The 56,673-nt window shown below is 60.8% G+C and carries 53 protein-coding genes and 1 tRNA gene (1 of these 54 cut by a window edge); 29 read left to right on the top strand and 25 right to left on the bottom strand.

Annotated elements, in window-relative coordinates; genetic code table 11:
- Positions 1–37: 37 nt before the first annotated feature.
- Positions 38–556 (top strand): gamma carbonic anhydrase family protein, encoded by a 519-nt coding sequence (locus tag HSRCO_RS08115; protein ID WP_259517125.1) that lies wholly within the window; start codon positions 38–40, stop codon positions 554–556.
- Between the two features lie 40 nt (positions 557–596).
- Here HSRCO_RS08115 and HSRCO_RS08110 read toward each other — a convergent pair whose 3' ends face one another.
- Both HSRCO_RS08110 and HSRCO_RS08105 read right to left on the bottom strand, forming a co-directional pair.
- Entirely contained in the window at positions 597–1,520 is a 924-nt protein-coding gene (locus tag HSRCO_RS08110) for a 2-dehydropantoate 2-reductase (protein ID WP_259517123.1), read from the bottom strand.
- Positions 1,521–1,571: 51 nt separating this feature from the next.
- Positions 1,572–1,817 carry a hypothetical protein gene (locus HSRCO_RS08105; RefSeq protein WP_259517122.1) on the bottom strand — a complete coding sequence of 82 codons (246 nt, stop codon included), beginning with the start codon at positions 1,815–1,817 and terminating at the stop codon, positions 1,572–1,574.
- Positions 1,818–1,931: 114 nt separating this feature from the next.
- Between HSRCO_RS08105 and HSRCO_RS08100 the strand changes: the two genes are divergently transcribed.
- Together HSRCO_RS08100 and HSRCO_RS08095 are read left to right on the top strand one after the other, a co-directional pair.
- The gene (locus tag HSRCO_RS08100) at positions 1,932–2,339 is read left to right on the top strand and encodes a DUF5518 domain-containing protein (protein ID WP_259517121.1); all 408 of its coding nucleotides are present in this window, start codon (positions 1,932–1,934) and stop codon (positions 2,337–2,339) included.
- 283 nt (positions 2,340–2,622) lie between these two features.
- The gene (locus HSRCO_RS08095; RefSeq protein ID WP_259517120.1) at positions 2,623–3,717 is read left to right on the top strand and encodes a site-specific integrase; all 1,095 of its coding nucleotides are present in this window, start codon (positions 2,623–2,625) and stop codon (positions 3,715–3,717) included.
- A gap of 179 nt (positions 3,718–3,896) precedes the next feature.
- On the opposite strand, the gene HSRCO_RS08090 is transcribed toward HSRCO_RS08095, so the two are convergent.
- Positions 3,897–4,502 (bottom strand): hypothetical protein, encoded by a 606-nt coding sequence (locus HSRCO_RS08090; protein ID WP_259517119.1) that lies wholly within the window; start codon positions 4,500–4,502, stop codon positions 3,897–3,899.
- A gap of 3 nt (positions 4,503–4,505) precedes the next feature.
- On the bottom strand, positions 4,506–4,637 hold the full coding sequence (locus tag HSRCO_RS08085; RefSeq protein WP_259517117.1) for an antitoxin VapB family protein: 132 nt from the start codon (positions 4,635–4,637) through the stop codon (positions 4,506–4,508).
- Between the two features lie 173 nt (positions 4,638–4,810).
- On the opposite strand from HSRCO_RS08085, the gene HSRCO_RS08080 reads away from it, so the two are divergent.
- Positions 4,811–5,116: a hypothetical protein gene (locus HSRCO_RS08080; protein ID WP_259517115.1), complete on the top strand. Its 306-nt coding sequence runs from the start codon at positions 4,811–4,813 to the stop codon at positions 5,114–5,116.
- A 679-nt stretch (positions 5,117–5,795) separates the two neighbouring features.
- Here the strand turns inward: HSRCO_RS08080 and HSRCO_RS08075 are convergent.
- The 3 genes from HSRCO_RS08075 to HSRCO_RS08065 form a co-directional block, all read right to left on the bottom strand.
- Positions 5,796–5,981, bottom strand: a complete 186-nt coding sequence (locus HSRCO_RS08075) for a hypothetical protein (protein ID WP_259517114.1) — start codon at positions 5,979–5,981, stop codon at positions 5,796–5,798.
- Positions 5,982–5,986: 5 nt separating this feature from the next.
- Positions 5,987–9,145, bottom strand: coding sequence for a hypothetical protein (locus HSRCO_RS08070; protein WP_259517113.1), 3,159 nt, complete (start codon positions 9,143–9,145; stop codon positions 5,987–5,989).
- 102 nt (positions 9,146–9,247) lie between these two features.
- Entirely contained in the window at positions 9,248–9,892 is a 645-nt protein-coding gene (locus HSRCO_RS08065; RefSeq protein WP_259517112.1) for a hypothetical protein, read from the bottom strand.
- A gap of 501 nt (positions 9,893–10,393) precedes the next feature.
- Here HSRCO_RS08065 and HSRCO_RS08060 point away from each other — a divergent pair.
- The 4 genes from HSRCO_RS08060 to HSRCO_RS08045 are packed head-to-tail and all read left to right on the top strand — an operon-like array spanning position 10,394 to position 13,399.
- Positions 10,394–10,693 (top strand): hypothetical protein, encoded by a 300-nt coding sequence (locus HSRCO_RS08060; protein ID WP_259517111.1) that lies wholly within the window; start codon positions 10,394–10,396, stop codon positions 10,691–10,693.
- Positions 10,690–10,815: a hypothetical protein gene (locus tag HSRCO_RS08055; RefSeq protein ID WP_259517110.1), complete on the top strand. Its 126-nt coding sequence runs from the start codon at positions 10,690–10,692 to the stop codon at positions 10,813–10,815. The genes HSRCO_RS08060 and HSRCO_RS08055 overlap by 4 nt, the downstream gene beginning before the upstream one ends.
- A complete protein-coding gene (locus HSRCO_RS08050; protein ID WP_259517109.1) occupies positions 10,815–11,015 on the top strand; it encodes a hypothetical protein in 201 nt (66 codons plus the stop codon). The genes HSRCO_RS08055 and HSRCO_RS08050 overlap by 1 nt, the downstream gene beginning before the upstream one ends.
- The gene (locus tag HSRCO_RS08045; protein ID WP_259517108.1) at positions 11,012–13,399 is read left to right on the top strand and encodes a phage/plasmid primase, P4 family; all 2,388 of its coding nucleotides are present in this window, start codon (positions 11,012–11,014) and stop codon (positions 13,397–13,399) included. The genes HSRCO_RS08050 and HSRCO_RS08045 overlap by 4 nt, the downstream gene beginning before the upstream one ends.
- A gap of 547 nt (positions 13,400–13,946) precedes the next feature.
- On the opposite strand, the gene HSRCO_RS08040 is transcribed toward HSRCO_RS08045, so the two are convergent.
- Together HSRCO_RS08040 and HSRCO_RS08035 are read right to left on the bottom strand one after the other, a co-directional pair.
- Positions 13,947–14,021, bottom strand: a tRNA-Thr gene (locus tag HSRCO_RS08040).
- Between the two features lie 53 nt (positions 14,022–14,074).
- Positions 14,075–15,058, bottom strand: a complete 984-nt coding sequence (locus HSRCO_RS08035; RefSeq protein ID WP_259517107.1) for a class I SAM-dependent methyltransferase family protein — start codon at positions 15,056–15,058, stop codon at positions 14,075–14,077.
- A gap of 93 nt (positions 15,059–15,151) precedes the next feature.
- On the opposite strand from HSRCO_RS08035, the gene dph5 reads away from it, so the two are divergent.
- Positions 15,152–15,925, top strand: coding sequence for a diphthine synthase (dph5, locus tag HSRCO_RS08030; RefSeq protein WP_259517105.1), 774 nt, complete (start codon positions 15,152–15,154; stop codon positions 15,923–15,925).
- 26 nt (positions 15,926–15,951) lie between these two features.
- Here dph5 and HSRCO_RS08025 read toward each other — a convergent pair whose 3' ends face one another.
- Complete coding sequence (locus HSRCO_RS08025; RefSeq protein ID WP_259517104.1) at positions 15,952–17,064, bottom strand: GTP-binding protein; 1,113 nt, start codon at positions 17,062–17,064, stop codon at positions 15,952–15,954.
- A 101-nt stretch (positions 17,065–17,165) separates the two neighbouring features.
- On the opposite strand from HSRCO_RS08025, the gene HSRCO_RS08020 reads away from it, so the two are divergent.
- From HSRCO_RS08020 to HSRCO_RS07990, 7 genes are all read left to right on the top strand, one after another.
- Positions 17,166–17,366: a hypothetical protein gene (locus tag HSRCO_RS08020; RefSeq protein ID WP_259517102.1), complete on the top strand. Its 201-nt coding sequence runs from the start codon at positions 17,166–17,168 to the stop codon at positions 17,364–17,366.
- A 76-nt stretch (positions 17,367–17,442) separates the two neighbouring features.
- A complete protein-coding gene (locus HSRCO_RS08015; protein WP_259517101.1) occupies positions 17,443–17,931 on the top strand; it encodes a 50S ribosomal protein L11 in 489 nt (162 codons plus the stop codon).
- A 147-nt stretch (positions 17,932–18,078) separates the two neighbouring features.
- The gene (locus HSRCO_RS08010) at positions 18,079–18,717 is read left to right on the top strand and encodes a 50S ribosomal protein L1 (protein ID WP_259517099.1); all 639 of its coding nucleotides are present in this window, start codon (positions 18,079–18,081) and stop codon (positions 18,715–18,717) included.
- Positions 18,718–19,755 (top strand): 50S ribosomal protein L10, encoded by a 1,038-nt coding sequence (locus HSRCO_RS08005; protein ID WP_259517097.1) that lies wholly within the window; start codon positions 18,718–18,720, stop codon positions 19,753–19,755.
- Positions 19,756–19,762: 7 nt separating this feature from the next.
- Positions 19,763–20,095 carry a 50S ribosomal protein P1 gene (gene rpl12p / locus HSRCO_RS08000; protein WP_259517096.1) on the top strand — a complete coding sequence of 111 codons (333 nt, stop codon included), beginning with the start codon at positions 19,763–19,765 and terminating at the stop codon, positions 20,093–20,095.
- 222 nt (positions 20,096–20,317) lie between these two features.
- The gene (locus HSRCO_RS07995; RefSeq protein ID WP_259517095.1) at positions 20,318–21,325 is read left to right on the top strand and encodes a TIGR04024 family LLM class F420-dependent oxidoreductase; all 1,008 of its coding nucleotides are present in this window, start codon (positions 20,318–20,320) and stop codon (positions 21,323–21,325) included.
- 178 nt (positions 21,326–21,503) lie between these two features.
- The gene (locus tag HSRCO_RS07990; protein ID WP_259517093.1) at positions 21,504–22,970 is read left to right on the top strand and encodes a multicopper oxidase family protein; all 1,467 of its coding nucleotides are present in this window, start codon (positions 21,504–21,506) and stop codon (positions 22,968–22,970) included.
- Between the two features lies 1 nt (position 22,971).
- On the opposite strand, the gene HSRCO_RS07985 is transcribed toward HSRCO_RS07990, so the two are convergent.
- Both HSRCO_RS07985 and folP read right to left on the bottom strand, forming a co-directional pair.
- Entirely contained in the window at positions 22,972–23,652 is a 681-nt protein-coding gene (locus HSRCO_RS07985) for a 6-hydroxymethylpterin diphosphokinase MptE-like protein (protein WP_259517092.1), read from the bottom strand.
- Positions 23,653–23,754: 102 nt separating this feature from the next.
- Positions 23,755–24,960 (bottom strand): dihydropteroate synthase, encoded by a 1,206-nt coding sequence (folP, locus tag HSRCO_RS07980; protein WP_259517091.1) that lies wholly within the window; start codon positions 24,958–24,960, stop codon positions 23,755–23,757.
- Between the two features lie 99 nt (positions 24,961–25,059).
- Between folP and HSRCO_RS07975 the strand changes: the two genes are divergently transcribed.
- Together HSRCO_RS07975 and HSRCO_RS07970 are read left to right on the top strand one after the other, a co-directional pair.
- Positions 25,060–26,061: a hypothetical protein gene (locus tag HSRCO_RS07975; RefSeq protein WP_259517090.1), complete on the top strand. Its 1,002-nt coding sequence runs from the start codon at positions 25,060–25,062 to the stop codon at positions 26,059–26,061.
- A 54-nt stretch (positions 26,062–26,115) separates the two neighbouring features.
- Complete coding sequence (locus HSRCO_RS07970; protein ID WP_259517089.1) at positions 26,116–26,832, top strand: RNA methyltransferase; 717 nt, start codon at positions 26,116–26,118, stop codon at positions 26,830–26,832.
- A 6-nt stretch (positions 26,833–26,838) separates the two neighbouring features.
- On the opposite strand, the gene ppc is transcribed toward HSRCO_RS07970, so the two are convergent.
- The 3 genes from ppc to HSRCO_RS07955 all read right to left on the bottom strand — a co-directional run bounded on the left by ppc (position 26,839) and on the right by HSRCO_RS07955 (position 31,065).
- A complete protein-coding gene (ppc, locus tag HSRCO_RS07965) occupies positions 26,839–29,529 on the bottom strand; it encodes a phosphoenolpyruvate carboxylase (RefSeq protein WP_259517088.1) in 2,691 nt (896 codons plus the stop codon).
- An 89-nt stretch (positions 29,530–29,618) separates the two neighbouring features.
- Positions 29,619–30,068 (bottom strand): MaoC family dehydratase, encoded by a 450-nt coding sequence (locus HSRCO_RS07960; RefSeq protein WP_259517087.1) that lies wholly within the window; start codon positions 30,066–30,068, stop codon positions 29,619–29,621.
- A 40-nt stretch (positions 30,069–30,108) separates the two neighbouring features.
- The gene (locus tag HSRCO_RS07955; protein ID WP_259517085.1) at positions 30,109–31,065 is read right to left on the bottom strand and encodes a DMT family transporter; all 957 of its coding nucleotides are present in this window, start codon (positions 31,063–31,065) and stop codon (positions 30,109–30,111) included.
- A 158-nt stretch (positions 31,066–31,223) separates the two neighbouring features.
- On the opposite strand from HSRCO_RS07955, the gene HSRCO_RS07950 reads away from it, so the two are divergent.
- Positions 31,224–31,712, top strand: a complete 489-nt coding sequence (locus HSRCO_RS07950) for an Lrp/AsnC family transcriptional regulator (RefSeq protein ID WP_259517083.1) — start codon at positions 31,224–31,226, stop codon at positions 31,710–31,712.
- Here the strand turns inward: HSRCO_RS07950 and gatE are convergent.
- The 5 genes from gatE to fen all read right to left on the bottom strand — a co-directional run bounded on the left by gatE (position 31,709) and on the right by fen (position 38,127).
- Complete coding sequence (gatE, locus tag HSRCO_RS07945; protein WP_259517082.1) at positions 31,709–33,577, bottom strand: Glu-tRNA(Gln) amidotransferase subunit GatE; 1,869 nt, start codon at positions 33,575–33,577, stop codon at positions 31,709–31,711. The genes HSRCO_RS07950 and gatE overlap by 4 nt on opposite strands.
- A 35-nt stretch (positions 33,578–33,612) precedes the next feature.
- A complete protein-coding gene (locus HSRCO_RS07940) occupies positions 33,613–35,100 on the bottom strand; it encodes a PH domain-containing protein (RefSeq protein ID WP_259517081.1) in 1,488 nt (495 codons plus the stop codon).
- Complete coding sequence (locus tag HSRCO_RS07935) at positions 35,097–35,558, bottom strand: PH domain-containing protein (RefSeq protein ID WP_259517080.1); 462 nt, start codon at positions 35,556–35,558, stop codon at positions 35,097–35,099. The genes HSRCO_RS07940 and HSRCO_RS07935 overlap by 4 nt, the downstream gene beginning before the upstream one ends.
- A gap of 41 nt (positions 35,559–35,599) precedes the next feature.
- Positions 35,600–37,009 carry an aspartate ammonia-lyase gene (locus tag HSRCO_RS07930; protein WP_259517078.1) on the bottom strand — a complete coding sequence of 470 codons (1,410 nt, stop codon included), beginning with the start codon at positions 37,007–37,009 and terminating at the stop codon, positions 35,600–35,602.
- Positions 37,010–37,143: 134 nt separating this feature from the next.
- Positions 37,144–38,127, bottom strand: a complete 984-nt coding sequence (gene fen / locus HSRCO_RS07925) for a flap endonuclease-1 (protein ID WP_259517077.1) — start codon at positions 38,125–38,127, stop codon at positions 37,144–37,146.
- 576 nt (positions 38,128–38,703) lie between these two features.
- On the opposite strand from fen, the gene HSRCO_RS07920 reads away from it, so the two are divergent.
- From HSRCO_RS07920 to HSRCO_RS07885, 8 genes are all read left to right on the top strand, one after another.
- Complete coding sequence (locus HSRCO_RS07920) at positions 38,704–40,542, top strand: methyl-accepting chemotaxis protein (RefSeq protein WP_259517076.1); 1,839 nt, start codon at positions 38,704–38,706, stop codon at positions 40,540–40,542.
- Positions 40,543–40,636: 94 nt separating this feature from the next.
- Complete coding sequence (locus HSRCO_RS07915; protein WP_259517075.1) at positions 40,637–42,289, top strand: ATP-binding protein; 1,653 nt, start codon at positions 40,637–40,639, stop codon at positions 42,287–42,289.
- Positions 42,290–42,599: 310 nt separating this feature from the next.
- A complete protein-coding gene (tnpA, locus tag HSRCO_RS07910) occupies positions 42,600–43,004 on the top strand; it encodes an IS200/IS605-like element ISHbo4 family transposase (RefSeq protein ID WP_259516939.1) in 405 nt (134 codons plus the stop codon).
- Between the two features lies 1 nt (position 43,005).
- Positions 43,006–44,247 carry a transposase gene (locus HSRCO_RS07905; protein WP_259516940.1) on the top strand — a complete coding sequence of 414 codons (1,242 nt, stop codon included), beginning with the start codon at positions 43,006–43,008 and terminating at the stop codon, positions 44,245–44,247.
- 85 nt (positions 44,248–44,332) lie between these two features.
- Entirely contained in the window at positions 44,333–44,788 is a 456-nt protein-coding gene (locus HSRCO_RS07900) for a DUF2062 domain-containing protein (protein ID WP_259517073.1), read from the top strand.
- Between the two features lie 608 nt (positions 44,789–45,396).
- Positions 45,397–46,182, top strand: a complete 786-nt coding sequence (locus tag HSRCO_RS07895) for a sulfite exporter TauE/SafE family protein (protein ID WP_259517072.1) — start codon at positions 45,397–45,399, stop codon at positions 46,180–46,182.
- Positions 46,183–46,377: 195 nt separating this feature from the next.
- Positions 46,378–47,511: a DUF3179 domain-containing protein gene (locus tag HSRCO_RS07890; RefSeq protein ID WP_259517071.1), complete on the top strand. Its 1,134-nt coding sequence runs from the start codon at positions 46,378–46,380 to the stop codon at positions 47,509–47,511.
- On the top strand, positions 47,504–48,109 hold the full coding sequence (locus HSRCO_RS07885; RefSeq protein ID WP_259517070.1) for a hypothetical protein: 606 nt from the start codon (positions 47,504–47,506) through the stop codon (positions 48,107–48,109). Before HSRCO_RS07890 ends, HSRCO_RS07885 begins: the two co-directional genes overlap by 8 nt.
- Positions 48,110–48,285: 176 nt before the next feature.
- Here HSRCO_RS07885 and HSRCO_RS07880 read toward each other — a convergent pair whose 3' ends face one another.
- Positions 48,286–48,897, bottom strand: coding sequence for a TetR/AcrR family transcriptional regulator (locus HSRCO_RS07880; RefSeq protein ID WP_259517069.1), 612 nt, complete (start codon positions 48,895–48,897; stop codon positions 48,286–48,288).
- A gap of 196 nt (positions 48,898–49,093) precedes the next feature.
- Between HSRCO_RS07880 and HSRCO_RS07875 the strand changes: the two genes are divergently transcribed.
- Both HSRCO_RS07875 and HSRCO_RS07870 read left to right on the top strand, forming a co-directional pair.
- Complete coding sequence (locus HSRCO_RS07875) at positions 49,094–50,707, top strand: COG1361 S-layer family protein (protein ID WP_259517067.1); 1,614 nt, start codon at positions 49,094–49,096, stop codon at positions 50,705–50,707.
- Between the two features lie 3 nt (positions 50,708–50,710).
- A complete protein-coding gene (locus HSRCO_RS07870) occupies positions 50,711–53,155 on the top strand; it encodes an RND family transporter (RefSeq protein WP_259517066.1) in 2,445 nt (814 codons plus the stop codon).
- A 30-nt stretch (positions 53,156–53,185) separates the two neighbouring features.
- On the opposite strand, the gene HSRCO_RS07865 is transcribed toward HSRCO_RS07870, so the two are convergent.
- From HSRCO_RS07865 to HSRCO_RS07850, 4 genes are all read right to left on the bottom strand, one after another.
- On the bottom strand, positions 53,186–53,680 hold the full coding sequence (locus HSRCO_RS07865; RefSeq protein WP_259517065.1) for a redoxin domain-containing protein: 495 nt from the start codon (positions 53,678–53,680) through the stop codon (positions 53,186–53,188).
- Between the two features lie 146 nt (positions 53,681–53,826).
- Entirely contained in the window at positions 53,827–54,309 is a 483-nt protein-coding gene (locus HSRCO_RS07860; protein ID WP_259519785.1) for a dihydrofolate reductase, read from the bottom strand.
- A 258-nt stretch (positions 54,310–54,567) separates the two neighbouring features.
- Complete coding sequence (locus tag HSRCO_RS07855) at positions 54,568–55,317, bottom strand: dolichyl-phosphate hexose transferase (RefSeq protein ID WP_259517064.1); 750 nt, start codon at positions 55,315–55,317, stop codon at positions 54,568–54,570.
- 84 nt (positions 55,318–55,401) lie between these two features.
- Positions 55,402–56,673: the 3' portion of a GMC family oxidoreductase gene (locus HSRCO_RS07850; RefSeq protein ID WP_259517063.1), read on the bottom strand. It continues 372 nt past the right edge of the window; 1,272 of the gene's 1,644 nt are visible here — the last part of the coding sequence; its start codon lies beyond the right edge, outside the window — the gene reads right to left on this strand; the stop codon is at positions 55,402–55,404.

Raw genomic sequence — 56,673 nt, 5'->3', positions numbered from 1 at the left:
AGTTAGAACTATCGCCGTTCGGCTGGTACTGGTACACATGGTCGATAGTCGGGAGTACGAGTTCGAGGGGAGCCGTCCGGACGTCCATCCCGATGCCAGGGTGGCCCGTGAATCGACGCTCGTCGGCACCGTCCGGGTCGGTGCAGACGCGAGCGTCTGGCCCGGGGTGGTCCTCCGTGGTGATATGGGACCGGTCCGGGTCGGACCGCAATCACACATCGGCGACAATGCGACGATACACGCCTCGTGGCTCGGTGACAGGGTGATGGTCGGTCACGGAGCCGTTCTCAACGAAGCGCACGTCGAGGACTGGTCCCTGATCGGCTTCAACGCGACGGTCAACACGGACGTGACCGTCGGCGAGTCGAGTGTAGTGGCAGCCGGGGCGACGATTCCCGAGGGGCGGGAGATTCCCCCGGAATCGTTCGTTCGTGGCGTCCCCGCGAAGGTGACGCCACTCGAGGAGACGACGGTCGACCCGGATTCGCTCTTCGAGCACTACTCCTCGGACGAGTACACGAACCTCGCTCGGCGACACGACGCGCTCTTCGAGTGACGGTCCGCGGTCCCCGCGTACCCCGTCGGTCCTCGTGAACTCACTCGTCGCGCTCGTCTGCCCAGGGGCGAAGGATGGCGTGGACCGCTTCGTTCATCGGCGTCTCCACGCCCGCCTGCTCGGCGTGACGGACAACCGCCCCGTTGAGCGCATCGAGTTCGAGGCGGTTCTCGTTGACCAGGTCGTAGTGCAGCGACGAGAACATCTCACTGTCGAAGGATTCGGCGAACGCCAGCCACTCCTCGACCGTTCCAGCCGGGACGTCGATTCCCTTCGCCCGAGCGAGGGTGACGACCTCTTCGATGACACGACGGTACATCTCCCACGTGGCGGCCGTCTCCCGGATGCGACCGATCGGTTTGCGGGTCGCCGCCGTCATTCCAGACTGTGCACAGATGAACGCGAACTTCTTCCAGAGCTCCACCTGGATGTCGTCGGCGAGGACCGATTCGACGCCGTCGCTCTCGGTGAGGGCCTCGTCCAGCGCCTCGATTCGCTCGGTCCGTGTGCCGTCCATCTCCCCGAACACGAACCGGGCTGGGCCGCCGGTGTGTGCGACGACACCCGGCGATTCGATGGTCGAAAAGATGTACGCGACGCCGCCGACGACGTGCGACTCGCCGACTTCCTCGGCGATCCAGCGTTCGTTGTCGACGCCGTTCTGGAAGGAGACCACGGCCGTCTCCGGGCCGATGAGAGGTTCGAGGTCCTCCGCGGCGGAGCGAGTGTCGTAGGCTTTCACCGTGAACAGGACGAAATCCACCGGGCCGATGTCTGCAGGGTCGTCCGTGGCTGGCAGGTCCACGTCCGTCCCACCGGCGACGCTTTCGACGCGGAGACCGTCGGACTGGAGCGCCTCCAGGTGGGCGCCCCGGGCGACGAGATTCACGTCGTGTCCGGCATTGGCGAGTCGTGCGCCGATATACGCGCCGATACCGCCGGCACCGTAGATAGCGAAGTGCATGTCGGTCCGTTCTGACTGTCGCGGTAAAGAGGTTACCCGACGCCTGCTACCCTACTTGTGGGTGAACAGAAAGGGCCGGCCAGCGTCGTCGGTCGTGACACAGAGGTCCAGGGCCTCCGAGAGTTCCAGTTGGGTCTCCTCGGCCTTGCAGACGACCAGGTCGTCGAACGGGTCGTCGCAGATGGGACAGGCCACTGAGGTCGTGTTCTGGTAGCTCTTGATCATCTCGTTGTCCTCTCTCGGGGTGAGGTACCCGACCAGTTCGTCGAGGTCCGCGAAGTCGTCGGTACTTCCCATGCATGTGTACGCGGACGAGTCCGAAATAAATGCTCCCCATCCTGTGGTCGAACCGACCGGGAACGCTGCCCGTTCACCGTCCATCTATATGTCGATTGGAAAACAATAAACAGTATGGACACACGACGAACTGGCATCGCGGTGCTCCTCGGGGCGCTCGTATCGATCGTGGCTGGCTTTCTCCCGTTCGTATCGTTCGTCGCCCCGCTGCTGGGTGGCGCTGTCGCCGGCTATCTCCAGCGGTCGGGCTGGCGCGACGGCGCAACCGCCGGCGGACTTATGGGCGTCGTTCTGGCGGTCATCGGCGTGCTCGGACAGGCACTCTCGTCGGTGCTGCCCCCGTTTCCCGCGGCGGTGATCCTCGGGCCGTGGGCCAGGGGATTCGGATTGGGTCTGGACAGCGTCGTCGTGTTCCTGGTCGCGAGCGCCGTATTATTGGTACTGGTCGGTGCAATCGGAGGCGCAATCGGGGGCCGGTTTGGCAATCGTCAACGCACCCAGACGTGGCGGAAGCTCGGCTAATCGGTGCGGACGTACTCCTCCGCTCGTAGTACCGAAAACCAACGAAGCCGGAGGGGGGCTTGGCTGATTTGTTCAAAGCCGGGGTTATAATAGACCGTAGGTACAACGGGTGAGCATGGACGGGGCCATTGAACGCACCCGGTGGCGGATCGAGGGCGACTACCGACGTGGTGACATATCCGAAGCAGACCGTAACGCACTGTTAGCGTTTTCTCGCGAACTTCAGTTACGGCAGTCACAATACTCCGATCATCGGCACAAGAAGCTGCTTACTCACGGGCACATGATGGCCAAGAACGCCGGGCCACTCGTCGAAGCCTTTGATGACAAAGGGCGGGCGAAGCAGGTGGTCGGCTGGATACACGACGAGTACGACAACGAGGAGACCAACCGCGACTACCGTGTGGCATTTCGGCGGTTCGGTAAGGTGCTCGCCGATGCTGGGGAGCACGTCCCCGACGACGTCGAGTTGAGCGACAAAGGACTGCCGCGTCCGCTCGCGTGGGTGAGTGCGACGACAAGCAGCACATACGATCCGGCGCCGGACCCGGGAAAGATGCTCAAATGGGAGGAGGACGTGAAGCCAATGCTTGAGTCCGCTGCAAACGAAAGAGACGCGGCGGCCATAGCGCTACAATTTGACGCGGGTCTCCGGGGTGGGGAATACGCCGGCCTTACTGTGGGCGACATTAACGACCACAAGCATGGCCTTCAAGTGACGGTCCAGGGGAAGCAGGGTCAGCGCTCAGTGACGCTCATTCCGTCGGTGCCATACGTCAATCGGTGGCTGGCCGCCCACCCTGCCGGCGACGATCCCGGCGCCCCCCTGTGGACGAAGCTGAACGAACCGACAGAAATCAGCCGCAGTCTCAAGGGGCGAATATTCAAACGAGCAGCGAAGAAAGCCGGTGTTACGAAACCAGTCACGCCGACCAATTTCCGCAAATCAAGTGCGTCCTGGGCGGCCAGTCGCGGGATGAACCAGGCGCACATCGAGGACCGATATGGGTGGGTTCGTGGGTCGACGGTCGCCAGTCGGTACGTCTCTATCTTCAAGGAGGACTCCGATCGGGAGTATGCGAAGCTGCACGGTCTTGACGTCGAGGAGGATGAACCGGAGGATCGGAGCCCGCTCCAGTGTCCGAATTGCGGCCAAGACACGCCCCGAGACAAGGACATGTGCGTGTGGTGTGGGCAGGCCCTCGAACCCGGAGTCTCACGGATGATGAGCGAAATGGAGGACAGGATGCTCGACGCCATGGCCGAATCTGACGACCCGGGGACGCGGAAAGCGCTACGAAAGGCATACGATCGGGTAAAAGATGACCCCGATGCACTGGCGGAAGCGGTGACCCGATTCGCCGACAGTCGAGATTGACGGGGTATCGAACCCGTCACACCTCCGCGACGGGCACACCCCGCCGAAACCCGTCCGTTTGAATTCGAATCGAGACCCATTCATCCTCTTGGGGGAGAAATCGATTGTGGCGCGTCTGTGACGCTCTTAGAGAATCGTATATATAAAGAATGCCGATCTGATCCTTATTGGTGGTCCATTTAGGCCTCAGATTTCTTCCATACGTCTCTCTCCACCTCCGATTCATCGTACTCTACGTCAAAACACAGCCCACAGGGCTCGCGAAATTCCTCTACCTTCTCAGGTTCGACGCGGCGAAAACTCCCGGAAGTCCCACACAGCGGTCCGTCCTTCGTGGGTGCGTGCATGGTGCTCGACGTCGCCAACACCTCCTGGGTCAGTGAGGAAACGCTTGCTTCGGTAAATGGCCCCGAAGATTGGTTCTTGCCCGATTCGTCTTTACCGATTTCTCTAATGGGTACGTCGACATCCGGGGACAAATCTCGAAACCCTTCAGACCGTTCGACTGGGCTATCCGGGGAGATGCTTAGGTACACAAGGATGGGGCGAAAGCAGGTTGTACAAGCGTAAAAGCCGGAGTTGATGGCATTTTGTCGGTGAACATCGAGAAAATCGACATCGTAATTTTTCGCGCTGCACATCGGTTGATCCTCAGCCGTCGGATCTGGCAAATGGAACCTGTCCCCTCCGGGTGTAACCATGACCGTTTCAGGGACCGCCTCGCCGATGTTTCGATAATCCTGCTCGAGGACACGCCCCCTGACTGAAGCGATCTCCTCACTCATGTTCTATTCGGGGGCCTCTACATCTGTATTTCCGAGAAGGCGTTGGATTACGTCGTCGTAACTGTCACCGCGCTCCTTCAATTCATGCAGCTCATCAGCGGTTTCGTCGTCGACTTGGATTGTTGTACGTCCCATAGTATTATACTCATCATAAGGTGGGTTGGGTTATAGTAGTTATTGCCCAACCCATATAGGATTAAATATCCCATAAGCTTATGGTATGCCATGATAGACATAGAACTACGCACCGGAGCGACGTCGAGAAAGTCGCCGGGTGGTATGACACCCGCCGACGGTGCCCCTGACCAATGTCAGACGCAATTGAAACCAATGTGGGCTCGACGAATAAGTTCAACGGTGAGGAAAACACGGTGCAAGAACTCGCGATTATATCGACGAGCGAGTTGTTATCACAGCGTTTGAGGGCTGTGCAGGACGCAACCGCGATCGCGTCCGGGTTGTATGGAACTGTTGAACCAGACGATTCCATCAATCCCGGTAAGCCGACCGAGAGTGACGTTCAGGAACAGATAGCGAATGCGAAAGAGCTCGCCTATATCCTTGAGGAAAGAGTGCTTCCTCTTGTCCAGGCCCTCGAGGACGTGAACGAATAGGCGCGACTACGAACAGGCCACGCATCGAACTTCCCTATACACGTTATACAGTACAGATAATCTATGTTCGTTCGTGTGTACCCGGTCGTTCGTCGGGCCGCCGTTCACATTTGCAATTTAGAACGAACATCGGCCGAGTACAATCATAACAGGCGCTGTCGTCGCTGATTATCGAACCGGGGTGAAAGCGGAGGAATCGAGATCCGCGTTATGGATATCCCCGTTAATTCCAAACATCCACCCCCGAGAAGCTCCTATACACGTTATACAGTATAGATATCTGGTTTGTTTCTGTGGTTTGTTCCTTCGTCCTGGCACCGGTGTCCATATTTGCAGCGAGAGAACCCAAACCGCTCGCATTCAATCAGTACGAGCACCGACGTCGGGAATTAGAGAGGAAGGGTGAAAGCGGAGGAAGCGACCTCGATCGTTCGGCAGGTCTCGATGGTTTAAGGTGTATTCTTAGATTGGAGATTCCTGAGCTGTCTATACACGTATTATAGATATAGGAAACTCGTCTAACCAACAAACTAACCGGTAAATCGAACACCGTACCCTATATTTGCTATTGAGAAGTTTAATTCGGGCTATACAGTTCTCACAGGTAACGACATCCGCATTTCAGGACAACGGGTGCAAGCAAAGGATGCGATTTCGACAATGTCGGAATCGTCCGAACTCAGTGTTGAGCTAACCGAGTCTCCGGTTCGTCGTTCACGATCTGATTTACTCGCTGCCGACTGATGTACACGTATCCCGCGATCTGCGATTGCGACAGGCCATCCTCGTGCATTCGCTTGATGATTCGGTCCCGCGTCTCTCGCTTTCCGTCCGCGTATCCCTTCTGATATTGCGATATTGTCATTGGTGTCACCCTGTTGGTTCAAATGTTACTCCCATTTTCTCCGCGTCGATCCCGACGTCGCCACCGATATCGGATTCGCCACCTGCCTGGCCGATCCCGAGGACATCGAACGACGTCGCGACGGGGTTGGTGTAATCAATTCCGAATTCATCGGGATCGATAACCGGCCCGCCGATGTCGTCGTTTGGACGGTCACCGAAAGTCTTGGAATCCAAGCGCGTCTCGGGGCGCGGATCCATATCGAATCCCATCTCCAACCGGCCGATTTCGAACTCAGTTTCCATACCGAACTCAGATTCGTATTCAAATCCGAATTCGGCGCTGGCGCCTTGGAGTTGCGACCGAGTATCCACGCGGGTATCCGCCTGGATGTCGGGGCCGGCCATCGCCATTGCCATCTCACCGACATCGACCCCCGGGGCTTGGCGCTCGATCACGGCCGCGTCGACGCCGATGTCCACACCGATCTGCGCCCCGATGGATTCCATTCGACCGACCTCCGGGAGACCGGTAGACTCGGTTCGAACTTCCGTGTCCATCGCCCGCTGCGACAGGCGCTCGGCTTCCGTCTCTGCCTGGCTCTCGGTCTCGAAGGCGGGTCGAGTCCCATCGTAGTCGCCACCCTCGAGATTCCGAAAGTCGCGAAGCGTACGAGACGCTACTGCCTGCTGGTACAGGTTCGCCGTCACTCTATCCTCGTCGATACTGGGACCGACCTCAGACTTTGACGGCCCGGTGAGTTGGGTCTGGCCCCGTTCTGCCGTTGCGAACTCACGAACATCGACGCCGAACTCCTCGATGGCCTGGCCGAGCTGCTCGCGACCGGTAACCTCGCCAGCAATACGTTCCATCTCCTCGGTCACACCGCCGGAATCTGCGGGGCGGCTCCCCGTCGGTCCTAACCCGGTTTCTTGCTCGGGGACGAAACCGGATTCCGTCGGGCCGAGACTTGCATCCAGGATGTCCTCAGTGGGGCTGCCGAGCGGTTCGGACTGTGCGCCCGTCGTCCCGGTCTCGGACGCCTCACTCGGCTGTGCACGCTGCCCAGTGGTCCGCCCGGCGAGCGACCCCTCCTCGATCGACCCGGTCGGGGATTCCCCGCCGGTCGTCGCTTCTGCGCTTCCCACGGGCCGCCCGAACTCGATCAAGTCCTGTTGACGCGGTGAGGGAGTGAAATCGGGGTCAAGATCGACGTTCCGCACACGTTTACCCACGCTTCTCGCCCCGGCAATCGTTATCTCCTCGACGTCGATCCGCTCGCCTGGAAGGGACTCCAAGGCACGGCGACCGCGGGCCGATCGGGCGGCCAGGCGTGTGGCGCCGGCCGTCGCGAGCTCCTCACCTGGCTGGATGGACCACCGGGCGGCGGAGCCGAGACGAGTCCCTGACGTCGCAGCAAAGAGCGCACCGGTTCCAAGAAGCGACCCGACGGCCATCCCGGCGAACTGTCGCGGGTTATCCTGAACGCCTTCGACGGCCTGTGTGGCCGTTTCGCTGGCCGCCGCTTCGGTATCAAGTTGGAACTCCTCGAACTCCGATAACGCCTCCGCGTCCATGTCACCGAGCGCAGCGTCGGTGTACATCTCCGCGGCTTCGATGCCCCACTCATTCACCTCGAGCACGCCCTTTCCAGTCTCGGCTGCCATCGCCGGAAGGAGGGTGACCCCAGTAATGATGTTCTCAAAATCACGAGCGGCCCAGGACTGGGCTTCGCGGTTCTCCTCGATCGCCGCGTCGATGTCCATCTCCTCACCCCTCAATGGCTGCATGTACAACTGACCGGCGCCACCCCCAGCGAGACCGCCGGCCTGACGACCGATTTGAGTGAGTGTGTCGATGGCAGTGTCCAAACCTCGCTCGACCTCGTCACCGGGACCGCCGAGACCCATGGACCAATCGACGTCAAAACGCTCCTGAGAAGCCCCCTGTTCGTATCTCGCGACGGTTGCACCGTCCTTTTCAACTATCTCGACATCGTCAGGATCGACCGGCCGACCTACCTCCTCGCGAAGTTCAATCAGGGCACGGTCCTGGGCGGATATCTCACCGCCGTAGCCATCGGACTTCTCGGCGAGATCGCTGGCGTTCTCTCGCACACCACCGTACCCGTCTCCCTCCTCCGCGAGACCGGATCCACGGTGTTCGACGACGGCCGCGCGGCCCTCGTCGCTCGTCGGGACAATAGACCCGTCCCGGATGTCAATGTCCTCCCGGGAGACGCCGAGCTGCTCAGCGGCGACTTTCTCCTCGCCAGAGTATGAGAACTCCGTGGTTAGTTTCCCCTCGTCCTCGACGATCCGCACGTCTCCCGGATCGGTGGCTGCCGTCTCGTTGATGGCCATTTGCTCCATTTCCCGGGCCGCTTCCTGGGTCGTTGGCATCATTCCCGACCCGATCTCGGTTCCTTCGTCGACCCGCTGCCCGTCTACCGTCAGGGATTCAGCCAGCGTAAACGTCACAGCACCGGAGGCATCGATCTCCGCCCTGACTTGGTCACGGTCGTACCGGTCGGACTCACTGGCAAACCGCTCGGCTGCTGCTTGTTCGGCTTCGGCCTCATCGACGACACGGCCCTGTTCCGTGACGAACCCCGAACCGACGTCCTCCTGGCCGGTCCCTTGAGCATCTCCAGGAGTACCGCCAGTTGTGTTCCTCCTGGTCTCCTCGCTAACTACGTCGTCGTAGGTCTGCCGCGTCTCCCGCGGTGGGCGCTCGCCCGTCTCGTGGGTTTGTTGCTCCTCGGGGACGTAGCCTGTGTCCGGGTCGCTGCGCGGGTCTTCCTCGTACTCACTTTGCGAATCGTCGTCTGGCGGTCGCTCCCCGGTATCGTCGGTCTGTTGTTCGTCTGGGACGTATCCCGTGTCCGGGTCGTCACGGGGATCGTCCTCGTATTCGCTGTGGTCGTCTGAACCGTCCGAGCTGCTCGAGCCTGAGTCTCCGCTATCGTCGTCATCGTTTGCCGTCCCGCCGCGGGTTCCGGTCGAACCGCCGCCACTGGTTTGTTCCGAATCCGACTCGTCGTTATCGCTCGGGTCTTGTTCATCCGGGACGTACCCCGTGTCATCGTCGCGGCGGGGATCGTCCCTGTATTCGCTGTAATCGTCCTCGTCGTCATCGTCATACCGGCTGCCGGAATTGTCTCTGCCGGGGCCCATTCGGGCCATCAACCGACACCTCCCGCTGGTTGTGGTGTGCACACCATATCTGAATGTTAGCCGCTAAAACTGCAAAAAACGAGGAGTCCAGGGGTATATTCATCGGCCGATTCAAACATCCCCGTCCAAAATTTCCCCTATTGGGTACGGTAACAGTTCCTCAAATTCATCCTGTTCTAATCTACCTGCCCTCACAAGATCAAATAGCATCACTGTGAATTCTCCCGTTGGTATGGGCGGTTCACCGGTTTCTTCGTATTCTTCAATAATCTCATTCGGGTCTAAAACGTCGCCATACTCGATTGAAATTTCTACTTCTGGAAACACGTATTTGCCTTCGAAAGCTGCCAAAAGGCGTTCTTCCATCTCAATGATCTTCTTCTGTCTATCCAGTGCCTGCCGAGTGTTACCTCCATACAACATCAAAAACCACGCAAGCTGTCCCATCGCTTCAACTGATTCCCAAAACACGTTTTCTTGAACGGGATTGTTTGAATCCCGACGGTTGATCGCCTTGACAATCTCCTGCCGTCCCAAAAGTTCGTCAACGAGCAACATGTCATAAATCGCCCCTTGAAAACGCTCGCGAATTCTAAACCTTCGTTGTGCAATTTTCGAGTTCCTTTTTTCAGTGTCAGAGGGCATTTCCAACTCTCCATGGAGAAATTCACGATCTTGCTGTGTGAGGAAACCCTTTGGACGATTCTCTTGAAATTCCCGCCTGTTGTCCGATATATCGCCATCTTCCTCTGGCATTACAATGACCTGCAATCACCCCATGGTTATAAGTCTTACCTAGACTTAAGTCCCCCCGGGCACAACACAGAGTTAACACGAACGACACGCCGCGCTATGCGGCATCGGAGTCGCGGTCGGGGTGGGAACCCGACCCAGAACCAATCACCAAGTGGTTCTACGGGTCAGGTTTCCTTAATTCCCCCCGTCCAGGCTTCGCGTTCGTGTGCACGAAGCCAGCAATGATGGTTGAAAACACCTCACCGGACGCGCCGGCCACTCCGCCAAGAGATCGCCCGACGCGTCCAGGGTGGGAAGCCAGCAATGGCTCCCAAGATGACCAAAGCGACGAGACGGTAAATAACCCGCCGAACCACGGCGTTCCCACCTACGGGACCGCCAAATTCCTTTGGGATATCGACCCGGAGACACTTGGCGAGAACTGGGTTGAGTCCATTCCAGAACGGTACGAACAATGGGAGGCCTCTGGCGATCCAAATCTTCAATTTCTGGGTGATTCCCATGAATGAGGACGGATCCGACCTCGAGGAGATCGACGTCCCCAGCGAGTTACAAGTTGCACACACTGTCGCGGTCGATTCCGTCCCCGTTAATAGCCATATCGAATTGCTCGGTGTGACGCTGTACCGCGGCGAGCAGGAAGCCTATACCGCTATCCTCGACGGCGTGGCGATCGACGTGATTTATCCGGGGAATATTGAGACCGCGGTCGACCTCATGGTGAAGGTGAAAGAGGCGAAACGGGCTCACCAAATCGGCAACCGAACTGCCGGAACCAACCCGGAGGGGATTTTCGAATGAGCGACGACGCCGAGTTGACCGACGACGAGAAAGCAGAACTCGAGGATTTGGCTCAGTCGGACGATCCCTGGGCGGATGCAGTTGGGGCTTACCTCAGTGCCATTGAGGAGGCTGAAGGGTAATGGCGACCCTCGAGGAGTTCGCCGGCGCGGATAGCGGTGCAGACAGGACACAGGACACGCGGACGGTCGTCGCCCGGTGCACGGACTGTGGCGACCAGCACGCGGTCGCAGATCGGCCGGGCAGCGACGAAACGACCGCAGCGACGGTGTGCCCGGACTGTGGGTCGCCGGCCTACTCGTCGAAGGTGGTCGACGAATGAGGGCCCAGGATATCCCAGCCGAGCTTCGCGAGCGGTCGCAGTGGTTGCTTTGGTCGGCCGATAGCGACCCGCCGAAGGTTCCGCTCAACGAAGATGGCTACAAAGCCAGTTGGACGGACCCCGCAGAGTGGCTATCCTTCGAGGAGGCGAACGAACTTGCCGAGACCAACGACAAGTTCGACGGCCTGGGTTTCGTCGTCACAGAAAAGGACCCGTACATCGGTCTCGACCTCGACGGCTGCCTTCGGGAGCCGAACGCTCCAAAGCCGAAGGAGTGGCTGCCGTCGCTCTCGCAGTTCTCCGACACCTGGATGCAGTACTCGACGAGCGGCACGGGCATCCACGTGTTCACCAGGGGCGACCGCCTGCCTGATTGGTGGACGGATTCACACTTTTCGGAGGGCGAGCACGAGGGCGTCGAAGCCTACGCAGAGAAGTTCTTTGTGATGACCGGCAATCAAATCGAGATTGCCGACGACGAGATTACGCAGGTCGACGTCGACCCGTTCTTGTCCGACGCCTACGAAGCCATCAACGGCGGCCCTCCGGAGTTACCCGGAGCAAACGATTCGGCCGATTCGGACGTCGACGTGGGCGTCTACGACGTGATTGCCCGTAGTTCGTACCCCGAAGGGGAGAATGCAGCACACCCGTTTCATCCCTCAGAGACGGGCACGAACTTCCGCGTCGACGACGGTGGTGACACCTGGCGATGCTGGCGACACGGTGTGACCGGAAACGGTGCGCACCTGCTTGGTATCGAGCAAGGCGTAATCGAATGTGGCGAATGGGATACCGGCGGCCTCGATTCAGACACCTGGCGTGACATTTTTGACGCCGGCAGAGAAGCCGGATACGACCTGCCCGAACCCGAAACGGACGGCGGGACGGCTGCCGCGTCCCCGTCACCGGACCGGGATTTTGGTCCGGGGCAACCCGACCAGGCGATTGACCTTAACCCGCTGCGGGTTATCGAGCGGGCCGGCTACGACCCCGACGAGGTTGACCTGGCCGAGCTTCGGAACGACGAGCTCGCCTACACGCTGGCGGAAATGATAGACAAGTCCGACGACGTTCACATGCGGTGGGTCGACGACAATTCGACCATTTTCGCCTACGACGACGGCGTCTGGTCGAACGACGGCGAGGACCAGTTACGGGAAGTGCTGCACCGGGCGCTTCGACACCGCAACAGCCAACGGATGCACTCGGAGGCTGCCCACGCCATCAAGAGCCGGCCGACCCTGAAGATCGGACGCGACCACCTGGGCGCACCGGAGGGCACCCTGGCGACGACGAACGGTCTTCTCGACCTGCGGGACCGCACCCTTCGGGACCTCACGCCGGAGGACTATGCGCTCAACCGTATCAACACCGACTACGACCCGACGGCTGACTACGAAGGCACTCGGTGGATGGAGTTCCTCGAGGAGTCCGTTCGGGACGGCGATCTCAAGAAGCTGCAAGAGTACGCCGGTTACACGCTGTGGCATCATGCCCAGCCGTTCGGGAAAGCGCTCTTTCTCGTCGGTCCGGCCGACGCGGGCAAGGGGGTCTTTCTCGACGTAATTGAGGAGATACTGGGCGACGACAACGTGGCCTCACAGTCGCTATTCGAGTTGATGCAGTCGCGGTGGGGCGTGGCCGAATTGTTCGGCAAGATGGCTAACATCCGCAACGAGGTTACTGCTGGCGGTCTCAAGAACGTCGAGAAGTTTAAGGAGCTCACCGGCGGGGGCGATCGGATATCCGCCGAGCGGAAGGGTCAGGACCCGTTCAAGTTCAAGGTCACACAGAAATTCCTTTTCAGCACCAATCAGGTGCCGAGCGTCGAGCAGGCGGGTGAACCGTTCTTCAACCGGCTGCTATTCGTCAAGTTTCCCGATACGGTGCCGGAGAGTAAGCAGGACCCTGATCTCTCGAACGATCTACTCGCCGAAGGGCCGGCTATCCTTAACTGGATGCTCGACGGTCTCGACCGCCTGCTTGAGAACGGCCAGTTCTCCGACGAACGGTCCGCAGACGGGAAGCGGGATATCGCCGACGCCTGGGGTAACCTCGTCGATCGCTTCAAACACAACCTGATAGAGGTAACCGGCAACCAGGACGACGTCGTCCACAAGGCGGACCTTTTCGACCTGTTCAACGCCTACGGCGACTACCTGGGCAAACCCGACGACGTACCACAATCGACGTTCACCAAGACGTTAAAGAGCGAACCGGGCATATCCGATGGCCGATCCCGCCGCGTCGACGGCGACAAAGACACACCTCAGGTCTACAAGGGGATTCGTGTGAACGCAGCCGGCGTCGAGGAGATGGGCGCGGACATGCCGCGTCACAACTACGACGACGACAGCACGAGCGGCCAGCAGCGGTTCTAACTCCCATCGAAGTCTACCCTTAGCGGTATTACACGATAGCGGTGGTTTTTTCTAAAAATCGAAAACCGCAGTAAGGCGTTGCTGTGCAAGGGGTGTGCAGAGATTCGTGCACACCCCCACCCTGCTTAGAGCGGCTGAGATGCCCATATACGCCGGATTATATCTAAGTTTTCTAAGGTGTGCAGGGTGTGTAAGGGTGGTTCGATATCTTACGCAGGCGTGGGGTGCGCGAGGGAGTGCGCGCTTACGCGCCCCACGCATGGAGTCGGATCCACCCCTGCACACCCCACACACCTTGGCTGCCCTACATTTTATCTGCCGATATCGGCCGATTAAGCGGCTGTATGTTGGTCGGGGGTGTCCACCCCACCCCTGCACACCCTCTGCACACCTTGAGGAAACTACAACAATTCGGCAGGCTCGATCTCGCGAAAATCCGCGAAATGCCGACCTACCACATTTCTTACACAGCAAAATCAGCCATCTACATTTAAAGAGAAGGGTTAGAGCGGTTCTATCGGCTATGGGGCTTTGAACATATCAGAGAAGCCGGAGGGGGGATTCGAACCCCCGACATATTCCTTACGAAGGAATCGCTCTGGCCAGTCTGAGCTACTCCGGCAGGCGTCTCCCTGCACTCTCCTGTACCCGTATTACGGAAATAAGACTTCCGACTCAGCGTCGCGTCAGGCGAACGTCGAGCACGACGTTGACCTCGTGGGGGGCGTACGTTCGAACCTCGTGGCGGGTCTCGACGGTAACTTCGTATTCCGGTTCTGCTGCCTCACGGATGGCCGCCTCGCCGGGCGAGTACGGGTCGTCTTCGTGTTGGATGTCGTAAAAGTGGATTACCGCATCGGTACTGGCGAGGGCGACGGCCGTGTCGACGAACGCGTCGGCGCTGTGCGGGAGGTTCATCACTAGCCGGTCCGCCCAGTCGGCGTAGTCCGGTATCGCTTCGCGAACGTCGCCCGCGACGGCTTCGACGCGGTCTTCGACGCCGTTCCGTCGTGCGTTCTCGCGGAGATACTCGATGGCAGCCTCGTTGATGTCCGTGGCGACGACGTCGGCACCCTGCATGGCCATCGGAATCGCGTAGGGACCGACACCGGCGAACATGTCGAAGGCGTTCTCCGCTGGCTCGACCTGCTCGACGACGCGATGGCGTTCGGTGGCGAGTCGGGGCGAGAAGTACACCGTGGCGATGTCCAGCAGGAACTCGGCGCCGTACTCGCGATGGACGGTCTCCGTCCCGTCACCGGCGAGGACCGACCAGTCGCGGACCCGCTCTTTGCCCTTGATCTTCGATAATTTGTTGACGACGGTCGCCGCGCGGATATCCGATTCCATGACCGCGTCGGCGATGGCCCGTGCTCGTTCCGGGTCGTCTTCATCGAGGATGATCACGTCGCCGAGTCGCTCGTACGTCGGTTCGAAGCCAAGGATGTCCCGGGGCATCGTCTGCGTTTCGCGCACCGGGGCATCGTGCGCTACGACCGCGAGGTCGGTCGGCACCTCGTCCGTGGTGGCGACCGGGACGTAGAGCCATTCGCCGTCGACGGCGATGTCGTGCGTCTCCGAGAGCAACCCCTCGGCTTCGAGGCGCTGGCGGGTTGCCTCGCCGTCTTCTCTCCGGACGCGGACGCACGGCACCGTCATGAGAACGCATCGACTGCCGGATGGCTTACCATTGACGCTTCGATGGCGACGTTGCGTCGAAACGCATAGGCCTCCTCCACACGGAACGGTGCCATGCTCACGTTCATCGGTCTGGGACTCTACGACGAACACTCCATCACGGTCGAGGGCCAACAGGCCCTTCGATCAGCAGACGACGTGTTCGCCGAGTTCTACACGAGTCGGCTCATCGGCACCTCCGTCGAGGACCTGGCGTCCTACCACGACGTCTCGATAACCGTCCGCGACCGCGCGGGCGTCGAACAGGAACCAGCCCCAATCCTCGACGCTGCCCAGCGGGGGGACGCCGTCTTTGTCGCTGCGGGTGACACCATGATCTCGACCACGCACGTGGATCTGCGCCTGCGCGCGCACGAGCGGGATATCGAGACGCGGGTGATCCACGCACCGACGGCGGAGACGGCGGCGAGTAGTCTGACGGGCCTCCAGAACTATCGATTCGGGAAGGCGACGACGCTTCCGTTCCCGTGGGCCCACGGGGGTGATGGTGTTCCAGAGAGTGTCGTCGACACCATCGAGGATAACCGAGATCGGGGACTGCACACACTCGTCTATCTCGATATCAAAGCCGAAGCGGGCGAGTATATGCGTGCGGGGACTGGTGCAAAGTTGCTTTCAGAACACTGGGACGGAACACCACTGGGGGTCGTGGTCGCGAGAGCGGGCAGCCCCGACCCGTTCGTTGGCGCGGATCGTCTCGAGACGCTGGCGGAGTTCGACTTCGGTGAGCCACTCCATCTCCTCGTGATCCCCGGTGATCTCCATCACATCGAGGCGGACGCGCTCAGGGAACTCGCCGGGGCGCCGGCCGAGGTACTGTCGGAGTAACGGGTCGCCCCGGCGGCCGGAGGTGGTCACCGTCGTGCGACGACGCGAAGGACGTCCTCATCCTCGAGGACGTGGTCCCGGCCGACCTGCTGGTCGTCGTGTTTCGCACTCGGGCCGGTAACACGCGCGAACCGGAAGCGTTCGTCGAGTGTGCCACCCAGTTTGTGGAGGGCGTCGTCGACAGTCTCGCCCTCCCTGATGACGAGTGGTTCCTCCCGGTCGACCCCTCGGCCTGGTTTGTCCATGTAGATGCGGATGAGCCCCAGTTCATCCCAGAGGCGGTCTTTGAGGGTTTCGAGGCCCCGTTCTTTCTCGGCGCTGATGAACACGGCGTCGTCGGGATCGATGCCGTGCTCGCGCAGGGACGCTTTCATCTGGTCGGCGTAACTCGGGTCGATGAGGTCGACCTTGTTGACCGTGACGAGCGAGGGGAGATAGACTCGGTTGTCCTGGATGCCGTCGATGAGTTCGTCGATATCGGGGTCGCCGCGGATCGTGATGTTGGCGTTGACGTAACCGTGTTCGCGGGCGACGTCCGTGATGGTCTCCTCGTCGAGGGAGAGATCACCCGAAGCGTTGACGTCGAGGCCGTCTTTGCCCTTCTTGGTCACTCGGATGCTCGGGGGTTCGGTGTCGAGGCGGATCTTGTTCGCGTACAATTCCTCGGCAAGGCGGTCGTACTGTTCGATCTCGAACGCCGAGAGCATGAAGACGACGAGGTCGGCGGTCCGCACGACCGAGAGGACCTCTCGTCCCCCGCCCTTCCCGGAGGCGGCGCCTTCGATGAGCCCGGGGACGTCGAGGAGCTGGATGTCCGCCCCGCGGTACTGGAGCATCCCGGGGTTCACGTCGAGGGTGGTGAACTCGTAGGCGCCCACCTCGCTGTCGGCGTTCGTGAGTGCGTTGATGAGCGTGGACTTCCCCACGCTCGGGAATCCGACCAGGGCGACGGTGGCGTCGCCGGTCTGTTCGACGGCGTACCCGCCGCCACCACCGCTCCCCGATTGCTGGCGCTCGAGGGCTTCTTTCTTCTCGGCCAGTTTGGCCTTGAGACGGCCGATGTGGGCCTCCGTGGACTTGTTGTAGGGCGTCTCGGTGATCTCCGTTTCGAGCGCCTCTATCTCCTCCTCGAGTCCCATTGACTGTCCGGTATGTCGGTGGTGCCAAAAAGGGTGTCCCATTCGCATCCGGTCAGGCGATTCCGACACGTTAATGCGGCCCAGTCAAGGAATTGACAGTGATGGTCGACGCCCGCAGTCTTCGGGACAGTACGCAAATCGTCCTCCCCCGAGACGTGCTGGCGGACGTCCGAGACGAGGTCGAAGACGAGTTCGTCGTGAGTGTCTTCGAACGGGGGCAATCGGTCAAGATCGTCGGCAGTCCGGTCGTCATCCGCGAGGTCAGTGACTTCCTCTGTCGACAGGGAATCAACGTCCCCTGATCGCACCGCTCCCGCCGCCGCTCCATCTTCCCGGGAAAAGACAAGGGTTAAAACCGCGTATCCAGTTGCTGTGGATATGGCTGAGACGATTGAAGTCCTCGTACCCGGCGGGAAGGCAAATCCGGGCCCGCCGCTCGGACCCGAACTCGGTCCGACCCCCGTAGACGTACAGGCGGTCGTTCAGGAGATCAACGACCAGACCGCCGCGTTCGACGGGACCGAAGTGCCCGTGACCGTCACGTACGAGGAAGATGGATCGTTCGATATCGAGGTCGGGGTGCCGCCGACGGCGGCACTCGTCAAAGACGAAGCTGGCTTCGAGACCGGTAGTGGCGAACCCCAGAAGGACTTCGTCGCCGACCTCTCGGTCGAGCAAGTGAAGAAGATCGCCGAACAGAAACTGCCCGACCTGCTGGCGTACGATCTGAAGAACGCCGCGAAAGAGGTCGTCGGCACGTGTGCCTCTCTGGGCGTCACCATCGAGGGCGAAGACGCTCGGGAGTTCAAGCAGAAGGTCGACGATGGCGAGTACGACGACACGTTCGCTGCGGAAGCCGAAGCCTGAACCGGTCGCGTGTGTCGTTCCGTGTAACATTTCTTTCGACGGGTTTAAGGTCGACATCGGCCTTTCCTGAGACGAGACAGGCGTAGCCTGTTTCACTGACCCGTAGGAGATCCGACCCATCTGGGTCGTAGACTACGGAGGTGAAAAATGGCAGATACTGATATCGAAGAGGCCGTAACTCGCGCCCTAGAGGATGCCCCTGAGCGGAATTTCCGCGAAACGGTGGACCTCGCTATTAATCTGCGCGACATTGACCTCAACGACCCGTCGAATCGAATCGACGAGAGCGTCGTACTGCCGTCGGGTACCGGTCAGGAGACGACGATCGTGGTGTTCGCCGAAGGCGAGACCGCGGTCCGTGCCGAGGACGTCGCCGACGACGTCCTCGACGGGGATGACCTCGAGGACCTCGGGGACGATTCCGATGCTGCGAAGGACCTTGCCGACGCGACGAACTTCTTCGTCGCGGAGGCGTCCATGATGCAGGACATCGGTCGTTACCTCGGGACCGTCCTCGGTCCACGCGGCAAGATGCCGACCCCGCTCCAGCCCGACGACGACGTTGTCGAGACAGTCAACCGCATGAAGAACACCGTGCAGGTCCGCAGCGGTGACCGGCGAACGTTCCACACGCGCGTCGGCGCCGAGGACATGTCCGCCGAGGACATCGCGGACAACATCGACGTCATCATCCGACGTCTGCACGGTGATCTCGAGAAAGGCCCACTCAACGTGGACAGCATCTACGTGAAGACCACGATGGGGCCAGCCGTCGAGGTGGCCTAGATGTCCGCCGAACGCACAACAGACGTCGTTCCGGAGTGGAAGAAGTCCGAAGTCGACGACATCGTCGAACTCATCCAGGACTTCGAGAGTCTCGGCGTCGTCGACATCGAGGGGATTCCGAGCCGGCAACTCCAGCAGATGCGCACGGAACTCCACGGCGAAGCGACCCTGCGCATGAGTCGCAACACGTTGCTCGGCCGTGCACTCGATCGGGTGGACGAGGGACTGGAATCCCTCAACGAGTACCTCACCGGCCACGTCGGCCTCGTGGGGACGAACGACAACCCGTTCGCGCTGTACAAGCACCTCGAGGAGTCGAAGACGCCCGCACCCATCAACGCCGGAGAGGTCGCCCCGAACGACATCGTCATCCCGGAAGGCGATACCGGGATGGACCCGGGTCCGTTCGTCGGCGAACTCCAGAGTATTGGCGCCAACGCACGCATCGACGAGGGATCCATCAAGGTCCTCGAAGACAGCGTCGTCGCCGAAGAGGGCGAAACGGTGTCGGCCGACGTCGCCAACGTCCTCACCGAACTCGGCATCGAGCCCAAGGAGGTCGGTCTCGACCTGCGCGCCGTCTACGCCGACGGCGTGCTCTTCGAGTCCGACGAACTCGAACTGGACGTCGACGAGTACCGCGCGGACGTCTCGTCCGCCGCGGCTGCGGCCAGAAACCTCTCGATCAACGCCGGGTACCCGACCGCGCAGACGGTTCCGGCGATGCTCTCGAAGGCCAGCGGCGAGGCCAAAAGCCTCGGCCTCCAGGCCGCCATCGAGAGTCCGGAGCTCGTGGACGATCTCGTGAGCACCGCCGACGCCCAGGTTCGGGCGCTCGCGGCGAACATCGACGACGAGGAGGCCCTTCCGGAGGAACTCCAGGACGTCGACGAACCGGCGGCCCAGTCTGGGGCCGCACCTGAGGAATCGGCAGACGAAGATACGGAGACCGAGCCAGCCGAAGACGACGAAGACGACGAGGATGACGACGATGACGAGTCGGCCGCCGGCGAGGGTCTCGGAAACATGTTCGGATAATACAACAATGGAGTACGTTTACGCAGCACTCATCCTGAACGAATCGGGCGAAGAGATCAACGAAGACAACATCACCGGTGTGCTCGATGCCGCCGGCGTCGACGTCGAGGAATCCCGTGTGAAGGCGCTCGTCGCCGCACTCGAGGACGTCGACATCGAAGAGGCCATCGAACAGGCCGCCGCCGCCCCCGCTGCGCCCGCTGGTGGCGCTGCAGGTGGCGAGGCCGAGGCCGAAGAAGAAGACGCCGAAGAAGAGGAAGCCGCCGAGGAAGAAGAAGCCGAAGAAGACGAAGAAGAAGAGGACGCCTCGGGCGAAGGCCTGGGCGACCTCTTCGGCTGAAGACGGTTCGCAAACCGCATACCACCATTTTTGCCGTCCCCGACCGAGTAGCCGTGCGGCTGTCGGCCGCCCAGACAACTCCCGGCAGGTTGTTCGCCGTATGTGCTGACCGGGATTTATGTGGCCACTCGGGGTAGGTGGGGCCATGCCTCACTGTACCGTGACGCTTCGGCTTCGAGACGCACCGACCGAAGCGAGCCTGTCACCGCGGGAGTATCGGCAATGACCGAACTCGACCTGCACTTGCCGGTCGCCGAACAGCCCAGCGTGGACCACTACGTCGACTACGCGGTCCACGGTGAGCGACACGGCTACGGGGTCGCGTGGGTCCCTGAGACGTGGGGGCGAAACGTGGTTCCCGTGCTCACCGAGATGGCCCGTGCGACCGACAGCATCGGACTCGGGCCGAGTATCCTCAACGTCTTCTCGCGGTCGCCCGCCCTCATCGGACAGACGGCGGCCACGCTCCAGGAGGTCACGGACGGTCGGGCCCGGATCGGCGTGGGGTCGAGTGGCCCGATCGTCATCGAAGGGTGGCACGGCGCCTCCTTCGAGCAGGCGCTCAAGCGCGTCAGGGAGAGCGTCGAGATCGCGAAACAGGTCCAGACTGGGGAGTCCGTCGATTACGACGGGTCCATCTTCTCGCTCGCTGGATTCCGACTCCGAAGCGACCCGCCGGAGACGCCGGCACCGATCGACGCGGCGGGGATGGGTCCGAAGTCGGTGGAACTCGCCGGTCGATTCGGCGACGGATGGCACGGCATCGTCCTCTCGCCCGATGGGATTGCCGACCGCATCGACGATTTCGAGCGCGGCTCCGAGCTGGGTGACCGGGACCGTTCGCAACAGCGGACGATGGTCTCCGTCGAGGCCATCGTCGCCGAGGACCGCGAGTACGCCCGCGACATCGCCCGTCAGCATCTCGCCTTCTACGTCGCGGCCATGGGTGATTATTACCGCGAAGCACTGGCCAGGCAGGGCTACGAGGACGAGGCCAACGAGATGGCGATCAAATGGGGCAACGGGGACCGCGAGGGTGCGAAAGCGGCCGTCACAGAGGAGATTCTGGCGGAGTTCGCGGCTGTGGGAACGCCCGAAGAGGCTCGCGAGCAGCTATCGACGTTCACGGACATCGACGGACTCGATGCGGTGGCACTCGGGTTCCCCCGTGCGGCGAAAAAAGACGACATCGAACGAACCATCGAAGCGCTCGCGCCGCTCGCCGAGTAACACCCACGAGCAGCCGGTCGGTCGCCGGTAGCAGTCGACTCCTCTCCTACCCGGCTACCTTTACACAGGAGCCGCCTACCCCAGCCGTGAACTGCGAGAATCGCAGCGGACAGTTCGGCTCCCCTGACCGTGGCTCCGGGAACACCACCAGCGTACCGGTACCCGGAGTGGCTCCATCGTGACCGACCGCTCACCACTCCCTCGCCGGCGAGTCCTGCAAGGTCTCGTCGGAGCGGGAACGGTCGCACTCGCCGGTTGCGCGAACCTCCGGGGTGCTGTCGGCGGCGAGCCGACCGTCCCCGACCCGCGGGCGCCGCCCGAGGGGCCGGCCGACGTCTCCACTCGGTTGCGTGCGGGGGTCCCAGACACCGACTCCACCGCCGGCGTCTCCGGATCGACCTGGCTGTACGACGATACCTATCCCGGGCCGGAACTCCGGGTGTCCGAAGGCGACGTATTCGAAGTCGACGTCCACAACGACCTGCCGGACGAGACGACTATCCACTGGCACGGCATCCCCCTGACCAACCCGATGGACGGCGTGCCGAACGTTACCCAGGCGCCCATCGACTCGGGCGAGGCGTTCACGTACAAATTCCGCGCCGAACCGGCCGGTACGTACTTCTATCACAGCCACGTCGGGCTCCAACTCGACAGGGGACTGTTCGGCCCGTTGGTCATCGAGGAACCGTCACCGCACGTCGAGTACGACCGGGAATTCACTGTCGTCTTCGACGACTACCTCGGACGCACACCAGCGCCGCTCTCCGAGTTCGCCAGCGATGGCACCTCGGACGGTGGCGGCACCGGCGGCATGGGCAGTGGTGGAATGGGCGGCGGCCCCGGGGGTATGATGGGCGGCTCGTCGTTTGCAAACCGACCGCCGTATCGGGCACTCACTGTCAACGGCGCGTCGTCCGAGTCGCCACCGACCTTCGAGGTGGACGAAGGCGACCGCGTGCGGTTCCGATTCGTCAACGCCTCGAGTGCGACGGCCATCGACGTCCAACTCGCCGGCCATCCCCTATCGATCAGCCACGCCGACGGCCGACCGGTGGAACCGTTCACCGTCGACGCTTTTGGCTTCGGGTCGGGAGAACGATACGACGCAGTCGTCGAGGCGAACGACCCGGGAACGTGGGAACTGCGGGGGACACCGATCGACGGCGACGAACCACCCGCGAGGGCGGTGTTCACCTATGGGGCCGATTCCACACAGTCGCCGACGGTACCGTCGTCGACGGGAACGCGGCTGTCCTACAGCAACCTCAGGGCCCGCTCGCCGCTCGACGGCGTGCAAGGGTCGCCCGATCGGACCTTCGACGTGACGCTATCCGCGGGTGATTCGGGTCAGTGGCTCATCAATGGGCAGGCGTACCCCGACGCCGACCCCATGTACATCTCCGAGGGCGACCACGTTCGTATCAACATGTCCAATCGGAGCCCGGTGCTCCATCCGATGCACCTCCATGGCCACTTCTTCCAGGTTGGCGATGCGGTCAAGGACACCGTCGTCGTGCCAGGGCACATGGGCCAGGTCACCATCGACTTCGTCGCCGACAATCCCGGCGACTGGTTCTTCCACTGCCACAACCTGTATCATCTGGACGCGGGAATGGCTCGGGTCATCCGCTACGTGGAGTGACTCAGCGACGGGGGACGTCGACGGCATCCCGGTAGCCGTCCAGCACGTCGAACCGGTCGCCCCGCCGCCGTTCGAGATAGGCGAGCAGCCGTTTCGCCCACTCCAGTTTGGCCCGTTTCTCGTCGTCGACCGACGGGTCGTCGAAGTCCCAGCCCGGAAAGCGCAACTCCGAGGCCCCGAGGTGATCGGCGACGAATGCTGCCCGATCACCGTCGGTGAAGCCACCGAAGTCGTAGACGCCTTCGACGGACTCGACCTGGGTGGTTGCCAGGACGTCGTCGAGGTCCATCGCCGGAACGAACCGTCGAAGGAGCTCGATATTATCCCCGTGCGCGTGGACGGCGACCGGGCGCCCTGCTTTCGTCATCGCGACGGCCGTCTCCGCGTTCTTGTCCAGGTCCGTCACCAGCAGATCGACGTCCACCCCTGCCCCCAGCAGGACGTCGGCCGCAGTCGATGCGGCGAAGACCCGGTCTGCGGTCGCGGCCACCGGAATTTCGTCTTCGAGGACGGACGCCCCTCCGGCGATGGCCACCGTCTGGTCCTCGAGGTCGAATCGGTCGAAGTCGAACGGGTGGGCGTATTCGGCCAGGACGTCACGGGCTCGTTCGTCGGCGGATCGGTCGTAGCCGAAGTCGCGTCGGACCTGCTCGTACAGTGGGATCCAGTCGGTATCGTCCATGGCTATGGCTCTATGACGTGAAGAAATGAAGGAATCCTGTTTGGGCCGGCCCCCGCGATTGCGTACCCCTACCCAATCGGGGCCCGGCTTCCATTGCCCGTTTTACCGGCATCCGGTATAAGTTTTCTCGTTGGAAATCACGCAACGGAGGTCCTCCCGCACCCGCCCCAGATCGCCGTCAGGCGCTTCGATGCCCTCGATGAGTGCCTCGAATGCGAGGTCGGGTCCGACCAGCAGGAGTTCGGTGGACCCGAACGACTGGAGGTCGGTCTCGGCGGCGGCGTCGTGTACTCGACGACGCTCCGTTGTCGACAATCCGCGGACGGTGACCGCCCGTACCGTGTGCCAAGTGTTCTCCGCCGGGGAGTCACCGTGTTGCCGAATGTGACGAGCGAGTTCGGCGGCGTTGGTGACGTCCCGTTCTTCGACGTGTTCCGTACGAATCCGCCTTGGAGCGAATTCGTGCGCCACCAGGGCGGCATCACGGGTCTCGGCGACGTCGTGGGTTCTGATGACGTGTGCGCCTCGCTCGACGGCCATGGCTGTCGCCCCGAGACTCGCGGGGAGGGCCTCGTCGGTGTCACGGTCGGCGATGGTTTTGAGAAAGTTCTTCCGGTTGATGGAGACGAGGATCGGTCTATCGAGCGCTCTGAACTCGCGGAGTCGTCGGAACGTCTCCTGGTCGTCCTCGAGGGTCTTCGACTCGGACCAGCCGCCGAAGGCCGGGTCGACGAGCGTCTTCTCGGTCAGGCCACCACGTTGCAGGGATGCGTATAGTTTGTCGACGTAACTGGCCTCCGCTGCCCATTGCGGAGAGCGTTCGGCGGACCAGTCGACGTCGTCGACGGCGCCCGGCCGTTCGAGGTCGGGTGGACTGGCCATTTTCACGACGGCTGCGTCGTGGTCCGTTGCGATGGTCCTCATGGCCGGGTCGGCGAAGCCACAGATGTCGTTCACCATATCGAACCCACGGGATAACGCCTCGTCTGCTACCGACGCGTACCGTGTTTCGATGGAGAAGACGACGTCTGCATCGACGCGGTCGATGGTCTCGATGGCGACCTCGAGACGGTCGCGTTCCGCGTCGGCCGAGAGCGTCTCGAAACGTTTGTTCGCGGATTCGAGGCCGACGTCCACGATATCGGCCCCCTCCGCGACGAGCGACGTCTCTACGTACTCGGCGGCCGCCTCGGGATCGTCGAAGACGCTGGGGTCGTAAGGCGATTCTTCACTCACGTTGAGTACGCCCATGATCCGCGGGGGGTGGTCGTCGCCGATCAGCAGGTCGCCGACTGCGACCGTATCCATGTACCAGCACGCGCGGGGACCGTACAAAGATGCCACGGTGCCGGTGAGACCCCCGCCGATCCGAGCCAGACTTTTGGTGATTCCGAGTACACGAATGGTATGGCGATCAAGTTCACCAGTACCCGCCAGGAGGCGTCGTTCTACAGTCCCCTGGAGGACTTCGAGGAGACGACAATCCCGGTCGAGGTCCGGGAGGACCCGTTGACGGGCAGTCAAACGCGTATCGTCCCGGAGAGCTTCATCGTGGAGGAGGACCCGGATATCGAATCGGTCGTCTCCGACGCCGAGGGGTGTTTTTTCTGCCCCGATTCGGTGCAGGACGTGACCCCCGAGTACCCCGACTTCGTCGGGATGGATCGTGGGTCGGTCGGGGAGGCGACGTCGTTCCCCAATCTGAATCCCTACGGGAGTCACTCGAACGTCGTCGTGCTGACCGAGGACCACTTCGTTCCTATCGACGAATTCGAACCGGATATCTTCGCGGACGGCTTCGAGGCAGCGATGGAGTACGTTACCGCCGTGTTCGATGCGGACGAGGACGCGTCCGTCGCGTCGGTGAACATGAACTTTCTCCGCTCCGCAGGCAGTAGTATCGTCCACCCCCACATCCAGACACTGGTCGACGACCGGGGGACCAATCGCCAGCGACGTCGACTCGACGCCCATCGCGAGTACTACGAACAGAACGGTTCTCGGTACTTCGACGACCTCCTCGACGCGGAACGCGAAGGTGATCGATACATCGGCCGGACCCGTGACGTGGAATGGTATGCGCCGTTCGCGCCACAACACCATCGCAACGTTCGCGGGGTCCTCGAGACGGAGCCTGATCAGATCACTGAGGAAACCCTCGAAGGTCTCGCGACCGGGTTGACGGCCGTCCTGCAGTTCTACGCGGACGAGGGTCTCAATAGCTTCAACGTCGCGTTTCAGCTCGTCGACGACGAACCGGCGACGCGGCCGGTCATCGACGTCGTCGCCCGGTCGGTCTTCGATCAGTACTACTGGAGCGACGCCACGTTCTTCGATACGCTCCACGAGGAGGGCGTCGTCGACGTCCCGCCCGAGGAGTACGCCAGCGGCGTGGCCGAGTTCTTCTGAGCGTCTCGGCCGGGTGCGGTCGCTATTTACGTAGCCGAACCCTATCGCCGCCCGATGGCAACGCCGGTCGTCGCCGTGGTCGATGCGAAGACCCCCGGGAACGTCGGGACGATCGCACGTGCGATGAAGAACTTCGGGTTCGCGGACCTCCTTCTCGTGGACCCACCGGAGTTGGACCCCGACGGCGAGGCCTACGGGTACGCCGGGCAGGCCCGGGAGGACGTTCTTCCGGCGGCCCGGGAAATCGACTTCGAGACGCTCGTCTCCTCGTATCACACCGTCGGGTTCACGTCGGTGACGAACGAGGACGACTCCAAGCACGTCCGCTTCCCCTATGCGACGCCGGCGGAGCTCGCGACTGAACTCGCCGGGGTCGAGACCGAGACCGCACTCGTCTTCGGCCGCGAACGGATCGGCTTGACGAACGACGAACTCGCCAGCGTCGATCAGATCTGTGCGATCCCCGCGAGCGAGGAGTACCCCTCGCTGAACCTCGGCCAGGCGGCCACGGTCGCTCTCTACGAACTCCGCGACCTGGCGATGGACGACTCACAGCTCCCCGAGCGGGCGAGGACCCGGGCGACCGAACGGGAGATCGAGGGATTCTACGACCACTTCGAGACACTCCTCGACGATATCGAGTACCCGGCGGAGAAACACGACAAGACGATGCGACTGGTGCGTCGGCTCCTCGGGCGAGCCCACCCGACCGGTCGCGAGATAGCGACGCTCCGTGGTGTGCTGCGGAAGGCGAGACGCCGGTTCGAGTAGTTAGCGTCACCCGGTATTGTTCATGCCCGCGGCGATTCCTTTCACGGTCAATCGGAGGGCCCTGCTCTCCTCGGGCGTGCGATGGGTCTGGTCGAGAAGCTGTACCTGAAGTACGTTGAGCGGGTCTACGAGCGGGTTTCGGCGCGTGAGACTCGCGTCGAACCAGTCACGTTGTACCAGTCGGTCCCGGCCGGTGATGTCGCCCACAGCAGCGACCGTCGACCCGTACTCTTCGGAGAGTCGGGGGGCAAACTGGGTTCGCAAATCGGCCGGCGCGAGCTGGGAGTACGCTTCGGCGATCTCCGGTTCAGATCGGGCGAGCGCGAGACTGGCGTTGTCGATGGTCGTTCTGAAGAACGGCCATTCGTCGTACATTCGCTGGAGGGTCTCCACATCACCGCCCGAATCGAGGTACGTTTCGACGCCCGTTCCGAGGCCGTACCAGCCAGGGACGATCCACCGGGACTGAGTCCAGGCGAATACCCATGGGATAGCACGGAGATCCTCGACGGAGCGTTCGGCCGAACGCGAGGCAGGACGAGAGCCGAGGTTGAGTTTCTCGATGACCGAGATGGGGGTCACACTCTCGAAGTAGGCCACGAACCCGTCGGTCTCGAGGAGGTCCCGATACTCGGTCTGTGCGGCCGACGCCATGGTATCCATCGCCGAGTCGTACTCGTCTGGGATAGATCTCGAGGCACCGTCGAGAGACTGCTGCCGTGCCAGCAGTTGGGCGTTGAGCATCTGTTCGATGTTGCGTTGGGCGATGGCGGGGGTGGCGTACTTTTCGGCGATGGCTTCACCCTGCTCTGTGAACTTGACGGCACCCGTGACGGATGCAGTCGGGAGGGCGAGGAGCGCCTCGTTCATCGGGCCGCCGCCGCGCGAGATGGACCCGCCCCGACCGTGAAACAGTTTGAGAGTGACGTCGTGGTCATCGGCGATCCGGGCGAGGTGTTGCTGGTCGGAGTGGAGTGACCAATTCGCCGCGAGAAACCCGTTCTCTTTGTTCGAATCCGAGTAGCCCAGCATAATCTCCTGGGTGCGGTCTCGGCCATCTAGCAGCTGTGCATACTGTTCGTTCTCGAAGAGCGTCTCCATGATTCGCCGTGCGCCAGAGAGTGCTCGCTCCGTTTCGAGCAGGGGAACGATCGACAGCGCGGGATGGTCCGGAAGCGAGACGACGCCCGCCTGATCGGCGAGAAACAGGACCTCGAGGACGTGACTGGCTTTTTCGGTCATGCTAATGCAGTAGGTATCGATGGCCTCGACACCGTATTCGTCCTGCCAGTCGGTGAGCCGGTCGAACCGCGTGAAGACTCGGGAGGCCGTCTCGGAGAGGTCGTCGGTCGCCGTCACATCCACGACCGGGTCGTCCTGTTCGATAGCGGCCGTCAATAGCCGCTGTCGCTCCTGTTCGGTCATCCCTTCGTAGTCGATACCCGACCGTTCGAGCCCCTCTGCGACAGCCTGGGTGTGATTTTTCTGGTGATCTCTGAGATCGAGACTCGCTAGCACGAACCCGAACGTCTGGGCTTGCCGACGGAGTGGATCGACGTGTGCCTTCGCGACCGTCTCGGCGTCGTTTGCTTCGAGACTGGCTCGGAGGAGTTCGAGGTCCTCGAGGAAGGATTCCGGCCCATCGTATCCCCCAGGCCGGATATCGTCGATTCTGTTCAACCGTTCGCGCAGTAGCGATATCTTCTGTCGGTATGGCTCGTCCTGGTACCGCTCGTCGAGGACGTCGACGAGGTCGGGAAACCGGTCGCGGTCGGCGGCCAGTGACTGTTCGAATTCCTGACTCAGTGAGAGGTGGCTTCGTGACTGGCTCAGCACGTCCATCAATTCGGAGAGTCGTCCTCGGTAGGCGGATAGCGCGATCTCGCGCTGTCGGTTGAGCGTCCGTTCGGTTACCTCCGGGGTGACGTAGGGGTTCCCATCCCGATCGCTGCCCGCCCAGGACCGAAATTCGAGGACTGGCGGCACGTCGAGGGCCTCGGCCCCATTATCCTCGAGTGACGTCTCGAGTTCCTCGTAGACCGTCCCCACGACGTCGAAGAGCGTCTCCTGGAGGTACCAGTGGACGTTCCGTGCTTCGTCGAACGGGTCCGGTCGTTCCGCACGAAGGTGTGGGGTCTGCCAGAGACTCTCGACGGTAGCTGACAGTTCTCGTTCGACTCGTCGCCGTTCGGATGGCGTCAAGCGGTTGGTGTCCAGGGTTTCGAGGCGTTCCGCGATGGTTCGAAGTTTCGCCTTGACGGTTTTTCGGCGGGCCTCCGTCGGGTGGGCTGTGAACGTGGGTTGGACGAAGACGTCCTCGAGGATCGTTTCGATCCGTCCGTCGTCCCTATCGAGAAGTTCCTTGACCGCAGTTTCGAGGTCGTCAGTGAGCGTTCCCGCTCGCCGTTGTCTGTCGATTTCCCGGATTCGTTGCCGTTCCTCGGCGAGGTTAGTGAGTTCGAACGACGTCGTGATGGCTCTCGCGAGCGTGATTTGACGGTCAGTCGAGAGCTCGTCGATCCTGTCGTGCAGACTGTCCCGTGAGGTCGTTTCTCCAGCCCGGTACTCCGATGCCAACCGCTCTACGTCTTCCAAAAGCGAGACAGCCCACGGTCCTTCCTGGGCAGTGAGGACCGATTCGAGAATCGAGTCGATCGATTGGAGATCCGCTTCGATATCTCTGGTATGTTTTGACACACCATACTGGAGAGGATTCACACGGTAAAACGGTTGGCCATTCACAATATTTGTCGATTCCACCCACCAATCACCCCCGACGAGCCGGTTCACTCGGCGCGGCGAGCGTACAGCACGATGGAGGTCATCTCCATTTTGGTGTCACCGGACTGATTGACCGTCCGCGAGAACGTCTTTACGATGCCACGGTCCGGACGGCTTTCAGAGGTGCGCGTCTCCGTGATCTCGGTCTCGACGGTGAGCGTCTCCCCCGGGAACACCGGTTCCGGCCATCGGAGGTCGTCGACGCCGAGGGCACCGAGTGCCATGGCGTCTTCCAGATGGTGGTCGACGATCATCCGCATGGTCATCGCGGCGGTGTGCCAGCCGCTGGCGATGAGACCGCCGTAGATTGACTCGGTTTCGGCCCGTTCGGGGTCGGTATGGAACCACTGCGGATCGTACTGCGTCGCGAAATCCAGTATCTCCGATTCGGTGACTTCGTAGGCGCCGAACGTCGCGGTATCCCCTGGCGAGAGGTCCTCGAAGTATATCGTCATCCTGAAAAAGAGGCGCAGGCCGGGACGATATAGCTGGTGGTTACACGTACTTCTCGAGGCTCCGGCGGGAGGGGAGGTGCACGCCGAAGCGGCGGGCCAGCGTCTCGCCTTTGATGAACGCGAAGCCAGCGAAGATGAGGACGAAGCCACCAACGGTGTTCGCGCCGATGAGGTCTCCCAGGAGGGCCCATCCGACCAGACTCGCGCCAACTGGTTCGAGGTAGCCCACCAGGTTTAGGTCGGCCGGACCGACTTCCTCGAGGAGCGCGAAGTAGAGCAGGAACGCGACGGCACCGGAGACGATGGTCAGATAGACGAAGGTCCAGATGGCGGTCGTCGTGAGGTCGATGCTCGCAAGCGACTCGCCCCGGAGGGTGCCACCGACCATCAACATGGTCGCGCCAGTGAGCATCGACCAGCCCTGGAGAGAGGTCAATGGAATCGTCGTCGGGATCGGGTGAGAGAGGACCGCACCCAGCGCAAAACTCAACGCGGCGACGAACACGAGGCCGACACCGATCATGGTACCGTCACCGAAGGCGGCCGAGGACGGTTGTGCGATGACGACGACACCCGCGACGCCGGCGAGGAATCCCACGAGTTCTCGGGAGTGCAGGCTTCCATCGTCGAGGAGGAGACTGGCGAAGACTGCGGTGAGGATGGGTGAGAGGCTCACGACGACGGCCGCGATGGCCCCCGAGACGTACTGCTCGCCGAGATAGAGGAACGCGTGGTTGCCGAAGATGAAGAACACCGCGAAGACGGCGATCTTCAGGACGTCGCGTCGATTGCGTGGGTACAGGTAGGACGTCGTCATCCGCGCGTACGCGATGACGATGGCGCCGGCGACGAGGTATCGAAGTCCAGCGAAGGTCAGTGGTGGGAAGTGATGCAATCCGATTTCGATGGCGACGAAGGCGGTGCCCCAGATGCCGGCGAGCAGCAAGAAGAGCACACCCGTCATCCGTGGGGTGAACCCGTCGTGTCCGAAGTCCATGTTATTAAATTCGAAAGTACCCATAGTTCTTAAAGTTGACTACAAACAAAACCATATTCCTTGCATGTATCCGTATACCAATCGGAAGATTTTGCAGCTACGTATCGGCACCTGGCGACCGCCTGCGGTTAAGTGCTCCCCCGGAGTACGACGTACTGATGGACGAACGTGACCTTCGAATCCTGAAGGCCATCGCCGAACTGGGGACCGGCAGTCCCGAACAGATCAATCGGGCAACGGACATCCCCGTCTCGACCATCCACTACCGATTGAACAACCTCAGACAGGACGGTATCATCGAGAACGACCTCTACGATCTCGATCTCGAGGAACTCGGACTCGGTGTGACCGTCATCGTCGAGATATTCGCCGACTACAGCGACTCCTACGACGACGTCGCCGACCAACTCCTCGACATCGAGGGCGTTACCCAGGCGTACTTCACCATGGGCGAGACCGATTTCGTCGTCATCGCCAGACTCCCCGACAGCGACAAGGTCGAACGACTGATCCGGGACTTCGAGGCGATCGACGAGGTCGAACGGACGAACTCGACGTTCGTGGTCAAACCGCTGCGCGACAACGAACCTGCGTTGCGTAGTTACAGCATCGAGACGTTGATCGACGAGTTGACGGCCGAGGATTAGGCTCGCCTCTGGATCTCCTCACGAAGGACGTCACTCACGAGGTCGCCGTCCGCCTTCCCCCGAAGTTCGCCCATGCACTCACCCATGAGCGCCGAGAACGCCCCCATTCCTTCCGCTTCGACCTGTTCGGCGTTGCGCTCGACGACGGCCTGAACGGCGTCGCGAACTTCGTCGGATCCAGCACTGCCGAGACCTTGCGCCTCCGCTGCCGCTTCAGCCGAAAGCGATGGCTCTTCGGCCAGGGCTTCGAGCAACGCCGGGACGCCCTCCTGTGCCAGTTCGCCCTCCTTTACGAGGGACAAGGTCTGTTCGAAGTGCTCGTCGGTGAGTCGGTCGACGGGGACGTCGTCCCGACGCAGCTCCGTGACGGTCGATTCGAGCGTTTGCGCTGCGAGCGTCGCGTCCACCCCACCGTCGACCGCAGATTCGAAGATGTCCCACCGTCTGCCGTACGCCACCTGCCTGGCGAGCCCTTCGTCAAGGTCGAACGCCGTCTGGTAGCGCTCGACCTTCTCGGTGAGCAACTCCGGCGTCTCCACGTCGGCCGGGTCGGGACGGACGGGTGGAACGTCGGTCTCGGGGTACATCCGAGCGGCGCCCGGAAGCGGTCGCAGGTATTCGGAGGTCGCGTCCTCGGTCGCACCCCGCGTCTCTTCGGGGACGCCCTCGAGGGCGACAGTGGCCCGTTCAGCGACGGACTCGATGGCCTGCTCGGCGATATCTGGGTCGTCGGCGACGATGGCGACCGCGTCGTCCGGTCCAGCGTCGACCGTCTCGCACACTGCAGTCACTTCCGCCTCGGTGACGCCGTACGCTGGCAGTTCGTCGGTGTGGAAGATGCCACCGGCGCCGTGGCGCTTGGCGTGATCGGAGAACTCCGTACCCAGCCGTCTATCCGGCTGGATCTCCTCGCCGACGACACCGTCGAAGCCGACGAGCGGAACGGCCCATACCTCGCCGCCCGCGTCCAGCGCTCCCCTGATGACGCCACTGTCGGTCTCCTCGAAGACGTGGGTGACGGGTTCGGGGTCTCCGACACTGGCGTCTCGCGATTGAAGCGTGTCTTTGATGTCGAGCAGGCGGACCTGTCGGTGGACTTCGTTTCGGACCAGATCGTCGATATCGTCGAGGCTCTGGACCCCCTTCATCTCCACGCGAGCCCCGTCCGCGATGGAGACGTTGACGTCCTGGCGGATCGATCCGAGGCCGCGTTTGACTTTGCCGGTGGACCTGAGGAGCATGCCGATTCGTTCCGCGGCCTCGCGTGCCTGGGCCGGCGATCTGATGTCCGGATCGGTGCCGATCTCGACGAGCGGGATACCGAGTCGGTCCAGACCGAATGTCACGCCTTCGTCGGTCTCTTCGATCCGTTTCGCGCTCTCTTCTTCCAGCATGATGTCCTCGATGCCGACCGGTCCCTCGCTCGTCTCGATCTGCCCGTCCTGGGCGACGAGCGACGTACGCTGGAAACCGGAGGTGTTGGAGCCGTCGATGACCACCTTTCGCATGACGTGAGCCTCGTCGACGGGGGTCATCTCCATCATCTGGGCGATCTCGAGGACCGTGTCGAGTGCCTCCTCGTCCAGGCGGTGTGGCGGTTCGTCGTCCTCCTCGACGAGACAGGTCGAATCGTATGCGAGATACTCGAACTCCCGTTCGACCTTGCTCTCTTCGAGTGCCGCATCGTCGATCTCCCCCAGTTCGCTCGCCGTCGGATGCAGGTACCGGGTGATACTCCGATCTGACGCCTCGGGTTCCCGGAGTCGTGTCGGACACGCACAGAACAGTTTCGTCGCCGTGTCGAGTTGCTGGTGGATCTCGAGACCGGCGACGAGCCCCAGGTCCTCGTAGTCGTACTCGCTCATTACTCTTCGATGCGCAGGCGAACGGTAAAAATCGTTCAGTCTCCGTCCGGCCCGATTCGCCGATCACCGAGTGCCTGCTGGAGTCGGTCTCGAATCGACTCGCGGAGTGCGTGGGCGTCCTCGACGTCGAGGTCGATGGCCACGGCGTCGCTGCCCATCAGGCCACTGGAACTGGCGGTGTCGACGACGACGCTGGCGATCGACCAGCGTCGCTGGAACAGCGACTGCCGTTCGATCACGGTCTGTACACGGAAGTCCGGAACGACGTGGGTCTTCCGTCGGAAGAATCCCGTTCGGGTGAACGCGTATCCCGGACCGAGCGCCCAGCCACGGTGGCGCCACTTCCTGTCGGCCGCGAACGGGACGGCGACCAGGAGGGCGAGTAGCCAGTACCACGGGAACGCCACGAGGTAGGTGGAGATGGCAAACGCGATGCCCGAGAGGCCGGCCACCACGAGCGAGTATCGCGCGAAGTAGCGCCGACGCGCGCGTTTCGGCGGTCGTTCGATACTCGGTCGCTCGAACGGTTCGATGTCGCGAGCGAGATCGTAGACGGCCGATTTCGCGGCGAGTGGTATCGCGGCCTCCGACCCACCCGTCGGTGTCGATCCGGGTGCGTATCCGGCGGTATCGACGCTGAGGCCAGCGTAGCGGAACTGCCGCATGAGGACGTTCTCCTCCACGACGAGTGTCTGTATCTTGTCCGTCGGGATGCTACCGTCGTAGCGCTGGACCAACCCGCGTTCGTACTGGAGTTCGTCGCCGAGTCGGTGGAGTTTGAATCCGTAGAACTGGACGAACGTCGCCGCTGCCGAGAACGCCCAGAGTGCGACGACGGTGGCCACCGCACCGAGGACGACAAAGATTGCCACGGCGAAACTCCCCGCGGTGTCGATATCCGGGACAATGTTGGGTCCGAGTGCGGGCGCCACGACGAACACCACCGAGAGGATGCGGGGATCGAACGAGAGGACACTCAACAGCAACAGGTCCTGATCCGAGAGGGCGAACAGCAGTTCACGTTCCTCGGGTTCCGCTTCGCCTTCCTCTTCGGTATCGGCTATCGCGGTTCGTTTCCGTTGTCTGATCTGTTCCTGGAGCCGGCGCGATTCCTCGAACCCGACGTAGCGGAGACGTGCCTCGGTCTCGCCGCCGCCAGCCGTTTCGACGCTGACGACGGCCACGCCGAGGAGCCGGGCGAACACGTCCCGCGAGATGTCGACGTTCTGGATCCGACCGAGCGGGATCTCTCGTTCGCGTCTGAAGAATACGCCCGACGTGATGTCGAGGGAATTCGCCGTCAGTTCGTACTCGAAGTGTCGATAGTGGGCGAACTCGTACCCGACGGCGATCGCCCCGAACAGGATAGCCAGTGGGACACCTGCGGTGGACGCGGCGGTGGGAAGGAACCCGCGGGCGACCAGGACGGTTCCCAGGACGCTCCCTATCGTGAACCCGGCGATGCCGGCCCCGAACGCACGGCCGACGCCTTCCAGGAGGATCGTCAGGGGGTGTAGCCTCATACGGCGTCCTCGGATTCGGATTCACCGACCAGCGAACGCAGTCGGTGTTGTAACGCCGTCGCCCGTTCGGGATCCAGGCCCGGGATCGCGACGTCTGCCCCCCGGGACCCAGCCGTGTACACCACGACGCTCCCGATGCCGGCGATTCGGTCGACGGGTCCTCGCTGGGTGTCGACGTGCTGGATGCGCACGTAGGGGACGACGGTTCTGACCCGGGTGAGTACGCCGCGTTCCAGGTATAGCGCGTCATCTTGCACCTCGAACCGCCAGATACGGTACCGGAGGAGGGCGTGACCGAGTCCGAGTGCCAGCACGACTGCGCCGACCCCGAATCCGATCCAGATCGAGCGGTCGGTCAAGAAGACGACGATTCCGGTCGCGACGACCCCGACGACGAGGGCTCTGGCGATGGCCCCGATAGCCCAGACGAACCGGACGCGGGGGTCGAGTCGTTCCATATAGTGAGGGCGGCCGCTTCCCTAAAGAAAACAGGGGGTCTTCAGTCGTCGCCGGTCAGGATGCCACGCTCGGTCATCTTCTCGGGGTCGATGACTTCGTCTGCTTCGTCCTCGGTGAGATAGCCCTTCTCCAGGACGACCTCTCGGATCGTCTTGCCCTTCTTGAGGGCTTCCTTGGCGACCTCGGAGGCCTTGTCGTAGCCGATGGTCGGGTTGAGCGCGGTCGCGAGCGCCATGCTCTGTTCGACCTGCTCTTCGCACTCCTCTCGGTCGGCCTCCAGCTTGTCGACGAACTTCTCGGCGAAGACGTCGCTGCCGTTCGCGATGAGGCGGGCCGACTGCAGGAAGTTGTTGGCAAGAATCGGCTTGTAGAGGTTGAGGTCGATCTGTCCCTCCGCGGCCCCCGCCGCGACGGCGGCGTCGTTACCGACGACCTGCTTGTGCACCTGGTTGATGGCCTCCGCGACCACCGGGTTGATCTTGCCGGGCATGATGGACGACCCGGGCTGGTTCTCCGGTTGTTCGACCTCGTTCAGACCATTGCGTGGGCCTGACGCGAGCAGTCTGAGGTCGTTCGCGATCTTGTTGAGCGAGCCAGCGACGGTCCGGAGGGCGCCGTGGGCCTCGCCCATCGCGTCGTGGGCGGCCTGTGCCTCGTAGTGGTTGTCCGCCTCGCGGTACTGGATGCCCGTCGTCTCGGAGATGTACTCGGCGGCCAGTTCGGGGAACTCGGGATGGGTGTTGAGTCCGGTCCCGACGGCCGTCCCACCGAGGGCGAGCTCGCGGAGGTGTGCCTTCGCGTTCTCTACGCGAACGAGTCCCTTCTCGATCTGGGCGCGGTAGCCACTGAACTCCTGGCCGAGCCGGATCGGTGTCGCGTCCTGCAGGTGGGTCCGTCCCGTCTTCACGACGTCGTCGAATTCCTCTTCTTTCTCTGCGAGGGAGTCGTGGAGTTTCTCGAGGCCGGGCTCGACGTCCTTGACGACGGCTTCGAGGGCGGCAACGTGCATCGCCGTGGGAATTACGTCGTTCGAGGACTGTCCGAAGTTGACGTGGTCGTTCGGGTGAATTTCCCGCGTCCCCATCTCGCCGCCGTAGATCTCGGTCGCGCGGTTGGCGATGACCTCGTTCGCGTTCATGTTCGAGGAGGTCCCCGATCCAGTCTGGAAGATGTCGACCGGGAACTGATCGTCGTGTTCGCCCTCGATGACCTCATCGGCTGCCTGGACGATGGCGTCTGCTTTGTCCTCGGGGATCATCTCGAGGTCGCGGTTGGCCTGTGCGGCCCCTTTTTTGACGATGCCGAGGGCTCTAATGAACCGTCGATCGAACGTCTCGTCGCTGATCGGGAAGTTCTCGACCGCGCGCTGTGTCTGGGCGCCCCAGTACGCGTCCGCGGGCACCTTCATCTCGCCGAGGCTGTCCTGTTCGATTCGGAAGTCGTCGGACATAATTCACCGTTATTCGTGAACCGTCGTAAAACCGACTGAACGTTCCCGGGGATTGGTCACGGTTCCTCGGTTGCTCGAAGATACCTGCTCAGCTCCAGCGACGATGTTCACTCAGGTTCAGCGACGAAACCCGGTCAGGTCCAGCGATCCAGCCCGGTCTGTGTCACTGACTCCTCGATCCGCTCGAACCCGCGTTCGACCTCGTCTGCCGGAACCTCGTACTGCTCGGTCACGTACGCCTTCGCCGCATCGATGTCGGGATTCAGATCGTAGTCGACGTCGTAGGCGTCGGTCACCTCGGGGTCGAGGAACAGCTGCCGAATCGCTTCGGCCTGTTCGATCTCGACGCCCTCGGCCTCGAGGACCGCGAAGAGGTCGCCGTGCTCGTGGATCGAAGAGAGCGCGGTCTTCGGACCGAACCCGGCGAGTCCGTCGTTGAAATCGGTCCCGATCAGGATGGCGACGTCGACGAGTTGTTCCCAGGTGATGTCGTGTTCCGCGAGGGTCTGCTGGAAGTCCATTCGTTCCGGATTGCCCCTGGTCGTGAGTTTCCTGAGCGTCACGGGGGCACCCAGCAGGAGCGTGTCGTAATCCTCGCTTCCGGCGTAGTCGACAGCTTCGTCGGTTCGGGCCATGTACGCCGCCTGTGCCTCACCCTCGGCGGGTGCCTCGATGTAGGGCACGTCGAGTCGGTCGAGTAATCCCCGGGTCGTCTCGTGGATCGTCTCCGTGAGTCGCTGGGTTCTGGATTCGAACCGGGCCGCCGCTATCGCGTCACCTGCCTCCCGGGCCTCGGCGAGTTTCTCCTCCGCAGCTGCTTTGGCTTCTCGACGATCCTCGATCTCTTCGGCTTTGAGTTCCGTGACGCTCCCGTCGAAGACGAAGACCGGCGTCAAGTCGTTCTCGAAGAACTTCGGGAGGCCCTGGACGATACCGATCAGGTTGGCGACCTCCTCGCCCGCGCTCGTCGTGTAGACGGACTCGTTCGTGAACTTGACCGTGATCGTGAGATACCGATACAGCCAGTTGTGCGCGTCGACGGCGACGACGTCTCCGTCGAGGTCGTCGAAGGACACCTCCTCGATTACGGCCAATTGCCGGAGGTCAGCGTTTCCCATCGTGGTGATATTGTATGGCCCGTGATTTAACCGTCGAGGTTGTGACCGTGGTACTGGTCGGAGGAGTACTAAAAATGGGACAGGAGGAGTATTACTATTGAGGGATTCGAAGTAATTCATGCCAGAAATCTACCGCTTCAGCAGTACTAACGAGGCAATCGAGATCAATTCCGTGTGACGTAAAGCGACGTCGAAAGAGAGGATGGTGCTGGTAAACCACCATTATCTCGGCGGTATATCGTTTGCTGCCACAATCGATTTCTGAGCAGTTCGTTATTTTGGCCGATAATTTCGGCAATTTTCGATGGTCCACGGATTCTCAATATTGTTTCACCACTGAAACTGGACCTTGAAATAATAATCTGGTGGCAAGTATTAATACCTATTGTATGATGTTTGCGACATGGTGGAGGCGGCTATCGGGGTGTAGACTACCATATGTATCGAACGGGGCCACGTCCATCGCTACGGTATATTCTGGAGTGTTATGGAACATAGTCAACACAGCTGTACGAAAATATTCTATAAATATGACCATTAGTGGGAATGAGATATCGATGGAGGAGGGAGACTCCAATGATTAAGAACATTTTACGTGAGGGTCTTGATCGATACGAAGATATTCTCTGGCGAGGTATGGGGGCATTCGGCCTGACCAAATCAGTACGGCGCAAAATCGTTACGGTGACAGCAGCCCAATTCGTGGGAATGATCGCCGTTTTCGTCCTCGGTGTCGTAATGATGGGATGGCGGGTTTTCCTCCAGGAGTTCGCTCTCGTAGAACTCGCCGTGTTCGGTGTGGTGTTCGCCCTGGCGATTCTTGCGGGTCTCAACACCTTGCTGATGGTCCAACGCGATTTGATCGAGCCGATCGGTCAGATGGAATCGATCGCAACATCGATAGCTGAGGGTGAGCTTGACCGACAGGTCACCGACACGACTCAGTCCGACGAGATCGGCGATCTTATGCGATCTTTCGAAACGATGCAACTACGACTATCGGGTGTGTTTGGCGATATTCGCGAGTTGAGCATAAACCTCGAAACCGGAAAGCTAGAATCCGAGGTTGATGCGGCGTATCCTGGACAATATGGGTTAGCTCTCCAAAATTTGAATACTGGAATGTCCACCCTGGATGATAGTTTTCGTGAGATCGAAAACGCGAGCCAGAGTCTCGAATCAGGTCATCTGGATCTCCAAATTGATACCGACAAACCTGGCAGGTACGGTGCGGTTCTCCGTGACCTCGACGATGCTCTCAATCAACTCGAAGGTGGGTTCGAAGAAATTTCGCAGGCCAGCACAGATCTAAAAAATGGCCGACTTGATATGAACCTCGATACGACTCTCCCACACCGGTATGGCGAGGTGCTCTCGGATTTAGATGAAGGAGTCGATAGCATTGCCGATAGTATCCGCGCCGTTCGTGAGGTCTCGGATACCGTCGCCGAAACGAGCCAGGCAGTCTCTACGAGTTCCGCCGAGATCGAAACTGCGAGCGAAGATATTGCCAAATCGGTCCAGGAGATATCGCAAGGCGCGGACAGCCAGCATGAGGATCTCCAACAGGTTTCTGGGGAAATCGAAGACCTGTCTGCGACGATCGAGGAGATCGCTGCCTCCTCGTCAGAGGTTGCAGATAGAGCCTCGTCTACGGTTTCGCTTGGGGAAGAAGGCCGAAAGAAGGCGTCCCGAGCGTCGAGTGAATTAGCAACTATCGAAACCGAGGCAAAAGATGCCGTAGAGCGAGTCTCCCAGTTAGAGGAGGAAGTGAAACAAATCAGTGAAATCGTACAGCTGATTGATGATATAGCCAAACAGACTGACCTTCTGGCGGTAAATGCTTCTATCGAAGCGGCGAGGGCGAGAGAATCTGGCGGCGAATTCGGAGTCGTTGCAGACGAGATCAAAGAGCTTGCAGGTGAGACCGCCAATGCAACGACGGAGATTGAAGAGCGGATTGGCAATCTGACTTCGACGACGGATGACATGACGAGAAGTATACGGCAAATGGAAGAGAGCGTTGAAGCGGGCACAGTCACGATCGAAAAAGCGATCGATACGTTCGGAGAGATAGCCGCCGCTATCGAGGAAGTCGAAGACGGCATCAAAGAGATAAGTGATGCCACCGATGACCAGGCTGCTTCGACGGAGGAAGTCGCCGCAATGATCGAAGAAGTTGCCGATACAGCGGACGAAACGGCTATGGAGTCGAACCATGTCTCGGCAGCATCGGAAGAACAAACCGCCTCACTTTCGGAAATTCGTGAAAATATCGATCGCCTTTCGAAAGTGGCCAGTGAGCTACAGGAACTCGTCGAACAGTTCGATGTTACGGAGAAATCTACCAGTCAAACACCGCAGTCTGCAAAGATGGGTGATCCCCCACTGACGGCGAGCACGACATCGGACTGATCGCAGATGAGATACCGACTGGATTATCACCATCCGGAGAGATATACATGGGGCCGATTGCTGATGAAAACTGATATGTCATGGAGGGGACTTGATGAACACCTCACAGACCGAGTCCGGTGATTCAGCAGCGAACGACAGCGGATTAATAAGAAATAGATGGTGGAGCTGGATGAGCACTATTCGATTTGGAGGTCGTGTCCTGTGCAACCGTTTCAATGTTGACTTATCCCCCCTTTCCTCTATCGTACAGTTTCTTGAACCTCAGCGTATCCAAATTTCCACGCTGTTAAATCGGACGGTTCAATACCACGCTCTGCTCTACGGCATTTCCCTGGGTGTGATCGTGGTCCAGGTATTCAGCGGTTTTCTCGCAGAAGACCTACGCTTCGTGTCGGTCATCGTGGGAATCGTTTTTCCGGCGCTAATTTCTTTGTCATTTTTCGGAAGCGTTCTCTTGATACATCGCATGAGTTGGACGACCAGTGAACTCCGGACGGTCGTGTGGTGGGTCGTCGGTGTGTTGGTCATATTTTGTTTCGTGACGGGAGGACTCATGGTGAACTGGGCCGTAAATGGACACTCCGTTTACAGACCGGTCACCACGATTGCGACCGTTGGATCAGCCGGCGGAACTACAGGTGCAGCCATTGGCAGGTACAATATCAAACAGGTTCGAGCAGAAACGAACCAGGATTATTTGACGCGTATTTTGCGAGGCTATATTCGAGCGATAGATGGTGCGTCGTTCGGCGTCGTGATTTGTGAAATAATCAGGCGCGATCGATCGATCGTATATGCGAACGATGCTGCACTAGAGTTACTGGACGCTTCTCGTGAAGAAACGATCGGAACGACATTAGAAGACGTCATCGCCGAGAAAACGGATACAAACACGATCGAGAGACTGCGCAAATCCACTGCGTCGGGTGAGGCCGTGACGATCGAATTTCCGAACCGCCTCGGCGAAAAGGGAAAGGTCTTGGTTAAGCTGCAATGTGTCCCAGTAACTGATGACACGGGCGATATTGTCAATTGGGTTGGACTCCTCCAAAACATTCGAGAACGGAAAGAACGCGTGCATCAATTGAAGGCTCTCGACCGGTTCCTGCGGCATAACTACCGAAACAAATTGAACATCATCCGTGGACACGGCGAATTAATTCGTTCACAAGCTTCCGCAGCCGCAACACGAGAGTCCTCCAATCAAATAATTACGGCGAGCGATAGTTTGCTAAAATTAACAGAAAATAGTCACGAGATAACGACGCTATTAACAGAACCGCAAGAAAAAGAAACGATCGGCCTGGGCGATCTCATTCGGAGAGTTACTAGTTCAGTCAAGACCGAATATCCGGGTGCCAGTATTGACGTGTCTAAATCTGGAAATTTAGACGTGAAGGCGTGTGCAAAATTCGATCAAGCACTAAAGGAAGTCATTACGAACGCCATCGTCCACAACGACGACGAGCAACCGGAGGTTTCGATTTTTGCCGAAGAAACTGATGATTGCGTCCGGATTGACGTGGCCGATACCGGTCCGTACATATCGAAGCACGAGATCGATATACTGCTGGCCGACAGAGAGCAGACCCCGCTGCAACATGGGAGCGGTCTTGGCCTGTGGCTTGTCAAATTGCTAGTGACCCGTTCGGGAGGCAATCTTCATATTGAACGCAATTCTCCCCGCGGAAATATTATTAAAATTGCGCTCCCAAAAGCTCAAGAAGACTCGCTTCGTGAATGACAAAGCCGAGTTCTACTTCTGGCTATCGGTGTATTTCAGGATCTACCGTCGTCCGGCCGTCAAAGGAACTGGTAAGTTTAGCTGAAAGTAGGCGCTAAGCCCCCTTCCTCAGCGAGCGCCGACCGAACGGGAGGGGCGAGCAGGGAGGGGATACAGCGTCCCCAGAAATCGAAGATTTCTGGTGTGCGAACGAGACGCTTTGCGTCTCGTCAACGCCGCACAGTTCTCATACACGATTCGGTAGCAGGCCCACAGGCCCACGCAATCACAACGTTTTTGCAGTAGGGTAGTATAGTATTGGTCGAACCCAATGGAGTACGACCTCGACACGGGAGCGCATTCGACGTATTCCCTGCACTACCACCTGATACTCACCACGAAGTATCGGCGCGGAGTGCTAACCGAGGAGCGAACCCAATTCATTCACGAGGTCATCAGCGGGTTCACGGACAACTACGGTGTCGAACTGACGAACCTCGACGGCGAGGACGACCACGTACACATCCTCTTTCGAGCGAAACCAACCACAGACCTCGTGAAGTTCATCAACACGGCCAAGGGCGCGACCGCCCGCCGTATCCGCAACGAGTACGCGGACGAACTCAAGACCGAACTGTGGGGCGACTCGTTCTGGAACGACTCGTACTGCCTCATCTCGACGGGGCAGGTGTCGCTGGATGTGCTGAAACAGTACGTAGAGGACCAACGCGAGTAGAATGTACTACGCCTACAAGTACCGTCTCAAGCCGTCCGACGCCCACCGTGAGGAGTTGGACCGCCACCGAGACATTTGTAGGCAACTGTACAACCACACGCTCTACCGTCTCAACGAGTACCAAGACGAACACGGTGAACTGCCGTCCATGACCACTCTGCGGTCGGAACTCCCCAACCTCAAGAAGTGGTGGGACGGCCTCTCGGACGTGTACTCGAAGGTTCTTCAAACCGTCGTGGAACGGCTGTTCGACAACCTCAAAGGACTCTCCAAACTCAAGGAGAACGGCTACGGTGTCGGTCAACTCAAGTGGAAGCCGCCACGCGAGTACAGGAGTTTCACGTACAGTCAGTCTGGCTTCAAGCTCGACAAGAAGGGCGGTCAGACTGTACTGTCACTCTCGAAACTCGCGGACATACCGATTCGGCTCCACCGCGCCATCCCCGACGACGCGAAGCTCAAACAGGTCACGGTCAAGAAGGAACCGACGGGTGAGTGGTTCGCCACCTTCGGCGTCGAAATCGACCACGAACCGCCCGAACCGCCTGAGAACCCCGAGAAGTGCGTCGGCATCGACGTGGGGATTCTCAAGTACGCCCACGATACGGACGGCACGGCGGTCGGGTCGCTCGACCTCTCAGACGAACGGGAGCGACTGGAACGAGAGCAACGGAAGCTCTCGCGCAAGCAACACGGGTCGAACAACTACGAGAAGCAACGGCGGCGCGTTGCGGAGTGTCACGCCGACCTCCGACGGAAGCGCCGCGACTTTCTTCACAAGCTCTCGGCGTACTACGCTCGGGAGTACGACTTCGTGGCGGTCGAAGACCTGAACGTGAAGGGGATGATGGAATCGCCGTCGAACAGCCGCAACACGGCATCGGCGGCGTGGCGAACGTTCCTCTCGTTGCTCGAATACAAGTGCGACCGTGAAGGAACGCACTTCGTCGCGGTCAACCCGAGAGGGACGACGAAAGAGTGTGCGGCGTGCGGCGTCTCGACGGAGAAGCCGTTGTGGGTCCGTGAACATTCCTGTCCCGCCTGCGGGTTTGAGGCGGACAGGGACGCGAACGCGGCGTGGAACATCCTTTCTCGCGGTATCAACGATGTAGGAGTGGGACACTCCGAAGAAACGCCTGTGGAGACTGCGCTCCCTGTGGACACCTCCGTGTCTGCAAAGCGCGTCGTTGAATCAGGAAGCCCTACCCTCAAGGAGCATACGGCGTCAGCCGTGAGCGAGTAGGGTAGGGTAGTTCACTCGTGCTACCAGTCTCGACGTGCCGACGGTGTCGATGCGTTGATAGTGTCCACGACCTTTTTCAATACTGATGGTGCGAGAGGGCCTGGTACGGGCCCATCACCGTGTCCAGGCTGAACTGGAGTCCGCCCTCATCGAGAACCATTCATCCCACGAGGTGGCCCTCAGCTTCGGAATCGGTGTGTTCATCACCGCACTTCCCACGCTCGGGACTGGATTCCTGGCGATGGCCATCCTCGTCCTCCTCTTTCGACAGTTGAGCAAGATCGCCATGCTGGCATCGGTCATCGTCCTCAACCCCGTGGTGAAGTGGGGTGTGTACGGTAGCAGTTACTGGCTCGGACAGCGGATTCTCGGCCCAGGCCCAGGATTGACCGTCGAGGGGTCACTGCTTTCGGTCGGGTCGGATGTCCTGGTCAGACTCTGGGTCGGTAACTTCATCCTGGCAGTGGCGTTCGCGTTCTTCGGCTACTTCGTCGCCCTGCGGATCGTGTACGACCTACGACGCCGCTTCGATCACGTGTAGGTGCGGGGTAGTGCACCCGACACGAACCCGTGATCGCCTCGAAGACGGGTCGAAAACGCCAGTCGACAGATACCGTCGCTACAGCTCCACATCGTGGGCGTCTTGGGATGAATCATCAGTTCGGTCACCCAGTCAAAGGCCTGACCGCACTTCCCACGTTCGTGTTCGTCGTGTTCATATCCTGCATCCCCTCGGCGTTGACTGCGGAGACACCAATCCCGGACGGCGGGCGAAACGTACGCGATTCACGCGTTCCTTACGAATCAATCACCGTTACCGCGGTGGGTCTTACCGTCCCCACCACGACGAGACGTGAGCTTTGTGGGCAGGGACTATCGGCGCAAGTGCAGGCGGTTGAAAGGGGCGAAGTCAGTGCGGAACTTGGGGAGTGGGGGAGGTAGCCAATGCCCGAACACCGACTCCAATGGATAATTCGTCGACGCAAGCATGAGCGCTTGCTGAGCATGCGGTAAGTGAGTGTGACACCGGTAACCCGGATTCGGAAATCGGTCACTGCCTGGTCGATGGGCGATTCTCGACGGTCCTCTCGGTGGTGAGATAGGCCGGTAGCCCCAGGTTCATAGCACCGGGAGTGGTTCTCGCACACGATGAGTCTCGGGATCGTATCGACCGAGGGGATACTCGTCGCGGCCATCGTCTTCGCCGGCGGTCTCGTCGTTGGGTTCGCCGGATTCGGCTATGCGGTCGTCAGTACGGCCTCGCTCGCAGTCGTCCTTCCGCCGGCCGATGCCGTGACGGTCATGATCATTCCGCTGTTGGCCGCCAACGTCTCCCTCGCCCGTGAACTCGACGAAGAGCGGCTTCGAACCTGCGTCCGTCGATTTTGGCCCTACGTTCTCGCGGCAATCCTCGGAACCGCAGTCGGGATGGCGCTGTTGAACGCGATTCCCGCGTCGGTTTTCGCACTCGGGCTGGGATTGTTCACTCTCGGATACGTCGTGGCGAATCAGCGATCGATCCTCCCGACCCGAATCGAACGAAGACTCGATTCGACACCGATGGACACGGTGCCCATCCAGGTAGTTCTCGGCACGATCTCTGGGTTCGTGTTCGGTGCTTCGAACGTGGGCGTCCAGGTAGTCGCCTATCTGGACACCGTCGACGTCGATCGGGAAGTCTTCGTCGGCGTGCTCGCGTTGATATTCCTCGGGGTCTCGACGGTCCGTGTCGGTCTCGCGTCGGTCCTCGGGTTGTACGGCCCGGGATCGTTACTCTACCTTTCGATAGTGGTCGCCGGTATCGGATTGATCGGCGTCTCGATCGGAGCGAGATTTCGCGCCAGTACGACGCCTTCGACGCAGAACGCCGTCGTCTCGGTACTGCTGACTGTCATCGGTTTCCGGCTGGTATTGTCGGGTCTCGGTATCGTGTAAGGCATCCAGCAACCGGCCAGATCGATTTGGGGAGACGATTCCTCTTTCGTGGGGGGCGGTCACACATCCCGTGTGACCTCAGTCACAGACAGATGGTCACCGGTGATGGGCCAGGACGGGTTCGAGTACCGACCCCAGATGGAGTAACGTGTGGGTTAGCGCGTGCTTTTGGCTGTCAGCGATCTATGATAAGTCATGACACAATATGTGACCCGGAGAGCAGTCCTCGCTGCCGGTGTCGCGTCACTCGCTGGTTGTCTCGGTCGGGGACCAGTCGGTGGTGCAGTGAACCCGTCTTCGACCACCCCGGATGACGGAACCGGACTGGATGGTGAGCCACCGAAAGGGAACCCGGGCGGTCCACCGACTGCCCAGGACCGATTACCGCTCCCAGGAGAACCGTCATCGCTTCGAGACCGGGCCGTATCGGGCGGTCCACCGAAGGACGGCATCCCGTCGATCGACAGCCCAGCGTTCGTCGCCACCGACGAAGCATCCGACTGGATCGATCCCAGCGATCCAGTTTTTGGTCTCGCGACGGGGACCGAGACGAAGGCCTATCCCCAGTCGATCCTCGTCTGGCACGAGATCTGTAACGACGTCGTCGATGGGACGCCGGTGAGCGTCACGTACTGTCCCTTGACGGGCACAGCGATGGGGTTCGCGCGCGGCGAGACGACCTTCGGCGTCTCGGGACGTCTCGTGAACAACAATCTGATCATGTACGATCGCGCGACCGAGACCTGGTGGCCACAGGTGTTGGCGACGGCCATCCCGGGCCCGTGGAACGAAAGCCCCCCGATACGGTCGCTACGGGAATTCAGAGTCGTCTGGACGACGTGGGAGCGATGGTCGACTGTCCATCCCCACACGAAAGTCCTCTCCAGAGAGACGGGCTTCGCACAACGGTATGGGAGCGATCCCTACGGGTCGTATAATCCACGCCGGGGCTACTACGAACCCGATTCGACTCCACTGTTCGTCTCGTGGGGCGAGGACGACCGTCTCCCGCCCAAGACCGTGGTCATCGGCACGCGAGCAGCCGATGGTGCGGCTGCCTTCGAGAAGAACGCGCTTCGGGAGGGTAGGCGTATCGAAGGGAACCGGGGAGGGTCCCAGTTAGTCGCGACGTACGACCCGCACCTGGACACGGGATACGTCTACGAGAATCCATCGCGGGCGCAATTCGAGGTTCGTGATGACACGTTCGTGGCCGAGTCCGAAGATTCGTTCACCGCTGCCGAGCTCCCACTGGAACGGACTCTCGCGTTCGATGCGATGTGGTTCGCGTGGAGCGGATTCTATCCAGAGACGACCCTCTATGACTGACCACGACCAGGCAAGAATAGAGTATTCCGAATCGGGAATCTATACCAAGACGGTTGCGGCACTCGCCGTCGCGGCATCTCGACGAGATTCCCGAGCTGTGTTCCTCGTCAGTGGGTCCGTGTATCTCGTCGTCTATCTCGTCACGGTCGGTGATCTGTCGACACTGTCCGGAGGATGGGAACCGTTTACGATCCGCGTTGCAGAGGACCTCTCCCGTGTGTTCGCCAGGGTAGGGTTCTTCCGATTCGCTGCGATTGCCGTCGTCTCCATCGGCCCAGTGGTGTATCTGTTCTCACCGGGCAATGCACTCGTCGCCATCCTCCTCGCGGGTCTCGTCGCGGGGAACGTCGCACTCACGTATCTCGGCTTCGTGCAACCGCGAGCGTGTGGTCTCGAATCGTCGACGGGCGTCCTGGGAGGCATTCCGGCACTGCTGTCCGGCGCCGCGTGCTGTGGACCGACGATTCTGCTCGTGTTCGGCGTCCAGGCGGGGTCGACTCTCATCACCGGGTTTCAGTTGTTGGTCCCGGTTGCGGTGCTGTTGCTCCTCGGGAGTCTATTGATCGTCGGCCAACAGGTCGATCCGTCACTGCTTTGAAACGCCGACCGTGATACCGATTACGCGGTCTCGTCGCCGCGTCTGCAGTGTTCGCACTGCACGAGCGACAGTTCGAGATACGCAGCGGATACTCGCGTTCGGGTCCTTTCTCGTGGGCCTCGTTCGTCGAACCCGATAGGAGTATCCTGCGATCAGGCAAATCAATGAGTAGGGACTCACTCGGATTCGACAAGTCCGAAAACGAGCGTGTCGATTAATACGTCTCGGGCATTCTCGTACTCTTCGACGGAACTGAGCGTCTCGAATTGCTCTCGCATGCGGACGGTCTGTGAGAGCATGCGCAACAGGTCGACCACTGCTTCTGGGTCGTCGAGTCGAAAGTTGGATCGACGTGTCCACCGCTCTGCCAACGTCATGAGGGAGTCCGCCCGCCCGGGGAAGTTCTCTCGTTGCTGCTCCGGCGACAGGTGCCGAAGCAACTGCTGATGTTCGTTCTCGACGACCGCCCGGTAGAACAGTGGATTCGTCTCCAACTCCTCGAAGAGGGCGTCGAGACCGTGGTGGACCTCGGTTCGAAGGTCTGGGGCGTCCTCCAGGACCCCTTCGTACTCCCGGGCGATGCGGTCGACCTCGTCGTTCAACACGGTGAGATACAGCGTCCCCTTCGAATCGAAGAATTGATAGAAGGTACTGGTCCCGATGCCGACCTCGTCGGTGATATCCTTCACACGGGTTCGCTCGAGGCCCATCGTCGTGAACAGGTCCCGGCCGGCGACGATGAGATCTGCACGGATCTGCGTTCGTTCCTCGTCGGAGAACCCCTTCATCGTCCCTCCGTTCCGTTCGTTCCTGCATGAACGTCGGTCATTGTTCTCGCTATTGGAAATGGATGAACGAAACCATTTTGTATTTTTGGATGCCAATTTCGACCATGAACCAGCGACCCACGAGTAATCAAGGAGTGATACGTCGGCGGAGTCGGCACAGAGATCTGTCCGTCGGTGTGGCTAGGGGCGCTGAGCGATGACTACCAGCAAACGGCTGATAACCGTCCTGGTTCTCGTGCTAGTCACCCTCTCGGGGACGATTGCCGTCGCTGGTGTTGGTCTCGCCCAGACCGAGGCAACGGGAACGGCCCAGGGCGAACCGGACCTCGACGTCCATCTCCCACAATACACGGTTGTTCCCGGTGAGGTCGCACGACTCAACTTGCAGGTTACCAACGACGGCGAGATGCGATTCGGACAACCCGAGATGCGGGACGCAGTGACCGCCGCTCGAAACGTCAGGGTCGAAGCCGAGGCCGAGGGGCCGTTATCTGTCGAAACGGGGCAGATGGGCATCGGCACCGTCACGACGAATCGACCCGGCAACGCCTCGATCGGCCTGACCGTCCCCGAAGGAACGGAACCCGGAACCTACGATATCGACGTCGAACTCGCGTATTCGTACACGGACATCGTCTGGTTGGGTAGCACCCGAATCAGCGAGAAGACCGAGACAGAAACACGAACTGTCGAGGTCACCGTCGACGAGGCGCCACGATTCGAGATCGAATCCGTCGACACCGACGTTCGGGTCGCCGATAGAGGACGGATGAACGTCACCGTGGCGAACACGGGATCACAAGTCGCAGAAGACGTCCGCCTGACACTCGAATCGTCGAGTTCGAAGTTCCTCTTCGGTCAATCCCAGGCCGGGACCAGCAGGATAGCGTCGCTCGAACCGGATGCGAACGCGACACTCAGCTACGACGTGGCCGTTCAATCGGAGGCGAGCGTTCGTGAGTACGCGCTTTCGGGGACGGTACAGTATACGGATCCGGACGGCATTCCCGGCGTCCACCGCGGATTGTCGGCCGGGGTGCGTCCCCTGACCGAGCAGACATTCTCGGTAGAGAGCGCCGAATCCACACTTCGCGTCGGTGAAGAGGGCGAACTCAGGGGCACGATTACGAATACCGGTCCCGCCACTGTCGAAGACGTCGTGATAGAGTACGCCGATCGGACTCCAACGATCGTTCCCGTTGAACGCAGTGCGGCGATCGGGACGCTGGAACCAGGTGACTCCGCCGAATTCGTGCTTCCTCTGGAGGTGACGACGACCGGCAAGGCGACGGACCGGTCCCTCGATATGGCCGTCACGTATCGTAACGAAGACGGAGAGAAACGGGGGTACGAGGACGTCAATGCGGAGGCCACCGTCGAAGAACGACGCGATCAGTTCGCGGTGACGCTGGCCGACTCCGAGATTCCTGCCGGGAGCGATCAGACCATCGAGGCGACGATCACCAACCAACTAGATGAACCCGTCTCGAACGTCAACATGAAACTGTTCGTGGACGACCCGCTCGACAGCGACGAAGACGAGGGGTACATCGGTTCCCTGGATCCCGGCGAGTCTGCGACGGTCACGCTGCAGTTGGGTGCAGCTGGCAGTGCTATCGCGAAGACCTATCCGGCAGATTTCGACGTGAAATACGAGGACAGCGACGGAACCTCGAAGATCTCTAACACCGTGACCGTCCCGGTGACAGTCACACAACCCGAAGACACCGGTCTACCGTGGGAGTTGATCGGGGCCGCCGTCCTCCTCGTCATCATCGCGCTCGGAGGCTACCTGTACCGGAGGCAGTGATCGATGGCGGCGAGCGACCAGGTCTCCGACGCCGTGCGATGGGTCGCTGTGGTCGTCACGGAGCGACCTCGAGCGGTACTCGTCGGATTTCTGGTTGTAACCGCTGTCTTCGCCGCCGGTGTCGGCCAGGTCACCATGGGCTCCGATCAGCTCGACTCGTTCGTCGAAGGGACGCCCGAACAGGAGGCACTCGACGACGTCAACGAGAAGTTCCAGGATCCATTCGAGACCGATACGGCGTCAACGCAGCTAATCTACGAGAGCGAGAACGTACTCTCCCGTCAGTCACTGGTCGAGATGCTGACCCTCCTCGAGCAGATCGAGCAGCGAGAGGATCTGTATATGGATTCGGCGCAGGGCCCAGCACCGACGATCGCGCAGGCGCTCGACCCCACCGCGACGACACCTGCCGAACAACGACGCGCCATCCAGCAGGCCAGCGACTCGCAACTCCAGCAGGTGATCGAAACGCTCGCGAACGAGCGACCCGGGTTCGAACGGACGCTGAGCACCGATTTCAACTCCCGGGAGGGGACGGCATCGGCATCGATCACCGTCGTCTCACATACGCCCCCTGAGCGTGCGGACGATATGGAATCGATTCAGCTCGAGATACAGTCGATGGCCGAAAGAACGCCCGGGACAGTCCACATCTTCGGCGATGGACTGGTCGAATACGAGATGATGAACGTCATCGACGATTCGCTGGCGCTCGTCATGCCGATCGTGGTCGTGCTCATTCTTGGATTCCTGGCGATCGCCTATCGCGACCCCATCGACATGGTCCTCGGGCTGATCGCCCTCGCGATGACTATCGTCTGGACGTTCGGATTTCTCGGATTCGCGAACGTTTCCTTCGATCTCACGATGATAACCGTGCCGGTGTTGCTACTGGCGGTCGGCGTCGACTTCGGCATCCACATCATCAATCGCTATCGCGAGGAGACCGCCACCGGTCGGGATCACATTCCGTCGATGCGCATCGCGCTGGGCCAACTCCTCGTCGCGTTCGTCATCGTCGCCGTGACGACGGCGTTCGGGTTCGGAGCGAACATCAGCTCGGACCTCGAACCCCTCCAGCGCATGGGATTTGCCGCCGGTGTCGGGATCATGTTCACATTTCTCATCTTCGGCGTGTTTCTCCCGGCCGCGAAGATCGAAAGCGATCGATTCAGGGAACGATACAACGTCCCTGAGTTCGACGATACGCCGATCGCCAGCGAGGAGTCGGCCCTCGGTCGGATCCTCGCGATCCCCACCAGAATCAGTAACCGTGCCCCGCTGGTCGTCGTTCTCGTGATCGTCGTGCTCACGATCGGTGCGGCGGGGTACGGGGCTGGCGTCGACAACACGTTCGATACCGAGGATTTCCTTCCGCCATCGGAGCAACCGGATGCTATCGAGAACCTCCCTGCAGGGCTCGCCCCCAGCGAGTACACGATGACCAGGACGATCAACGTCCTCGAAGATCGCTTCGAGACTGCAGAGAGTGAGTCGGTCGTTCTGTACGTCCAGGGGTCCTTCGAGCAGAGTCACGCGCTCGAGGCGCTCGCGGCGCCGAACGACGACCCACCGGATAGCTTTGCCGTCGGTCCACACGGTGGAGCAGAGACACAGAGCATCGTAACCGTCATCCGCTCCTACGCGGCGCAGAATCCCGAGTTCGCCGCCCTCGTCGAGCGTAACGACATGAACGACAACGGCATCCCGGATCGAAACCTGCCCCTGATCTACGACGAATTAGCGGCGTCGCCGTATGCCGACCGGACCGAAGAGTACCTGACCGACGATCGGCGTGGTGCCAAAATCTCGTACTCCGTGGACAGTGATGCTTCTCAAAAAGAGATCGAAGCGGATGCGTCGATGCTTGGTGACGAATTTAGATACTCTGCAACGGCGACAGGCCAGACAATCGTCTACGGCGCGGTGTCCGAGATTATCTACGAGTCGTCAATTCAGAGTCTCGTGTTGGCCGTCGTACTCTCGGGCATCTTCCTCGTAGTGGTGTACTGGCTACTCGAGGGCAAAGCAATGCTCGGACTTATCAACGTCTTTCCGATCGCCGTCGCCGTGATCGTCCTCCTAGCGACGATGCGAGCGCTGGGAATGGCGCTGAACGCCGTCACGGCGACGATCCTCTCGATCTCGATGGGTGTCGGGATCGCCTATTCCGTCCACGTCATCCACCGATACGTCGACGAGATAGACGAATCAACCGGGTCCCAGGAGGCACTTCTGACCACGCTGACGGGGACCGGTGGAGCCCTCGCGGGGAGTATGGCGACGACCTCCCTGGGTACCGGCGCACTCGTGTTCGCGATTTCTCCCGTACTGGGGAACTTCGGCTTCCTGATGGCCCTGAGCGTCTTCTACTCGTTCGTTGCATCCGTGGTCGTCCTCCCACCGACAGTCCAACTCTATGCCCGATGGAATGGGGACACCACGTGAGCCGATGGCCTCGTCAGTGAAGGACCAGGGTCACAACAGTTCACGAACTGCATCGTGGACCGCATGCCAATTCGGGTGATCGTCTGCGCGTTCGGCCATCCAGCTATACCGGACAATCTGGTCGGTGTCGATGACGAAGACGGATCGCTGAGAGATACGACGATGGTCCGCAAACTCATCTAACAGAACATCGTACGCCTCGGCCACGGTTCCATCGCTGTCTGAGAGCAATGGGTAATCGAGCTGATGACGTTCCGCGAATTCCCGGTGGCTGAAGACTTTGTCAGTGGAAATCGCGAACGCGGAGACGGTTTCGAGAAGGTCGAGCCACTGCAAGTCACGGATATCACAGACGTCTTTGGTACACTCGGGATGGAAATCGAAGAGATAGAACGTGAGAACCACGGGCCCCGAAGACACCGCATCCGAGAGTCGATATCTCGATATCTGATTTTCCCCATTGAGGGTCTCCGTTTCGGTCCCTGGAAGGGTGAAATCGGGTGCTTGGATGCCTGGATCTAGCATTTTCACGTTATAGCTCACCCCTGGGAGATATATATTTATGGCAGTGGGTGTCGCCAATGGGTTTCGACCGGCGGGTGCAATCGAGCGAGTCCTTCGATCGACGGAGACTACATCGCGGAATGGTCACTCGAACCCGAATGGGTCCGTTAGTCCGTCTTCCGATACCATTCCTCGAGGACGAAATCGTCGTACGTGGTCCGTTCGACCAGTTCCCAGTCGGCGCCGTCCCACTCGGGAAAGTACGCGTCGCCTTCGTACTCGCCCGGGATCCGGCTCAGTACCATCCGATCGACGACCGGTTGAAAGAGGGCGTAGATCCCCCCACCACCGATGACGTAGGCCCGGTCTGTATCCAGTCGATCGAGGAGAGCAATTGCCTCCTCGACGCCGGGTGCGTGCCGGGCAGACTCGACGTCGAAGTTCGATTCGGATCGACTCAAGACGATCTGTACCGAGCCAGGGAGGTCCTCGCGCATCGAATCGAAGGTCCGCCGACCCAGGATCACCGGCCAGTCTTCGATACGACCCCGGTACTGGCGCTTGTCCTCTGGAATGCTCTCCCACGGGATCTCACCGTCCTTCCCGATGACGCCGTTTGCTGCGACCGCCGCGACCGCGATGAGTTCCATATGTACTGATTCGCGCGAATCGTCCTTAGTCATCTCGTTCGATCCACGCACTCTCGTCGCCGCTCGGGGAGCCAATTTCTCGTATCGAGATGACTACCGTCGGCCGCATTTTCTCTCGACCTCCGATAGGAGAGTACAATCACGACGGAACATCCGGGAGCGAAACCGACGAATCTAGCTCGTAATCGTGCAAGGTCTTCGCGAGTTCTACTGCGCAGGCGACGTCGGTCCGGAATCACCGGTCCGTCGTCACTATTCTCACGCTGGTCGGGGGATCGAGCTATCCGTCCCGGACCCATTACGGCGCTCTTCGAGGGCGACCTTGACGATGGATTTCGCTATCTCGATACCGCCAGTGAGGGGATCGAGTGTCGTCGTCCCCTTTCGATCACGATACTGGATCGGAAGTTCGCGGACCTCGTACCCCCGCATGAGTGGACGGATAAGCAGTTCCGCAGAAAGCCCGGTGTTCTCCGTCCAGGAGATGGTCTCGATGACCTCTCGTCGGTACGCGCGCATCCCAGTGGTCGTGTCGTGGACACGTTTTCCCATGAGGACACTCGCGAGCACGGCGAACGCGATGTTCCCGTATCGGTTGACGGCCGGCATCGCGTCGGCCCCGTGGTACAGTCGGTCACCGCTGACGACGTCGTAACCGTCGTTGATGGCAGCGAGAAACTCGGGGAGACGTTCCATGGGGTACGTATCGTCACAATCCGTCGTGACGACGACTGGCCGATTCGCCGAGCGGAGGGCCTCGCTGACGGCCACGCCGTACCCCTGTGGTTCCTGTTCGATGACGGTCGCACCGTGTTCGCGGGCGATCTCCGGGGTCCGGTCCGTAGAGCCGTCGACGACGCACACCTCGGCTGCACCGTCCGTTACGTCCTCGATGTCACGGAGAACGGTGGCGATGGCAGCCTCCTCGTTGTAGGTTCCCATGACGACGCTCACGTCGTCGAACGTGTACGGCGTCGGCTGGTCCTCGCGATCGGGCTGGGAGGTCATTGCTCGTTCAAGGGTGTGCAGTGACTTTAAATTTAGGTTCGCCTAAATCGAGAACGGCGACCGATAGACCACCCACGGCGGACTTCAGAGCGATTCGTCCACGTGGTCCGCCAGTTTGAGAGCCAGCGCCGCGATGGTGAGCGTCGGGTTCATCGCGCCGCTCGTGACGAAGACGCTGCTCCCGGCGATCCACAGGTTGTCGAGGTCGTGCGTACGCATCCGGGGATTCACCACGCTCTCCGCCGGGTCCGTTCCCATCCGTGTCGTCCCCATGTGATGGAAGGCGGGCCCGGTCTCTTCGGGACCGACCTGCCACGTCAACTCCGCCCCCAGTTCGGTCAGGATCGTTTCCTGGATCTCGTTCGCCCGTCGAATAGAGCGCTTCGTTACGTCGTCGACTCGCCAGTGGACCCGGGGGACCGGATTCCCGTGATCGTCGGTCTTCGAAGAGTCCAACCCCACGAAGTTGTCCTTCCGGGGTCGTTGTCCCACGAGCCCACCCATCGCGATACTGTTCCCGTACGCGTCGCGAAGCGATTCGAGCAACTCGTCGCCCCAGATGTCGCTATCGAGCGCCAAGCCGACCGGTGACGGCCCCGCGTAGTTGAAGAACTCCAGTTTGATGGGGGTGAACGCGGCCGTTTGTGCGTCGGCCGGTGGAATCCCGCGCTCGGTACCCGCGGCCGGATCGTCGTAGAACTGGTGGGTCTCGCTCGTCAGGAATCCCACGTGATTCTGACGGGTCCGCCAGTCGACGATCCCACCGGTTCCCGCGAACAGGTGTTCCATGAAGTAGCGGCCGACGAGGCCGCTCGAGTTCGCGAGTCCGTCCGGGTAGGTCTCGGACTCCGAGAGCAAGAGCAACCGCGGCGTCTCGATGCCCCCTGCCGCGAGGACGAATTGCCGCGCCGTCTGTCGGTGGGTCTCCCCGTCCGGAGTGACGTAGACGGCTGCGTCGATCACCTGCCCCGACCGGTCGTGCTCTAGTCGTTGAACGGGGACCCGATCGATGACGCGAACGCCTGCGTCCGTCGCCTTCTCGATCGTACGGGTCGCGTCGTACTTGGCGTCGGTGGGGCAGACCGGTTTACAGGTTCCAAAGCCGACGCACTTCGAGTCGCCGTCGAAGGGCGCAGAATTCCGAGCGTTCGGAACCGAGTGCGTCGCGACGCCGAGCCGTTCGCACGCCTCCGCGAACCTGGCGTCGCTGTGGGACGGTGGGAACGGAGGCATGGGATGTGGCGACTCCCGTGGGGGTGCGAAAGGGTTGTCCGAAGCCCCGGCGACGCCCAACGCCGACTCTGCGCTCCCGTAGTACGGTCGAATATCCTCGTAGTCTATCGGCCAGTCCGCCGC

It is taken from the genome of Halanaeroarchaeum sp. HSR-CO, assembly GCF_024972755.1.
Taxonomy (GTDB): Archaea; Halobacteriota; Halobacteria; order Halobacteriales; family Halobacteriaceae; genus Halanaeroarchaeum.
Note: the sequence above shows the minus strand (reverse complement) of the source record. Positions and strands in the feature narration are given on the sequence as shown.

What these genes read in the sequence shown, in the direction of transcription:
- HSRCO_RS08115 (WP_259517125.1), top strand. Translation starts at nt 38, where the DNA reads ATGGTCGATAGTCGGGAGTACGAGTTCGAGGGGAGCCGTCCGGACGTC.
- HSRCO_RS08110 (WP_259517123.1), bottom strand. Translation starts at nt 1,520, where the DNA reads ATGCACTTCGCTATCTACGGTGCCGGCGGTATCGGCGCGTATATCGGC.
- HSRCO_RS08105 (WP_259517122.1), bottom strand. Translation starts at nt 1,817, where the DNA reads ATGGGAAGTACCGACGACTTCGCGGACCTCGACGAACTGGTCGGGTAC.
- HSRCO_RS08100 (WP_259517121.1), top strand. Translation starts at nt 1,932, where the DNA reads ATGGACACACGACGAACTGGCATCGCGGTGCTCCTCGGGGCGCTCGTA.
- HSRCO_RS08095 (WP_259517120.1), top strand. Translation starts at nt 2,623, where the DNA reads ATGATGGCCAAGAACGCCGGGCCACTCGTCGAAGCCTTTGATGACAAA.
- HSRCO_RS08090 (WP_259517119.1), bottom strand. Translation starts at nt 4,502, where the DNA reads ATGAGTGAGGAGATCGCTTCAGTCAGGGGGCGTGTCCTCGAGCAGGAT.
- HSRCO_RS08085 (WP_259517117.1), bottom strand. Translation starts at nt 4,637, where the DNA reads ATGGGACGTACAACAATCCAAGTCGACGACGAAACCGCTGATGAGCTG.
- HSRCO_RS08080 (WP_259517115.1), top strand. Translation starts at nt 4,811, where the DNA reads ATGTCAGACGCAATTGAAACCAATGTGGGCTCGACGAATAAGTTCAAC.
- HSRCO_RS08075 (WP_259517114.1), bottom strand. Translation starts at nt 5,981, where the DNA reads ATGACAATATCGCAATATCAGAAGGGATACGCGGACGGAAAGCGAGAG.
- HSRCO_RS08070 (WP_259517113.1), bottom strand. Translation starts at nt 9,145, where the DNA reads ATGGCCCGAATGGGCCCCGGCAGAGACAATTCCGGCAGCCGGTATGAC.
- HSRCO_RS08065 (WP_259517112.1), bottom strand. Translation starts at nt 9,892, where the DNA reads ATGCCAGAGGAAGATGGCGATATATCGGACAACAGGCGGGAATTTCAA.
- HSRCO_RS08060 (WP_259517111.1), top strand. Translation starts at nt 10,394, where the DNA reads ATGAATGAGGACGGATCCGACCTCGAGGAGATCGACGTCCCCAGCGAG.
- HSRCO_RS08055 (WP_259517110.1), top strand. Translation starts at nt 10,690, where the DNA reads ATGAGCGACGACGCCGAGTTGACCGACGACGAGAAAGCAGAACTCGAG.
- HSRCO_RS08050 (WP_259517109.1), top strand. Translation starts at nt 10,815, where the DNA reads ATGGCGACCCTCGAGGAGTTCGCCGGCGCGGATAGCGGTGCAGACAGG.
- HSRCO_RS08045 (WP_259517108.1), top strand. Translation starts at nt 11,012, where the DNA reads ATGAGGGCCCAGGATATCCCAGCCGAGCTTCGCGAGCGGTCGCAGTGG.
- HSRCO_RS08035 (WP_259517107.1), bottom strand. Translation starts at nt 15,058, where the DNA reads ATGACGGTGCCGTGCGTCCGCGTCCGGAGAGAAGACGGCGAGGCAACC.
- dph5 (WP_259517105.1), top strand. Translation starts at nt 15,152, where the DNA reads ATGCTCACGTTCATCGGTCTGGGACTCTACGACGAACACTCCATCACG.
- HSRCO_RS08025 (WP_259517104.1), bottom strand. Translation starts at nt 17,064, where the DNA reads ATGGGACTCGAGGAGGAGATAGAGGCGCTCGAAACGGAGATCACCGAG.
- HSRCO_RS08020 (WP_259517102.1), top strand. Translation starts at nt 17,166, where the DNA reads ATGGTCGACGCCCGCAGTCTTCGGGACAGTACGCAAATCGTCCTCCCC.
- HSRCO_RS08015 (WP_259517101.1), top strand. Translation starts at nt 17,443, where the DNA reads ATGGCTGAGACGATTGAAGTCCTCGTACCCGGCGGGAAGGCAAATCCG.
- HSRCO_RS08010 (WP_259517099.1), top strand. Translation starts at nt 18,079, where the DNA reads ATGGCAGATACTGATATCGAAGAGGCCGTAACTCGCGCCCTAGAGGAT.
- HSRCO_RS08005 (WP_259517097.1), top strand. Translation starts at nt 18,718, where the DNA reads ATGTCCGCCGAACGCACAACAGACGTCGTTCCGGAGTGGAAGAAGTCC.
- rpl12p (WP_259517096.1), top strand. Translation starts at nt 19,763, where the DNA reads ATGGAGTACGTTTACGCAGCACTCATCCTGAACGAATCGGGCGAAGAG.
- HSRCO_RS07995 (WP_259517095.1), top strand. Translation starts at nt 20,318, where the DNA reads ATGACCGAACTCGACCTGCACTTGCCGGTCGCCGAACAGCCCAGCGTG.
- HSRCO_RS07985 (WP_259517092.1), bottom strand. Translation starts at nt 23,652, where the DNA reads ATGGACGATACCGACTGGATCCCACTGTACGAGCAGGTCCGACGCGAC.
- folP (WP_259517091.1), bottom strand. Translation starts at nt 24,960, where the DNA reads ATGGATACGGTCGCAGTCGGCGACCTGCTGATCGGCGACGACCACCCC.
- HSRCO_RS07975 (WP_259517090.1), top strand. Translation starts at nt 25,060, where the DNA reads ATGGCGATCAAGTTCACCAGTACCCGCCAGGAGGCGTCGTTCTACAGT.
- HSRCO_RS07970 (WP_259517089.1), top strand. Translation starts at nt 26,116, where the DNA reads ATGGCAACGCCGGTCGTCGCCGTGGTCGATGCGAAGACCCCCGGGAAC.
- HSRCO_RS07960 (WP_259517087.1), bottom strand. Translation starts at nt 30,068, where the DNA reads ATGACGATATACTTCGAGGACCTCTCGCCAGGGGATACCGCGACGTTC.
- HSRCO_RS07955 (WP_259517085.1), bottom strand. Translation starts at nt 31,065, where the DNA reads ATGGACTTCGGACACGACGGGTTCACCCCACGGATGACGGGTGTGCTC.
- HSRCO_RS07950 (WP_259517083.1), top strand. Translation starts at nt 31,224, where the DNA reads ATGGACGAACGTGACCTTCGAATCCTGAAGGCCATCGCCGAACTGGGG.
- gatE (WP_259517082.1), bottom strand. Translation starts at nt 33,577, where the DNA reads ATGAGCGAGTACGACTACGAGGACCTGGGGCTCGTCGCCGGTCTCGAG.
- HSRCO_RS07940 (WP_259517081.1), bottom strand. Translation starts at nt 35,100, where the DNA reads ATGAGGCTACACCCCCTGACGATCCTCCTGGAAGGCGTCGGCCGTGCG.
- HSRCO_RS07935 (WP_259517080.1), bottom strand. Translation starts at nt 35,558, where the DNA reads ATGGAACGACTCGACCCCCGCGTCCGGTTCGTCTGGGCTATCGGGGCC.
- HSRCO_RS07930 (WP_259517078.1), bottom strand. Translation starts at nt 37,009, where the DNA reads ATGTCCGACGACTTCCGAATCGAACAGGACAGCCTCGGCGAGATGAAG.
- fen (WP_259517077.1), bottom strand. Translation starts at nt 38,127, where the DNA reads ATGGGAAACGCTGACCTCCGGCAATTGGCCGTAATCGAGGAGGTGTCC.
- HSRCO_RS07920 (WP_259517076.1), top strand. Translation starts at nt 38,704, where the DNA reads ATGATTAAGAACATTTTACGTGAGGGTCTTGATCGATACGAAGATATT.
- HSRCO_RS07915 (WP_259517075.1), top strand. Translation starts at nt 40,637, where the DNA reads ATGAACACCTCACAGACCGAGTCCGGTGATTCAGCAGCGAACGACAGC.
- tnpA (WP_259516939.1), top strand. Translation starts at nt 42,600, where the DNA reads ATGGAGTACGACCTCGACACGGGAGCGCATTCGACGTATTCCCTGCAC.
- HSRCO_RS07905 (WP_259516940.1), top strand. Translation starts at nt 43,006, where the DNA reads ATGTACTACGCCTACAAGTACCGTCTCAAGCCGTCCGACGCCCACCGT.
- HSRCO_RS07900 (WP_259517073.1), top strand. Translation starts at nt 44,333, where the DNA reads ATGGTGCGAGAGGGCCTGGTACGGGCCCATCACCGTGTCCAGGCTGAA.
- HSRCO_RS07895 (WP_259517072.1), top strand. Translation starts at nt 45,397, where the DNA reads ATGAGTCTCGGGATCGTATCGACCGAGGGGATACTCGTCGCGGCCATC.
- HSRCO_RS07890 (WP_259517071.1), top strand. Translation starts at nt 46,378, where the DNA reads ATGACACAATATGTGACCCGGAGAGCAGTCCTCGCTGCCGGTGTCGCG.
- HSRCO_RS07885 (WP_259517070.1), top strand. Translation starts at nt 47,504, where the DNA reads ATGACTGACCACGACCAGGCAAGAATAGAGTATTCCGAATCGGGAATC.
- HSRCO_RS07880 (WP_259517069.1), bottom strand. Translation starts at nt 48,897, where the DNA reads ATGAAGGGGTTCTCCGACGAGGAACGAACGCAGATCCGTGCAGATCTC.
- HSRCO_RS07875 (WP_259517067.1), top strand. Translation starts at nt 49,094, where the DNA reads ATGACTACCAGCAAACGGCTGATAACCGTCCTGGTTCTCGTGCTAGTC.
- HSRCO_RS07870 (WP_259517066.1), top strand. Translation starts at nt 50,711, where the DNA reads ATGGCGGCGAGCGACCAGGTCTCCGACGCCGTGCGATGGGTCGCTGTG.
- HSRCO_RS07865 (WP_259517065.1), bottom strand. Translation starts at nt 53,680, where the DNA reads ATGCTAGATCCAGGCATCCAAGCACCCGATTTCACCCTTCCAGGGACC.
- HSRCO_RS07860 (WP_259519785.1), bottom strand. Translation starts at nt 54,309, where the DNA reads ATGGAACTCATCGCGGTCGCGGCGGTCGCAGCAAACGGCGTCATCGGG.
- HSRCO_RS07855 (WP_259517064.1), bottom strand. Translation starts at nt 55,317, where the DNA reads ATGACCTCCCAGCCCGATCGCGAGGACCAGCCGACGCCGTACACGTTC.